Origin of the sequence: Paraglaciecola sp. 20A4, assembly GCF_011378905.1 — a bacterium.
GTDB lineage: Bacteria > Pseudomonadota > Gammaproteobacteria > Enterobacterales > Alteromonadaceae > Paraglaciecola.
Genome location: NZ_WTPY01000002.1, coordinates 1 through 57,671 on the forward strand (window position 1 = coordinate 1; position 57,671 = coordinate 57,671).

Consider the following 57,671-nt stretch of genomic DNA (forward strand, 5'->3'; position numbering starts at 1 on the left):
CGAGAGGCGCATTATAGAGATCCAAACTGACAGCGCAACCCTTTATTTAATAAAAATGTTTGAATGCTGGTTTTATGGTCAATCTGATTATCGTTAAAGCATTATGGTGATTTTTACGTCAGCAATAGTGCTTCTTAGTCCTACTGAGTTTGTTATTATCTTCTTATAGAATTCTAAATTGGATTAAATATGAGCATTAGAAGTTATAAAGGTATACGACCAAAGCTTGCCGATGGTTGCTATATAGATGAATCAAGTGTGTTAGTGGGTGATATAGAATGTGCAGAGCATGTCAGTGTCTGGCCTTTAGTTGCCGCCCGTGGCGATGTTAATTTTATAAAGATAGGGGCGCGCAGTAATGTTCAAGACGGTACGGTTTTGCATGTCAGCCGCATAAGCAAAGAAAATCCAAAGGGTCACCCACTCATTATCGGGGAAGATGTAACGGTTGGCCATAAATGCATGCTGCATGGATGTGAATTAGGTAATCGTATTTTAGTCGGTATGGGCGCCATAGTTATGGACGGAGCCATAGTAGAAGATGACGTTTTTATAGGTGCTGGTAGCCTAGTCCCCCCTAATAAACGATTAGTAAGTGGTTATCTATATGTCGGTAGCCCTGCAAAACAGGCCCGTCCACTGAAAGAATCAGAGCGTGCTTTTCTGAAAATGTCCGCTAATAACTATGTCAGACTGAAAAATGAGTATTTGGAAGAATAGTTAATAAAGAATAATCCCGTGGTTCAGTTATTACATTGAACTAACTTCGAATTATTTGAGCGTCGATATGGATGATCCCATTAGCGTCCCAATCCTCGTTTTCTACTAGGTCGTTAATAAGCTCTTCGATATCAAATTGGTAGTGCTGATAAAACAGTGCCATATCATCAACAACTAGGTTGTTAATATGGCACTGCATCATTAATCCCGAAACAATAATCTGTAAAATCATCGTTTCGCCGTCCTGACTATATCCCTCTTGTACTTGGACTGCTTGATTCACAGCATTGCTCTTACAGTTTTGATGACCGGCTCAATTTGCGGCTTAACATTACGCCATAAATAGAAACTCTCTGCAGCTTGGCCAACTAACATGCCCAAACCGTCACTTACCTCAATTCCAGCGTTATGCTTTTTAGCCCACTGCATAAAGGATGTTTGCTGCGCCTTATAGGTCATGTCATAGGCAAATGCAGCTTCTGAAAAAATATTGGCGCTTATTTGTGGTAAATCACCATTAAGACTAGAAGACGTACAATTAATAATGCCATCAAACGTGACTTCAGGTACATCATCAAAACCTGAGCTAGAAATATTACCTTCTTTTTCAAACATAGCGGCAAGCTCGTGCGCTTTGCTTGCCGTGCGATTGGCAATATGAATACTGCACACCTTAGCCGTCAGCAAAGGTAAAATGACTCCACGAGTAGCGCCACCAGCACCAATAAGTAATACGCGTTTTCCCTCTAAAGCCCCCCATAAACGCTGCAGATCATGTACTAAGCCCTCTCCGTCAGTGTTATCGCCTAATACACTGCCATCGGGACGCTTATATAAAGTATTAACCGCTTGAGCCGCTTTGGCGCGAGGGGTTAATTCATCTGCAAAACGAAATGCATCGAGTTTAAAGGGTGATGTAACATTTGCGCCAATATATCCTTGGGCAAAAAATGCTTTAATTGCATCATTGAATTGGTCATTACCGGGCTGTTGACGCCCATAGTCGATTGCTTGGTGAGTTTGTTTAGCAAACAAGCTATGAATTAAGGGGGATTTACTGTGCTCTATTGGATTACCAAAAACTGCGTATCGGTCCATAATCTCAAAATAATGTCGAATTAGTTAAGCTAGGTTAGCCTAATTTTCCACATGACTGAACTGTAAAATACTTCTACTACAAATAATGTAGCTGATACATAAAGCAAATAAAAGACGACGCTGAGGCATCGTCTTATTAAAAACCTAAAATTTGTAGCCTAGCATGACTGAATATACCCATGGGTCTACGTCAACAGAAACCTTAGCTGGCAGGTCCAAAACCTCAAAATTAGCCCGAGTATCAATATCAATATAACGTACTGATGCATTTACTAACCAATGCTCATCCAGTTTGTAGTCCATACCAATTTGCGCAGCAATACCAAATGACTCTTCAAGACTTAAGTTATTAAAACTTTGATTTTCGCGGCTACCCACAAACTCTTCGTCGTAAAATACCGTGTAATTCAAACCAAGCCCCAAGTAAGGCTGAATGGTTTCAGATACTGGCAAATAATAAATTACGCTTAAGGTTGGTGGCAACTGACGACTTGAAGCCAATTCACCATCTCCTAAACCTAAGTCATTGTCTTGTGTACCTGTCAGTTTAATATCGTGCTTGAATGGGCTAGCAGCAAGTAACTCCAAACCAATATTATCAGAGAACATATAAACAACATTTAAACCCAATTGGGTATCACTGTTTACAGATGTCCCCATTCCCACATTACCAACATCTTGAACGGTCACATTTGAACTTGATTCATCAGGCGCCACCGTAGTTAAACCAGCTCGAACAATAATATCACCGGGTTCGTAAGCATGAACTGAGCCGAGCATGCCGGCGGTGAGTACTAAACTGCATAAAACTGTATTTGAGACTTTCATTATTACCTCTGCGTATAAATTCTAACGGCAGTGTAATGAGGAGCATCGAGGGGTTATTGATCTAGCTCAATATTTTATATAGGCCAAAACCGCTCGGTAATAAATGCACTACTAAAACTGATCTGGATCAAAAATGGGAATAAATAACACCGAAATCAAGAATATATATCAGTGTTATTACACAGTAGTTTGAATTGTGGGCTATTCGTTTAACCAATCTCTAGCATGTAGATAGTCTTTATATAGCAAAGCTTCATTACTTTCCGGTAAAGGATTAAAGTCATATTCCCATCGCGCAAGTGGTGGCATCGACATCAAAATAGACTCCGTTCGCCCACCCGTTTGCAACCCAAATAATGTACCTCTGTCCCATACTAAGTTGAACTCTACATAGCGCCCTCTTCGATAAAGCTGAAAGCTACGCTCTTGTTCTGAGTAGGATATGTCTTTACGTTTTTCTAAAATAGGTACATAAGCGTCTAAAAATCCGTTGCCGACGGCCTGCATAAAAGCAAAACTGCGCTCAAAACCCCACTCATTTAAATCATCAAAGAATAGTCCACCGACTCCTCGCGTCTCATCACGATGTTTTAAATAAAAATAGTCGTCACACCACTTTTTATATTTGCTGTAGACCTCGTCGCCAAATGGATCGCAAAGCGTCTTTGCTGTTTGATGCCAATGTAATACGTCTTCATGAATTGGATAAAATGGCGTTAAGTCGAAGCCACCACCAAACCACCAAATAGGATCCTCTCCTTCTTTTTCCGCCATAAAAATGCGTACGTTAGCGTGAGAAGTTGGCACATGGGGGTTTTTCGGATGAATCACTAACGATACGCCCATGGCTTGAAAACTACGCCCAGCCAACTCGGGTCGTGAAGCGGTTGCAGAAGCGGGTAACAGTCCTCCGTAAACATGAGAAAAATTTACGCCACCTTGTTCTATCACTTGGCCATTGGTCAATACTCGAGTACGCCCGCCACCACCTAATTCTCTTTGCCAGTTATCCTCTCTAAAACTGCCTTTGCCATCAGCCATTTCTAATGTCTGACAAATATTATCTTGCAGGTTAAGTAAGAACTGCTTTACCGATTCAATATCGGTCACTGTAGGTTGTGACATAATTAGTTATCTCTAATAGTTTGGCCACTATGACCATGGCGAATTTTACTCGGGCTTTGTGCGCCACCTAAGCTCCCATCAACAACGACAACTTGGTTAGAAAAGTACGTTTGAACTTGGCTTACCGACATCGCAGCTGAATGACCGGTGGTGTTTGCACTGGTAGAAACCAAAGGCTTGTTAGCTCGTACACACAAGTCTTTTATAACCGGGTGAGCACTGACCCTCACAGCAATAAAGTCTGAAGCCCCCGTAAGCCATGCAGGTGTATTCTTTGCTTTGGGCAATAGCCACGTAATAGGACCTGGCCAGCTTGAAAAAATCTCAGTTCGCTTAGTCATTTTTATTGCGCTGTCATCCACATAAGGCAACAACTGAGAATAATTATCGGCAACCAAAATCAGCCCTTTTTTGACGTCACGCTGTTTTAAAGCAAGGAGTTTCAGTACCGCTTGTTCATTGTCAGGATCGCAACCCAAGCCATAAACAGCTTCTGTTGGATAAGCAAATATCTTACCCGCTAAAAAATCGAGTAGAAAGGGATCTTCAATATGATGTGATGTCATTTTATTAATATATGTGCGTCAGGTGGCCCAGAGTGTAAAACATGATGCTGCGAGGATAAACATAAAGCGGTTATTCAGCCGGTTGTTTATATCCACACTTACGTTCTGGACATTGCCAAATAAGACCTGCCGCGGCTTTCTTTTCTTGCATTATCGGCCATGCGCATTTTGCACATGCATGGGCTACAGGTGGAAAATTTAACGCGTAGTGGCATTTTGGATATTGGTCACAAGGATAGAAGTTTTTACCATACTTATTGGCTCGCTTGATTAAATGCCCTTTAAGACATGAAGGACAAGCAACGTTGTCAGCCGACTGTTCTTTGTTAGATTTTATATAATGGCACTCAGGGAAGTTACTGCAGCCGATGTACATGCCATAACGTCCCTTGCGGATAACTAATTCGGACTGACACTCCGGGCACTTTGAACCTTCAATTGCGGTTAGCTCTGTGTTATCGCTTTCATGCAGGGGCTTACTGTATTCGCAGTTTGGATAATCACTGCAACCGATAAAAGCACCATTTTTACTATGGCGTAATTTCAATGGTGATTGGCAAATGGGACATGTGCCTGGATCGAAGGCAGATTCCTGAGTATTAAAGAGGGAGTGATCTATCTTAGACATACAACTGAAGTGCCTTAATAATCACGGGTTTATCAAGTAAACCCGTGTCAATGAATCTAATGCAGTGGTCCTTCTGGCTCTTCAAATAATAAGTCTTCCATTTGGGCATAAGCGTTTTCTTTACCTGGAACATTAAATAACACCATTAACACGACCCATTTCATATCTTCCAAGCAAAATTCTTTTGAGTCGATTTCCATGACACGATCGATAACCATTTCCCGAGTGGTTGAGTCCAGTACATTAATATGTTCTAAAAATATTAAAAAGCCGCGGCATTCTAGATCTAAGCGCATTTCTTCCTCTTGCGTGTAAATACGCGTAACAAAAGAAGTAGGGCCCTTGACTAAATACGGTTTAATGTCAGTTTCTTGTAATGCGGCAAGTTTCTCTAGCCAAGACAAAGCTTTATATATTTCGTCTTGATGAAAACCAGCTCGCACCAGTTCATCAGTCAACTCGTCTTGGTCAACGCGGATTTCTGTTTCACTATGAATGAAATTTTCAAATAGATACATGAGGATATCAAACATACTATTTTTCCCCCAATTTAAGGTAACCACCTGGAACAGCTATCACTAAACCACGCAATTCATATTCTAACAATTGAGACATAACCTCAGCAACTGGCATGCCACATCGCTCAACAACTAAGTCTAGCGGTGTGGTTTCAAATTCTACACTATCTAACAATTTGTCAGATGCCAAGCTTTGTCTCGCGCTTTTTTGCAAATCATTCTGTTGAGTATTCAAGAAATTAAGTGCTAAGTGTTGATATTCTTCGTTAATATCACTCACGCTCTCTACTAGCTTAGCACCTTGTTTAATTAAGTAATGACAACCCTTAGACAAAATATTGTGGATATTGCCCGGCACAGCAAATACATCTCTATTTTGCTCAATAGCATAACGAGCGGTAATTAATGACCCACTCTTTATTGCCGCTTCGATAATCAGAGTACCTAAAGACATGCCACTGATGATGCGATTTCGGCGGGGAAAATTTTCAGGTCTAGCAGGCGTATCTGGGGCAAACTCCGACACCAACGCACCACTTTGATCAAGTATTCGACGCGCCATATTATTGTGACGCTTAGGATAGATATTATTCAATCCGGTGCCAAGCACCGCAATGGTTCTGCCATTGGCTTGCAATACACCTTCATGTGCTAAGCCATCAATACCTAACGCTAATCCACTCGTTACTGTCCAGCCGCTTCGTGATAAGCCTTGAGCAAAATACTTAGCATTTTGTTTTCCCGCCGCCGAAGGATTACGGCTACCGACTATGGCCAATTGATGGGTATTTAATAACTGCATGTCGCCACTTCCATATAACAATATGGGCGGTTTGTCAGTTTGCAACAGTGGCTGTGGATATAGCTCAGAGTCAACACATATAAGCATATTCTGTGGCTGACAAAGCCATTGTGTACTTTTATCAAGTAGATATATATCAGGGTTTAACAAGCGCTGTGCTTGAACGTCAGAAAAGCCTATAAATTGTAATTGCTCATTGTCCATAGCGAATAAATCAGCAACTTGAAGGTTATTAGTTTGCAGGATAATGGCAAGTTTGGTTAATGAGAAACGGGGAAGCTGAGCTAACGTCAGCCATTGACGATCGGTCTCTGCATTCGATTGGTTCTTAACCTTTGCTGTTTCTCGCAACTTAGGACTCCACTTATTATGATTGCCCTAAGGTTTTGCAACAATAGCGCCTTTACGAATAACTGTAGACGAACGCGTGACGAGTGCATAACTCACCTTAGAAAAGACTTTAAATACCAGTAATTCACCAACTTTCATCCACGGCTGAGGTAAAACGTCGTTGAACGAAAAGGCGCGCTCTAATGTCTGACTTTCGTTCAGGTACTGTGCAGGTTCACTGTCTAAGACTGCAGCGCCCTGTTGATAGATCCCCATCACGATGCCTGCTTCTACGTCATTGTTCCCTATGTCGATAATGACAACGCTGTACTTACTTGATAGTTGATATTGTGAGAGAGCGGCTATAATCTGCGCTTTTTGGTCAGTGGCAGCTTTGATCTGCACGATTGGGTGGGTATCATTCACTTCACTGAACTTCAGTAGTTTATCACCACGCTTAACTTCAAGATTAGCCGCTGAAAGCAACACTAAAGACTGCTTCGGTATTGAACTTACAAGCGCCTGGCCACCTGCAATATGTCGAATCGCAATAGCTAAAAAATCGCCCTCTTGGTTATATAACGTTTGCTGTTTACGGACGACTTCATAATGGCCGCTGGTCATGCTTTCTTTATTAACTAATACCAAGTCGCCATTGGCAAAGTATTCAGAGCCTTCGGTACTACCAATGATTGAGGGTAAAGCCGCATACTCTTGTTCACTGAGGACTTTCTCATGATTAAAATAAGGCGTAATTTTATGCCAAGGGAGCACTGCAATTGGCTGATTATATTTTGGTACCTGCTTAGCGGAGGGAGAGCGCACAATGTAAGGTTTTTGCTGGCTTCTGACTAAATCGATAATAGGCTCACCTGCGGCATTTTTAGTTAGCCTCAGTTCGTCACCTGGAAATATTAAGTGGGGATTAATAATTTGCGTATTAGTGCGCCAAATTTCAGGCCAATACCAAGGTTTGCTTAAAAAGAGATTTGAAATATCCCATAAGGTATCACCAGTCTTTACTATATAGACCGTTGGTGCCGTAACTTTCAGTTTAATCACTTCAGCATAAAGAAAAAACGGTGTAAATAACAAGGCAATGGTAAAGCTTTTTAAATTATTAAACATGAGGTGCGCGCTACCTTGCCTTTGTGGCTATTATGTTTTTATTCCATATCGGTTAGAATAGCTTGTTATCGCAAAGATTAAATAGCCTGATGATCAGGTTCGTATGATTATTAATACCAAGGACAACCCTACCCTTCAATTACAGTTGCAGGAATACGGTACTAGGTAAGATATTTTTTGAACACCTTCCCATTAAATTTCACAGATGATCTTTGGGAAGCAAAATGAGTTAAAGATAGAACATGGCCATATTAGACGTATTACAATTTCCAGATGAGCGCTTGCGCACAGTTGCCAAGCCTGTTGAAACAATCGACAGCACTATTAAAGCCCTTGTGAGTGATATGCTCGACACCATGAAGGATGAAAATGGTATCGGTTTAGCAGCAACACAGGTTGATGTGCATCAACGTGTTGTTGTGATCGATGTCTCTGAGAAGCAAGACACACCACAAGTTTTTATCAATGCTGAAATTACCCATATGGATGGCATAACAGTTAGTGAAGAAGGTTGCTTGTCGGTACCCAATAACTACGCAAAAGTCGAACGTGCCGAGAAAGTCACGGTTAACGCGCTAAATGAACATGGGGATGAGTTTACGTTGGAGGCAGATGGTTTATTAGCAATCTGTATTCAGCATGAGTTGGATCACCTGAAAGGTAAGCTTTTTGTAGATTATTTGTCGCCACTAAAGCGTCAACGCATTCGCACTAAGTTAGAAAAAGAAGCACGTCTAGCAGCTAGACTCTAAGAGGTCACATTGAAATCAGGTCTTAATATTGTTTTTGCTGGTACACCGGAATTTGCAGCCACCCATTTAGCCGCGCTTATACATTCTGAACACAATGTCATTGCAGCCTATACCCAACCCGATAGGCCAGCTGGGCGCGGCAAAAAGTTGCATGCCAGTGCAGTGAAGCAACTTGCTGAGCAACATGGCATACCTGTGTATCAACCCGCCTCCCTTAAATCAGACGAAGCACATCAACAGCTGACGGATTTACAAGCGGATGTTATGGTCGTAGTGGCTTATGGGCTTATACTGCCGCAAAACATCTTAGATGCGCCTAAGTATGGTTGTTTGAATGTGCATGGCTCGCTACTCCCAAAATGGCGAGGAGCGGCTCCGATTCAACGGGCCATTTGGGCCGGTGATAGCCACACAGGTATCACCATCATGCAAATGGACAAAGGTTTAGACACGGGTGATATGCTTAGTGAGTTACGTATACCGATTGAACCTGAAGATACCAGCGCAACGTTGTACCTGAAACTCGCTGAGCTCGGCCCTAAAGGTTTATTGGAAACCTTACAGAATTTGCATAATATTACTGCGCAACCACAAGATAATAGCTTGGCAACCTATGCTGAAAAACTATCGAAACAAGAAGCAAAAATTGATTGGAGCATGTCAGCCAAGCAGCTGGAACGTAATATCCGTGCTTTTGACCCTTGGCCCGTTGCGTATTTCGAAACCCAAGACGCAGCCATAAAAGTAAGGCGCGCCAAAGTGGGCCAATCTGCTTTGGATACCCCCCAAAAAATTGGACAAATAGTCCAAGCTGACAAATACGCTATTGGTGTTCAGACTGGAGATGGTATTTTGCTTATTGAAATATTGCAGTTACCAGGTAAAAAACCACTGGCATGTCAAGATATACTGAATGGGCACGGCGACTGGTTCGCCAAAGGTAACGTATTGTCATGAATCATTCCAAAGGACGATACCAGCCAAATTTGCGCGCAGATGCAGCCAGGGTTCTTTATCAAATATTAGAGCAAGGTTTGTCAGCGAGAGAATGCCTTCCTGCAGCCCAATTGCAACATAATGAAAAAGATAAAGCTTGGTTGCAAGAAATGACCTACGGTGTATTGCGCCAACTTCCTATCTTGCAACATTGGTTGAGACTATTGTTGGATAAACCATTAAAAAAAGACGTTAAAGTGGTCGAGCATTTAATCATGCTAGGGTTTTACCAATTAGCTTACTCTCGGGTTTCTACTCATGCAGCCGTATCAGAATGCGTTAACGCATGCGCCCCTCTTAATGCTATTGCCACAAAAGGTTTAGTTAATGCAGTGTTACGCAACTTTATTCGTCAGGATATGGCACAAAACCTACCTGACAGTGAACAAATTTTAAGTGGCCAACCAAAATGGCTATATAAAAAGTTAGTTAGTGCTTACCCTAATAATTACCCAGCTATATTGGACGCAATGCAACACAAGGCTCCAATTTGGTTGCGTGTTAATGTTAAGCATAAAAGCGTTGCCGAGTATTGCCAGTTACTGGATCAGCAAGTTATCGCGTATGAGTGCGAAGAGCAGCAACCCCATGGGATTATTTTATCGAAAGGCTGTGATATTACGTTGCTTCCAGGCTATAACGAGGGTTGGTTTGCCGTTCAGGATGGCGCGGCTCAATTAGCTGCACCCTTTTTAAATTGCCAACCTGGCGATCGTGTATTGGACTGTTGCGCCGCGCCGGGTGGGAAAACATGCCATATATTAGAACTTGAACCCGATATAACCCAATGTGTAGCGATAGACATAGCAAGTAGTCGCTTGCAACGTATCGAAGAGAATTTAGCCCGTTTAGGCCATAAAGCAACACTAATATGTGGTGATGCCAGCGAACCTAATACGTGGTGGGATGAGCAACAATTTGACCGCATACTACTGGATGCTCCTTGTTCCGCGACGGGTATTATTCGGCGACATCCGGACATTAAGTGGTTACGTAAATCTAGTGACATCGAGGTGCTTGTTGCTTTGCAGGCAAAAATCATCGATGCCATGTGGCCATTGTTAAAATCTGGCGGAACGATGCTTTACGCAACGTGTTCAATTTTACCAGCAGAAAATCAGCTACAAATAACGGAATTTTTAAATAGAACGCCAGATGCCAGCGTGGATGTTAGCTTTAATAACGATGCGCCGGACAAACCAGGCAGGCAAATTCTACCTGGAGATAAGCACATGGATGGTTTTTATTACGCACGACTAATAAAGTCCTAATAATTGTATATTACCTATACAGAGCAATAAGTTAGAATGATTCTATAATGAAAATAATAATTATTGGCGCTGGCCAAGTAGGTGCAACACTCGCTGAAAACTTAGTGGGTGAGATGAACGAAATCACCGTTATAGATTCCGATCACGATACCCTTAGGCATCTTCAAGACCGATTGGATTTACGTGTCGTAAATGGCGTTGGCTCACATCCCGACGTACTGAAAAAGGCAGGTGCAGAAGACGCTGACATGCTCATCGCAGTAACGAGCAGTGACGAAAGTAATATGATGGCCTGTCAGGTAGCTTATAGCCTATTTAAAACGCCGACTAAAATCGCTCGGGTGCGCTCTGAACAATACATTATTTATCAAGAACAACTATTTAAGCACCAAGATGTACCAGTTGATCACTTAATCGCCCCTGAGCAACTTGTTACCAAAGCAATTAAACGCTTAATTGATTATCCAGGGGCACTGCAAGTTGTCGAATTTGCTGATGGTAAAGCCAGTTTAGTCGCCGTCAAAGCTTATTATGGAGGCTTGCTGGTGGGGCATGCTCTCTCAACGTTAAAGCAGCATATGCCTAATGTTGAAACCCGTGTAGCAGCTATTTACCGACGAGGACGGCCAATACGGCCACTGGGTACGACTGTTATCGAAGCAGATGATGAAGTATTTTTTATTGCAGCAACCAAACATATTCGCGCAGTAATGAGTGAATTGCAAAAACTGGAATCTAGCTACAAGCGTATCATGATCGCTGGTGGCGGCCTCATTGGTGCTGGGCTTGCAAAGCTTCTAGAACATAATCACAACGTCAAATTGATAGAGTTCAGTCAAGAGCGCGCCAAGTATCTATCAGCGCATTTAGACAAAACCATTGTTTTTTGCGGAGATGCTTCCGATCATGAACTGCTCACCGAAGAGAATGTTGAGCAAGTGGACGCCTTTATTGCGGTGACCAACGATGACGAAGCAAATATTATGTCTGCCATGCTCGCCAAACGCTTAGGGGCACAGAAGGCGATGGTACTCATTCAACGCAGTGCGTATGTAGATTTAGTCCAGGGTGGCGAAATCGATATTGCTTTTTCACCACAACAGGCAACTATTTCCGCTTTGCTGACTCATATACGTCGTGGAGATATCGTTAATGTCTACTCATTAAGACGAGGGGCTGCAGAGGCGATAGAAGCGATTGCCCATGGCGACAAAAATACTTCGAAAGTAGTTGGACGTGAAATTCGCGATATTAAATTACCGCCAGGCACGACCATTGGTGCCATTGTAAGAGAAGATGAAGTAATCATTGCCCACAGTGACACTATGATAGAAGCGAATGATCACGTTATTCTATTTTTAGTTGATAAGAAGTTTATCAGTCACGTCGAAAAGCTCTTCCAACCTAGCGCTTTCTTTTTTGGCTAAGGGATAAAGTGCATCTTAGCCTAAAGGCTAGATTGGCGAACGTGACGAAATAATCTAAAATCCGCCTCAAGATTAAAGGCAAATTAAAGGAATGATAATGAAAAAATTAAGTATAATTCTCACAGTAGCAGCACTCAGTATTCAACCTCAGGCACATGCTGAAGGTTGGTTAGACTCAATTAAAAATATGCTCGGTATGGAAACTCAGCAAGAAGCTGCAACGCCTTCTATAACTGGCATGGTATCTTCGGTGACTGATTCATTAGGCGTCACACAGAGTCAGGCCTCTGGCGGTTTAGGTGCCATATTTAACTATGCAAAAGATAATATTTCATCTGAGCAATATAGTCAGTTAGCCAATGCCCTTCCTGGTGTAGGTGGTCTACTCGAGTCAGTTCCAGATATCAGCAGTATGACTAGTGAAGGTGGTTTAGGGGGCATTTTAGATAAAGCAGCTAGCTATAATGACTCACTAAAAGCACTTAACGACGTTAAAAAGCAATTCGAAGCGCTTGGTTTAAAACCAGAAATGATTACCCAATTCGTGAGTAAGGCTCAAGCATATCTAGACACCCCTGAAGGACAGCAAGCGAAACAATTGCTTACTCAGGGTTTAGGCAAGCTTCTTACTAACTCATAAAAGAAAGAGATGTTTATGTGAGCCTTCATGACTCACTTAAAAAAGCCACTTTGTGGCTTTTTTTATTTCAGTTAGTCTCATTTAGTTTCAAAAATTTACCCTATACTGAAACTTAGTCCTAAAACCTCAAAAATTAACCTAAATGGACTTTGCTTTAAGGCAATTTAGAGTTAAGGTTTTTAAAGCTACTCAGGAAGAGGTCGTGTTAGCCTATTTGTCACGAAAAATTTATGGAGGAATATTATGCAAACTATCAAGTTAACCACCAAAAGATTACTCTCAATTCCGTTTTTACTGTTTAGCATTTGCTGTATGTTTTTATCGTTTTTGTCTGTTGCACAAGATGAGTCGGAAGAAGATGCTTTAGCCAAGATGCAAGCGCAACTGAATTCCGAGGTAATGTCTCGTCCATTTTTGGCCGAACGTCCCAAAGAAGTCGATAGCTATATCGACAGCATGCTTAAGAAAAATGTTAAACCTCAAGAATACCAAGGAACCTATTGGCGCCAAGGTTACACCTGTCGTGATTTATTACGTTATGACTGGACGCAATACCGCAACTGTCGATACTACCATCGATACCACGGTCGCTATTATTACTAAAACCACAATTAATCAATAACATAAGTAAAGGTAATTACTATGAAAAACTATGCTCGTACTGTCAAAATGGCGTTTGTTGGATTAACGATTTTGACCTTAACAAGTTGTGCTGCTGTTCATACATCAATCGCAAAAAAGGACCTTGATGTTCAAACGAAACTCAGCACTTCAATTTTTGTTGACACCGTTGCCCCAGAAAAACGTAAAGTTTATTTAGAAGTTCGCTCTGCTGTAATGGAATTTGATCGCAATGCATTCAGAGTAGCCCTAAATGAACAGATTGCCGGCAGTGGAAATGGTTATACTTTCGTTGACAGCCCAGATGAGGCCCAATACACCATGAGTGTATTCGTACGTAACCTTGAAAAGGCTTCGCCTAGCGCAGCTGAAAATTATCTTTCTAGTGGCTTTCAAGGCGTTGCTGCTGGATCAGCGATTGGTTATGCAACAGGAGGGAGTTATCGTGGTGCTGCAGCGGCAGGTTTGATCGGTGGATTAGCATCGACCGCGGCAAATGCATTTGTAAAAGATGTAACGTACTTATTGGTGGCTGATATTCAAATACGTGAACGCGCGAAGAAAGGTGTTATTGTGCGTCGCGACTCGAAAGTAAATACTAAAATTTCAGATGATGGTGGCACGACTCAAACATACTCTGAAGCAACGAATCAGAAAGAGTATCGTACACGTGTGGTAACAACAGCCAACAAAGCGAACTTAGAACTTGAAGAGGCTCAGCCACTCATGTTTGAAAAGACGGCCTACGCAATGGCTTCGTTCTTCTAACGATATATTCAGTGGGATAAATTCTCTCGTTATAAAAACGGCTACCCAGTGATGGATAGCCGTTTTTTTGTAAGTCTATTTTACCGATAGTAATCAATCACTAAATATTCATGAAAAGAAGTTTGCTTAGGATAGCAGATTAAAAAAACAACAAACGTTATATCAATGATTAAGCGAACCAAGTGAATGTAATTGCTTAACTTCGCCAAAACGTCGGGGAAAATAGCACAAGTAAAGAGAAGACTTCTAATCGCCCAAACAACATAGCCAGTATCAATAACCACTTACCCATATCTGATACGTCTGCAAACGAACCAGAAACCGTACCTAACCCGGGCCCCAAGTTATTTAGCGTTGCAGCTGTAGCAGTAAACGCAGAGACATCATCCATACCCGTCGCAATTAGGCAGACCATAATAATGACAAAGATCATCGCATACGCCGAGAAAAAGCCCCAAACCGCCTCTACTACCCTATCAGGCAATGCACGATCGCCGAGCTTAACGGTATAGACTGCCTTAGGATGAATTAAGCGGTCTACTTCACGCTTACCTTGTAGATAGAGTAAAAGAACACGCACAACCTTCAAACCACCACCAGTAGAACCTGCGCAGCCACCAATAAAACTTGAAAAGATGAGCATAATAGGCAAGAACGCTGGCCAATGTGAGAAATCAGTTGTAGCAAAACCAGCTGTTGTACTAAAAGAAACAGATTGAATGAGCGCTTGATCAAACGTAGTGCCTGCATTGTCGAACCAACTGAAATTCATCAGTACAATAAAGTAAACAGCCACTAATACGAATTGGATAAGAAAGAATGCGCGGAGTTCAGGATCATAGAAATACCCCATTAGGGTCCGACCACTAGCCGCTGCGTAGTGCAGTGCGAAATTTAGGGCTGCGATCCATAAAAATACTACGCAGACTATATTGATCATTGGACTATCAAAATAACCAATACTCGCATCATAATTTGAAAATCCCCCTATGGCGACAGTAGAAAATGCATGACACAAAGCATCAAACCAATCCATGCCCGCAAACCAATACGCAACGCCGCAGCATATTGTTAAGGTCAGGTAGATGTACCATAAATGCTTTGCGGTATCTGCAATTCTCGGCGTCATTTTCGAATCTTTAACCGGTCCAGGGGTCTCAGCTCGGTATAACTGCATTCCCCCTACACCCAGAATCGGTAATATAGCGACTGCGAGCACAATAATCCCCATTCCACCTAGCCATTGCAACTGTTGGCGATAAAACTGAACAGCCTTAGGTAAATAGTCAATTCCTTGGATCACTGTGGCACCGGTTGTTGTCAATCCTGAAAAAGATTCAAAAAACGCATCAGAAACTGACATTTCGGGTTGCTCAAGCAACAATAAAGGTAGCGCACCAAAACTAGCGAGTACGGTCCAAAATAACACGACGATAAGAAAACCTTCTTTGGCCCGTAGATCTCTGCGATGAAGGCGATTCGGATACCAAAACAGCAAGCCGGTGCCAAGACACAGCAAGAAGGCGAGAAAGAAAGGGAGGCCACTACCATCTTTGAAATACAAAGAAATAATTGCCGGGGGGACCATAGTCACACTAAACAGCGCAACTAGTAGGCCTAATATCCGAGTAATCGTTCGGTATTGCATCTTTTAATTATAGCCCACTAAAGTACGCAATCTAATGCGTTTCAAAAATACTAACATTAGCAATCGTTCTTTCTTAATTTTATTATTGACCAATAGATGTATAGGGATTGTCCACTCCAACAAAATCAAAAGCAATACACAAAGCTGAATAATACGTTAAACACACTTTTTATTAACGTTAGCAGATACTTAGCTATACTAGCTTTAAGATATTTATCCATTAGTCAAAATAAGAAAAGAAGATTGGCAACTTTTATAGTGCTGATATAGTGCTGAACTTTGGGAAGTGAAAATTTAACCACTACTCAAACCCCACTCCTAAATATTTCACTTATTATGCCACCTTAAGCTAAAAGCGATAGGCAAGGTAATTGATTTGTTATGAAATTGTTACATCACTACCCTAGAAGCCTTGTCAACTCAGTCTTATGCATTTACAGCAAGGTATTGTACAATTATCAGACAAAAACAGTTTAACATTTCGTCTTCCCTCGCTGTTAATTTGCGTGTAAAGTCACCTCCCGTTTTGGATACCTAATAATATTTATCAATAATGTTATCCACATCGGGAAATTCTTCTAAGTCAGCATAATATATTTATACAGATTAAATTCACCCCAATAAATTCAAGGGCTGTAGATCGACTTGTTGATCGAAAGTGATCCATCACGCACACATCTAAAATTTTATTCAACAGAGTTATCCACAAATTGATCCGATCTCTGCGTGGATGAATAGCTCTGTGTGTGGCATCCTTTACGCGTTTACCTAAATCCTGAGAATCAAATATCCATGAGTAATACAGAATCCTCTTCTACGCCCGTTATTCCGAATAATCCGTTTATATTGGTTGACGGATCTTCATACTTATTTCGCGCCTTTCATGGCATGCCACCCTTAACCAACTCTAAAGGCCAAGATACCGGCGCAGTCTACGGCGTAATCAATATGCTGCGCAGCCTAATCAAACAATTCAATCCTACACACATGGCAGTGGTGTTTGATGCAAAAGGTAAAACATTTCGCGATGATATTTATAGTGAATATAAGGCCAATCGTCCTTCAATGCCTGAAGAGCTGCGAGGACAGATCGAACCGCTACATAACATTATTAAAGCAATGGGCTTACCGATCATTGTTGAATCAGGCGTTGAAGCCGACGATGTGATCGGAACACTAGCAGACCAAGCCAGTAAACTTGGGATCGCCACCTTGATCAGTACTGGCGATAAAGACATGGCTCAACTTGTAAATGAACACGTCACCCTAATCAATACTATGAACAACCATGTTATGGATCCACAAGGTGTCATCGAAAAATTCGGGATCCCGCCTGAATTAGTCATCGATTTTCTTGCTCTTAAGGGTGACAAGGTAGATAACATTCCAGGCGTCCCAGGTGTAGGAGATAAAAGCGCACTGGGATTGTTGCAAGGTATTGGTAACATAGATGAAATTTATAAAAATCTTGAAAAGATTGCTAGCCTTGAATTTCGCGGTGCTAAAAAAATGGCCGATAAAATGCGCGAATACGAGGAACAAGCTCGACTCTCTTACACCTTAGCAACAATCAAGCTAGACGTTAAAATGGATTGTAGTCCAACGGATTTGAAGCCTACTGAAGCAGATTACAGCGCACTAAAAGAATTATTTGCTGAACTAGAATTCAAGCGATGGCTAAAAGATGCTACCGACGCATTAAATAACACTGAACAAAAAAACGAGTCTAATTCAGTAGGCGTCGATAGAGTCGATATAAATGAGCTTCAAGTCAGTTATGAAACTATATTGACCCAAGAAGCTCTTAATAGCTGGTTAAAAAAACTAAAATCTGCAGACCTGTTCGCATTCGACACAGAAACAACCAGTTTAAATTACATGCAAGCCGAATTAGTGGGCATGTCGTTTTGTATAGAAGCTGGAAAAGCGGCTTATCTGCCCTTAGCGCATGATTATGTAGATGCACCAGAACAACTTGATCGGGCCGAAGTGTTAGCCCAATTTAAAGATATTCTTGAAGATTCAAACAAAGCGAAGGTTGGCCAGCACCTAAAATACGACAAAAATGTGTTAGCTAATTACGATATTAACCTTCGAGGTATTGCGTTCGATACAATGCTTGAATCTTATATTCTAGACAGCGTAGCCACTCGTCATGATATGGATAGTCTAGCGCTACATTACTTAGGCCTAACAACCATTCATTTTGAAGACATCGCAGGCAAAGGAGCCAAGCAACTAACATTTAATCAGATTCCTCTTGAGCAGGCGGCCCCCTATGCTGCTGAAGATGCAGATATAACCTTACGTCTGCATAACCATTTATGGCAACAGCTTTCTAAAGAGCCTGAACTGGCTGCTGTATTGCGCGACATTGAAGTGCCTTTGGCGTCGGTATTAGCCAAAATGGAACAATTTGGTGTATTGATCGATAGCCAAAAGTTAAGTCAGCAGAGTCAGGATCTTGCAGCGAGGATCATGCAATTAGAAACCGAAGTGCATGTTATGGCTGGCGAAGAGTTTAATTTAGGCTCAACTAAACAGTTACAAGAAATACTGTTTAAAAAATTAGCTTTACCTATACTCAAAAAAACCCCGAAAGGCGCACCGTCCACGTCGGAAGAGGTACTGCAAGAGTTAGCGCTTACATACCCTTTACCCAAACTTTTAATGGAATTTCGGGGTTTAAGTAAATTAAAAAACACCTACACAGATAAGCTTCCGAAGATGATAAACCCACGCACGGGAAGGGTTCATACGTCTTATCATCAAGCAATAACTGCAACGGGCCGATTGTCTTCGACTGATCCAAATCTACAAAATATACCCATTAGAACAGAGCAAGGCCGTCGGGTACGACAAGCTTTTATTGCTCGCCCAGGTTATAAAATAGTGGCCGCAGATTATTCTCAGATAGAATTGCGGATAATGGCCCATCTTTCAAAGGATGAAGGCTTACTAACAGCATTCTCAAATGGTAAAGATGTACATACTGCAACTGCAGCTGAGGTTTTTAACGTATCACTAGACCAAGTAACAACTGAACAAAGACGCAATGCTAAAGCCATCAATTTCGGTTTAATTTACGGTATGTCAGCATTCGGTTTAGCGAAACAGCTCAACGTTTCGCGCCATGATGCACAACACTATATGGATCTATATTTTGAACGATATCCAGGTGTACTTAAATATATGGAAAACTCGAGACTAATTGCCAAAGAACAAGGTTATGTATCAACGGTTTTTGGGCGCCGTTTATACTTACCGGAAATAAATGCCAGTAATGGCTTGCGTCGCAAGGGCGCTGAACGAGCAGCAATTAATGCCCCAATGCAAGGGACCGCAGCAGACATTATTAAAAAGGCTATGATCAAAGTAGAAACTTGGATTGATTCACTGCCCTACGATGAAGTACGTATGATCATGCAAGTGCACGATGAGTTGGTTTTTGAAATAAAAGAACAAAATTTAGAAAAACATAAAGAAACTATCGTTCAACTTATGGAAAATGCAGTTGAACTAGATGTTCCACTTATAGTTGAGGCAGGAGTTGGCGAGAATTGGGACGAAGCCCACTAACTAAATCTTCAATAAACAGTAAAAATAAGCGATTTATGTAATTTAATTACATAAATCGGTTGGCATTCTAGCGATCTTTGCATAATATCTGTCTTGTAGGGTACAGAGGTATGTATTTTCAGACCTTTGCTTCGACCTCAGCATTTGCTGGGGTTTTTTTTATGCCCTAAAGAATTTAATTCATCACAATATTGACTGAAATGTACTCACTACAAGCATTAAATAACAATTTATAAAAATAATTTTACTTTGAATGAACTTATATCAAGTTCAAGACTCAGAATTGGTGTGTGTTCTAGATGTTTTAAAACCTTGTCGTTCCGACAAGGTTTTTTTTTGCGCTTATTCTTGCTCATGCTCTTTATCTTGATTGTAGCCAAACCATTGGTCCAATACGCGTTCGCAATTGTCTAGCCCTAAACCATTTAATGACGAAAACAGATGGATGGTTACATCACCGCAGAACGCCAATGACGCTTCTCTAGCCATCAGTAGTTGCGCTTTACGTTTCCCCGACTTCAGCTTGTCAGCTTTAGTTAATAAACCCAAAACAGGTAAATCAGCTGAAACGGCCCATTGAATCAGCTCTTGATCCAAATCTTTAAACGGATGACGTATATCCATCAACACCACTAAACCTTTCAAGCTGTCACGTTTCTGTAGGTATTCACCTAAAGACTTTTGCCATTTAAGTTTAATTGCCATAGGTACTTTGGCATAACCGTAACCAGGTAAATCGATAAGGCGACGTTGCTCATCTAAGTCGAAAACATTAATTAATTGTGTTCGACCTGGAGTTTTACTGGTACGGGCTAAGCTTTTTTGGCGTGTCAGGCGATTAAGCGCGCTTGATTTACCTGCATTAGAACGCCCAGCAAAGGCAACCTCAACTCCCTCATCAGCGCACAGGTGGCTGATATCTGGAGCACTTAAATTAAACTTAGCTTGACTATAATGACTCACACTTACTCCTAGTCATAAAACGATTCTAGATCATTACCTTTATTGATTTGTCCATTATATCAGGTAAATACAAATCGAAAGTGGTTGTTATGTCGTATAATATTGCGCTAATAGTATGGAATATATTTTACTGGCGCTGTAAATGTGTAAAATACACCAATTACTATTCTGATAATGGTTAAACAATCAGCAGCTTAATGAGAAAGAATATGAAAATGATGGGTTTGTTAGTTAGCGTTTTTTTAGGTTTATCTGCTAGTGCGATGGCAGCCGGTGATATTGAAGCAGGGAAAACAAAGTCTGTTGCTTGTGGGGCCTGTCATGGTGCTGATGGAAACAGCATGATAGATATGAATCCCAAACTGGCTGGTCAGCATGCTGATTACCTAGTTAAACAGCTACAAGAATTTAAGCTTGCCTCGCAAACGGGCGGTGAGGAAGGTCGCAATAATGCTGTGATGAATGGTATGGCTGCCGCCCTATCAGAACAGGACATGCAGGACATTGCGGCGTATTTTTCGAGCCAAACGGCCAAAGAAGGCGAGGCGCCTGAAGATGCAATTGTAGCCGGTAGCAAGTTATATCGCGGTGGTGACTTAGAACGTGGAATTACTGCATGTACTGCTTGTCATGGTCCACGAGGTAATGGCACTAGTCTTTCTGGCTTTCCTGATATCAGTGGACAGCATACAACTTATTTAAAAGCTCAATTAGAAGCCTTTAGATCTGGTCAACGAGCAAACTCACATAATGGTATGATGGCTGATATTGCTAAACGCCTAAGTGACCAAGATATTGACGTACTATCAAAATATATAGCTGGCCTATATTAAAAATTTCTTGCGTAAACGCAACGGCAAAAAACGACCTAATTAGGTCGTTTTTTTTATCTATCGGCGAAGAAACTAGTATTAATGATTAAAAGTAATAACAGAATACTATGTAAACAAGTTGTAAATATTTGGTTATCGTGTATTCTCTGTCCCTGAAAAACAACAGGGACAACAAACGAAAGTTTGCTCATGGAAGATTATTAGCAAGCAGTGCTAAAACTTTAAACCTTTGGTGAAAAGGCAAGGACGACAATAATAAAGCGTCAGGAAGACCCTAAACTATATACTGTTTTCGTTAAAATTAATAAAAAGAGAAAACATGAAGGACCACCACTAACTGTTCAGGATGAACGACTGTCGAGATCGGTGTCTTACGACACATCTGTGATTTGAGGGTAATAGCTTTGGCTATTACCCTTTTTCTTAGCTAAATTTCACTCCTTATCTTATGAACCATATTTAACCAGTCTGTTTTAGGGTAAAATCCGCGCAAATATTGTGGAGGTTATTTATGCCTAGAAAAAAGAAGTCTCGAAAAATTGGTCAAATTGGTACACCCTTAGCACCGAAAACAAAACGTAAATCAGCACCGGTAGCACCTAAACGAAATAAAAAAACGTTGGGTAAGGCTTCTGGTAGTCGAAATAATCCAGAACAAACCAGCTCGTCTAACCAGCAGAGAAAAACTATCAAAGATCCTAGAGTAGGCAGTAAAAAACCTATCCCTTTGATCATAGATGACCAACCAAAAGTTAAGGTTGCGAAACCTAAGTATTTCTCACCTGCTCAAGAACTCGAGAGTATCGAGCAGAATGAACGCTTCGGAATGTTACTTGAAAAACTCGATGCAGAGCAAACATTAAGCAAAGAAGAGCGGGCATTTGTTAACAGATTGACGGCGAGACATCAGGAACTATGTGAATTACTTGGCATATCAAACGATGAAGACCAATCTATAGATTCATCTGAAGATGATCTTTATACGCAATTTGAGTCTATTGATATCAACAAATTTAAATAAGTTTTTAAAATGAGTTATTTTGTTATTTCACTTATCGTTATTGCATTATTGATAATCGCCGGTCTGGCTTTTTATGCCGGCAAGCTTTTGTTTATGCTTACTAAGCAAAACAAAAAAATGGCACAAACGAAACAACAACGCATTACACGGTTAATGGAAAGTATTCATACAATTGCCATGGCCGTGGAACAGCAACAATGCAATTTATCGGAAGGTAGTATTCGTTTGTATCATTTACACGAAAGCTTACCTATTGATAACAAGCCTGACTATCAATCTCAATATCCAGGGCTTTATACGTTGTATATAAAGGTTAGTAATTTTCCAACCCATGAAGCTAGAGATAAACTTTCATCCCTTGAACGAAAAATACAGGACGACGAAAGAGAAGCTGCAGAGGTAGAATTTGAAAGCCAGATCCTGCGTGATGTATCAAAATTACGGACCTTTACGCCTTAAAGGCGTTTGGGTTTGTGAGATAGCAGAAGCAGTCTGTAGTATGGTCATTCACTAACCCTACGGCCTGCATAAACGCATAACAAATAGTACTTCCTACAAAAGAAAAACCTCGTTTTTTTAACGCCTTACTCATTGCGTCTGACTCATTTGTTGTGTTCGGTACCTCATTTTTGTCGATCCATGTATTTATTATTGGTTCGTCTTTAACAAACGACCAAATATAATCTGCGAAGCTTATGCCTTCCCGCTCAATCTCAAGAAAACCCCTAGCATTCTTAATAATGGCATTTATTTTAAGGCGATTACGTACAATGCCTTTATTTTGCATTAAGCGCTCAACATCATCTTCGGTCATGACACTTATAAGCAGTGGATCAAAGTTATGAAACGCTTGGTAATAATTATGCTGTTTTTTCAAAATAGTTAACCAGCTCAGTCCTGCTTGCTGTCCATCCAAGCATAATTTAGCAAATAGTTCGTATTTATCCTTTACTGGGCGCCCCCATACATTGTCATGATAATCTTGATAAATCAGATCTTGAGAAACCCAAGCACAGCGAGTCTGTTGCATTTTTTCGTCCTTTAATACCCTATTGGGGCATTAATATGGTTATTTATCCTACATTGATCGGTATACAGCAGGTATACTAACCGGCGTTTTTTCGGATTATTTTTGTGGCAGCAATTAATGAATAAGTTTGATAGTAAAACCTTTCAAGGACTGATTTTATCACTCCAAGACTACTGGGCAAGACAAGGTTGCGTAATCATTCAACCTTTAGATATGGAAGTTGGCGCAGGCACCTTTCACCCTATGACATTCCTACGTTCCATTGGTCCAGAACCAATCAGTAGTGCATATGTTCAACCCTGTCGTCGACCTACAGATGGTCGCTACGGTGAAAATCCAAACCGATTGCAGCATTACTATCAGTTTCAAGTAATGCTTAAACCCTCTCCCAGCAATATTCAGGAGCTTTATTTAGGTTCACTTAAGGAGCTCGGTTTTGATCCTCTAGTACACGACATTCGCTTTGTTGAGGATAATTGGGAGTCACCCACCTTAGGTGCGTGGGGACTTGGTTGGGAAGTATGGTTGAATGGCATGGAAGTTACCCAATTCACCTATTTTCAACAGGTAGGCGGAATCGAGTGCTCACCTGTTACCGGTGAGATTACCTATGGTTTAGAACGTTTAGCTATGTATATACAAGGTGTAGATAGCATTTATGATTTAGTTTGGACAGATGGGCCTTTAGGTAAAGTGACCTATGGTGATGTCTTCCATCAAAATGAAGTTGAACAATCAACCTATAACTTCGAGTACGCAGATGTTGACGCTTTATTTGGCACCTTCGATCACTGCGAGAAAGAAAGCCAAAAGATGATTGAAGCAGGATTACCCTTACCCGCTTATGAGCAAGTAATGAAAGCATCTCATGCGTTTAACTTACTAGATGCTCGCCACGCCATCTCAGTAACGGAACGCCAACGATATATACTGCGTGTCCGTGCACTTTCCAAAGCGTGTGCAGAAGCCTATTATCAAGCTCGAGAGAAGCTTGGATTCCCAATGTGTAAAAAGGAGGCTTAATTCATGCGTTGCGAAAATTTATTAGTTGAAATTGGTACCGAAGAATTGCCACCTAAAGCACTTGGTAAATTGGCCCAAGCTTTTGCTGACAACATTCAAGCTGCATTAGATGACGCTGAGTTAACATACTCATCGGTCAAATGGTTCGCGTCCCCTCGCCGTCTTGCAGTGAACGTTTTAGGTCTAGCAGAACAACAAGAAGACAAGTTGATCGAAAAGAAAGGCCCTGCTGTATCCGTTGCGTTTGATGCTTCAGGTGAAGCGACTAAAGCGGCTCAGGGCTGGGCTCGTTCTAATGGTATTACGGTAGAACAGGCGGAGCGTTTAACTACGGATAAAGGCGAGTGGTTATTATTTAAGGGCGAGGCAAAAGGCGAGCAAGTCACTAAGCTTTTACCGGCAATGGTTGAATCTTCACTTAAGAAATTACCGATCCCTAAACCAATGCGGTGGGGAAGCAGCCCAACGCAGTTTATTCGTCCTGTACATACGGTTTGCATGTTATTTGGTCAAGATATAATTGCAGGGAATATCTTAGGTATAGATTCAGATCGCGTCGTCTACGGTCATCGTTTTCATGGTGAAAAACAATTCAACTTGGCACATGCAGATGATTATCTAACACAGTTAGAAGCACATTACGTATTAGCTGATTTTGCAACGCGTAAAGCAAAAATCCAGCAACAGGTTAACGCTACAGCAAAACACGAAAACGCTACGGCAGACATGAACGATGCTTTACTCGATGAAGTAACAGCGTTAGTTGAATGGCCTGTAGTGCTTACAGCTAGTTTTGACGAATCTTTCTTAGAGGTGCCTAAAGAGGCACTAATATACACCATGAAAGATGATCAAAAATACTTTCCATTGCTCGACCAAAATGGTCAGCTCAAATCACGCTTTGTGTTTGTGACAAATATCGAGAGTAAAGACCCAACTCAAATAGTCAGTGGTAATGAAAAGGTAATACGCCCTCGCCTAGCGGATGCAGAATTTTTCTTTAATACTGATAAAAAGCATACCCTAGAGTCGCGTCTCGATAGCTTAAAAACTGTTTTGTTTCAAAAGCAATTAGGCACACTCTATGAAAAGTCTCAGCGCATATCAGAACTAGCGGGCAGTATAGCAGCGATGTTAGGCTGTGATTCAACCATAGCAAAGCGCGCAGGTTTGCTGTCAAAAACAGATCTAATGACCAACATGGTTATGGAATTCCCCGATGTTCAAGGTATTATGGGAATGCACTATGCTAAATTTGACGGTGAGGAGGATGACGTAGCCTTAGCGCAAAACGAGCAATACATGCCACGCTTTGCTGGAGATAAACTCCCTACTTCTCATATCAGCTGTGCCGTTGCTTTAGCAGACAAAATCGACTCCTTGGTCGGCATATTTGGTATTGGTCAAGCGCCCAAAGGCGATAAAGACCCTTTCGCGCTAAGACGCGCGGCTATCGGCGTGTTGCGCATTACAGTTGAAATGAAGTTACCATTAGACCTTGTTGATTTAGTTCGCGCCTCTATCGACCTATTTGGTGACAAATTAACCCATTCAGATAACATAGAATCTCAAGTCGTTGATTTCATCTTAGGCCGTTTTAGAGCTTGGTATCAGGAGCAAGGAATCGATATCGATGTAATTCAGGCCGTTGCCGCCAGGCGCCCGACTAAACCAGCTGATTTTGCAGCCCGAATCGAAGCGGTGTCAGGCTTCAAGCGTTTGGCATCAGGTCTTGCCCTTGCTTCTGCAAACAAGCGTGTCGCCAATATTTTGGCTAAGAATAAAGTGACAGGTGTTCATAATATCAATCCTGCATTGTTCGATAGTGAACAAGAGAAGGCATTGGCTGAAGCTTTGAACGGCATTGAGGGAAAGGTAACAGCCCTTGTTAGCGATGGTAACTATCAAGGCGTCTTTACTGAGTTAGCTACGCTGCATACTCAGGTAGACAATTTCTTCGATAACGTTATGGTCATGGCTGAAGACGAACTGGTGCGAAATAATCGCCTCGCTTTATTGTCTAAGTTAAGAACCTTGTTCTTATTAGTTGCTGACATTTCTATTTTGAATCAGCAGTAATTAAAGAATCACTGAATACATGAGTTTTAGGTACCCATTTATGTCCAAGTTCAAACATCTATACTCCGCCTTTGCAGTTTGCCTTATTAGTGGCTGTGCTAGCTATACAGTTGAGCCCTATAAAGATATTCAGCAACTTCCTGATATGTACTTACGGGGTGTGTTTACTTGGTGGGAAGCCGATCCTCAGTATCAGCTTACACTTAAAGGTGGTAGCACTTATGCTACCACCATTGAGTTGATTGCTGATGGGCAACCCTATGACTTTAAATTCGCAGATAAGAATTGGACACCTGGTTCAAGTTGCGGTTACAAGAGTCAGTATAGGGATCAGAGCGTAACATTAGGTAAAACAGTCTATGCTGATTGTAATACTACTGATGAAAATTTCAGGTTTGTCCCTAAAGAAACTGGCTTATACGAATTTGCCATTAACTTCTCCAATATCGACAAACCAGCAGTAACCGTAAATAGATTATGATTTGATACTCATTATTCATTATTTGATTTATTTTTATATATATCAATAACTTAAATACATGTACTGATAGGTGAACTTCTATTTTGAAAAGTATTAGTGGCAAAATTTATATCAAAGTTGCGTTAGCAATTGCGATTGGTGCTATTGGCACATCACTTGTTACGTCGGTATTATTGTATATCAACGCGGTCAGCAGTGAACAGAGTAAAGCCCAAGCATTAATTGAGCAAATTGGTGCCACAATACGCAGCACTGCTTCTATTGCTTTGTATGTACAGGATAAAGAGTTAGGCCAGGAAATTGTGCAAGGTTTGGTTATTAATGATCTTATTGCCGGCGCAAAACTTTCTGACTCTGTAAGTTTAGATGTTACTTTTGGCGTTACTAGTGGTAACAAAGGTCTTATAAAGACTGAAATTCAGCACCCTTTCATTCCCAATCAAACGATTGGTGAGCTTCTGATATACCCTAATCGTAATTATATTCAAAGTATCGCAAAGCAAAACGCGGTCAACGACGCACTACTATTACTCCTTTACTCTGCAATTGTTGCACTTTTTGTGTCAGTTTTTGTGCACAAACTACTTACCCAACCATTACAAAAGTTGACTGCTAGTTTCTTGAAGATTGACCCGCGTAATACTGAAACAATGCGTACATTAATTCATAACGAAAATGACGAAATTGGCCAGATGGTGCAGGGTATCAATGATCTAATGGGAGAACTCAAAAGCACATTAGAAAATGAGACTGATTTGCGTATTCAAACCCAAGCGCTAGAGAGTAAATTTCGCCTAATCTTTGAGCAAGCTAGTGCAGGTATCTGTTTAATAGATGCTGATAATATGATTAGTGCATCAAATCCAGCTTTTAATAATATATTACCAAATTCGTCTGATGATACGACGTTTATCCAGTTGTTTGAACATGTCGATCAGCTCTCAAGTTTGCTTATCAGAATACGTAATGAGGAATCCGTTAACCACTTATCTATCGACCTTAAGTGTAAATCTCTTTTGGGTGAGAATAAGAAATGGGTTCACTGCTTATTCTCTCGGGTAACTACGCAACGTTCTGAAGTGAGACAGTCAGATACTGGTGCCCAAGGGCCACTTATTGAAGTCATTATGTATGATGTGACTGAACGCGCTGAAAAAGAGCATAAAACCCGTTTCGAAGCAGACCATGATGCATTGACTCATCTAAAAAATAGACGCGCCGGAGAAGCAGAAATAGAAAATTTGCTACAAACAGTTAGCTTTTTGGATTTAAGCTTGGTCGTGTTTATGATTGATCTCGATAATTTCAAACCCGTCAATGATAATCATGGACACGATGCCGGTGACCGAGTTCTCATCGAAGTGGGTAAACGTTTACAAACTGTATTCGATGGCAAGAATGAATTCTGTAGTCGCTGGGGCGGAGATGAGTTTGTAGCCGCATACGTAGTCAATGAGGTAAATATAGACGAAATTCGCGCTTTAGCGCAATCCACACTTGATAGTTTACGCTATCCTATCGACTTATCTGATGATGTCAGCTGCACGATAGGTGGAAGTATTGGTGTTGTTATTGCCCCTACTCATGCCGATAATACCAAAGACTTAATCGCATGTGCTGATAAAACGATGTACCGTGTAAAACAGAATGGTCGTGGTCATTTTGAAATTTTTGACCCTGATTGGATATAATTTCTGCTAGTAGTAGTAAATTTCAATTAGCAAGATAATGCTAGTGACACTGCAGCTTTAGCGTGGATAGCAGTCGTGTCAAAAAGTGTCACATTTGTATCATCCTGTTGAACGAGCAAAGAAATTTCAGTACATCCTAAAATGACACCTTGGCAGCCTTGTGAATACAATTCATTGATAATATCTAAAAAACGTAGTTTAGATTCATTTGAGATGATGCCTTTACACAATTCCTGATATATAACTTTATGCACAAACGCCCTGTCCTCTTCACAAGGAATTGTCACTTCAATCCCAAATTTTTCACGGATACGTGTTTTGTAAAATGCTTGTTCCATCGTGAATGCAGTGCCTAATAACCCAACTCGCTTGATATTTGCCGAACGCAATGTTTCTGCCGTTGTATCTGCTATATGTAAAATGGGTAATGAGGTAAATTGACTAATTTCATCTGCTACCTTATGCATAGTGTTAGTACATATGATTATAAAGTCCGCTCCTCCTTTCTCTATTGTAGTCGCTGCTTGACCTAATATAAGCGCTGTATCGCTCCAATTCCCCGTTCTTTGTAGTGTTTCTATGTCTTGGAAGTTTACACTATTAAGTAAGATTCTAGCGCTATGGAGCCCTCCTAAAGCTTCGTTAATTCCTTTATTTAGCAGCTGATAGTAATGGGCAGTAGATTCCCAACTCATTCCACCTAACATTCCGATCGTTTTCATTAATTTACTCTAATATATTCAGATAAAACTTAATTTATTATAAGCATAATTTCATAGGTTAAATACTGCTCCAGGTTGACCCTGTTATGTCGTAGGTCCAATCCACAATAATATTATTCGTTTTTACCAAAAAACAACCAAAAAAAAGCCCGCATCTCGAGCGGGCTAATCATCATGTTACTTACTTATTCTATAAAAGCAAAAACGCTATACATCTAAGTTCGCCACTCTTAAGGCATTTTCTTCAATAAATGCCCGTCTTGGCTCTACATGGTCGCCCATTAATGTAGTGAACAATTGGTCAGCTTTAACGGCGTCTTCAATCTTAACCTGAAGCATGCGGCGCGAGCCAGGGTCCATAGTGGTTTCCCAAAGTTGACTTGGGTTCATTTCACCTAAACCTTTATAACGCTGTATATATTGACCTTTTTTAGATTCGGCCATTAGCCAGTCTAAGCCTTCAGCAAAAGAAGTGATAACTTTAACTTTATCATTACGCTTAACGTAACCACCCTCCTCGATTAATCCATTGATAGATTCGTTTAATTCACGTAAACGAGTGTATTCGATAGACTCGATAAACTCTTGATCGATTTTGTATTCGGTATCAATACCATGCAAACGAATTATCAGCGCGATATACCAGTTGTTGCGCTCACTATTTTCTCTTATATCATAACGATACGTTGCACCATCTACTTCATTTCGAGTCAGGCTTTCGCTATAGCTATTAGCAATAACTTCCAGCTTATCTTTATCTTGTAGATCAGTAAGGGTAATAACCTTACTGTAGATTAAACTACTTAAAATAACTTCGGGCATAAGACGACTCATTCGTTTGATCATCTTCATGGCGTTTTGGTATTGATTAACTAGTTTTTCTAGACCTATACCACTAAGACCAGGTGCTTCTTCGTTAACGTGTATAGATGCGTTATCTAAAGCAATAGTCGTTAAATACTTTGTTAGTGAATCATCATCTTTCAAGTATTGCTCTTGCTTACCTTTTTTAGTTTTATATAAAGGTGGTTGAGCGATATAGATATATCCACGCTCGATTATTTCGGGCATTTGACGATAGAAAAAAGTCAGTAACAAAGTACGAATATGTGACCCATCTACGTCTGCATCCGTCATTATAATGATACGGTGGTAACGCAGTTTTTCCGGGTTATATTCATCGCGACCGATACCGCAACCTAAAGCGGTTATTAGCGTTGCAACTTCTTGCGAAGATAACATTTTATCAAAGCGAGCTTTTTCGACGTTAAGTATCTTACCTTTCAATGGCAGTATAGCTTGGTTTTTTCTGTTTCTTCCTTGCTTGGCTGAACCGCCAGCAGAGTCCCCTTCCACTATATATAACTCTGAACGAGAAGGATCTTTTTCTTGGCAATCTGCTAACTTCCCCGGTAATCCAGCAAGGTCAAGCGCACCTTTACGTCTTGTCATATCACGTGCTTTACGTGCAGCTTCTCGCGCTCGAGCCGCATCTATAATTTTGCCTATGATAATCTTACTGGCGGCTGGATTTTCTAATAAAAATTCATTCAGCTTCTCGCCCATGACTGTTTCGACAGCAGGACGCACTTCTGAAGAAACCAACTTATCTTTTGTTTGCGACGAAAATTTGGGGTCAGGTACTTTAACTGACACAACAGCCGTCAACCCTTCTCGAGCATCATCACCGCTAGCGTTGGTCTTATTTTTCTTATTATGACCTTCTTTTTCCATAAAAGTATTTAGGGTACGAGTCAAAGCGCCTCGAAATCCCGCTAAGTGACTTCCGCCGTCCCGCTGTGGAATATTATTAGTAAAGCAGTAAACATTCTCTTGGAAGGAGTCATTCCACTGTAAAGCGACCTCTACAGAAATTCCATCTTCACGTTCGCTGTTAAAGTGAAACACTTGCTGGTGGACTGGTGTTTTGTTTTGATTTAAGTATTCAACGAATGCTTTAATTCCGCCCTCATACATGAAGTGATCTTTTTTGCCATCACGTTCATCTTCAAGGGTAATACTTACACCTGAGTTAAGAAAAGACAATTCACGCAGGCGCTTTGCCAAAATATCATAGTGATATTCTATTCCATTAAAAGTCCCTTCACTTGGCCAGAAGCGAATAGTCGTTCCAGTTGAATCAGTTTCACCGATGGCCTCTAAGGGTTGTTGTGGCACTCCGTGACGATACTCTTGTTCGTATACTTTACCTTGCCGACGAATCATTATCTGTAATTTACGCGATAACGCATTTACAACCGAAACACCCACACCGTGCAAGCCGCCTGATACTTTATAAGAGTTATCATCGAATTTACCACCGGCATGCAATACTGTCATAATAACTTCTGTTGCGGAAATACCTTCTTCTTCATGTATTTCTGTCGGAATTCCACGACCGTCGTCTTTAACAGAAACAGATCCGTCAGTATGAATTTTTACGTTTATGTTAGTACAGTGACCAGCTAATGCTTCATCGATTGAATTATCTACAACCTCAAAAACCATGTGGTGTAGACCGGTACCGTCGTCAGTATCACCTATATACATACCTGGGCGTTTACGTACCGCATCTAACCCTTTTAATACTTTAATACTCGACGAATCGTAGTTATTCTCTTCTGCCATTTGATTAAATCTCCTCTCTCACCTGGCCATGTTCCACGTGAAACAATTTTTTATTTTGGTATTTATCTATAAATTCTAGCTGATGCTCTTCTATCGCAGTGACGAAAAGTTGAGTGTTTGATTCGAGCAGTTTATCAATAAAGACTTCTCGTTTTGCTGCGTCTAATTCAGCCCCAACATCATCTAGTAAGAAAATACAGGTCTTTTCGGTGTAGGACATTAAACACTGAGTAGTAGCCAGTTGTAGCGCTGCTACGAGCATTCTTAGTTGTCCTCGAGACAAAACCTCATGAGCGGGTTTGCCATCGATTCTAAATCTAACATCGGCCTTATGGGGGCCAACACTTATGAAACCATTTCTATAATCTCTGTCTGCTGATTTATCTAGCGCCTCGCTAATATTCAGACCTTTTTCCCACCCCCTATAATACGAGATTTCGACACAAAACTCAGGTAAAAAATGCGTTAGATTTGAGTTAATTAGAGGTATTAAGCTAGACATTATCTGATTTCTAAAATTAGTTAGCTCATTAGCATACTTTGCCAGTAATTCAGTCCAATAAACGCGTTGTGGATTTGCATAGCCCATTTGGTGCTTTCGGCATAGTGCGTTGTTGTGTTTAAGAAGCTTGGAATAGCTGTTAGAACAAATTAAAAATGAATGTTCCACGTGGAACAAACACCAGTCCAAATACTTTCTTCTAAGTTTAGGTGCGCCTAAAAGAATATCTGAGCTTTGAGGAGTAAAAATTTGAACGGGAAGTTTGCTGACTAATTCTGAAATTTTATTACTTTTAAAACCATTGATACTTACGTTGACGCCATCATTAACATCACGAGATAACCCTAAGCGTTGCCTTGTATCTTGTTCTGAACATTCACAGTAAACAGTAAATGAATGAGCTTGATTTTGTATAACATGCTTGTGCTTTGCTGTTCTAAAAGAACGACCAAAGCCTAGGTAATGAATAGCCTCCAAAATAGAAGACTTTCCGCTACCATTTTTTCCAAGAATAAAATTAACGCTATGACTTGGTTTGAGTACTACATCTTGCAGATTTCGCAAGTTGCTTATCTGCACAACATCAAGCTTCATATTAGTATCAACAAGGAATGTACTATAGCCTCATTGGCATAATAACGTATAAAGCAGAGTCATCGGCTCCATCTTCAATTAATGCGCTACTGTTAGAATCAGCTAAGGTGAACTTAACCTCATCTGCGTTTACCGCATTAAGTACATCGATCAAGTAAGCTACATTGAAACCTATTTCTAAATCAGCTCCTTGGTAATTCACATCAACAATCTCTACCGCTTCTTCTTGTTCAGGATTATTGGCGGTAATTTTCAATTCACCAGATGATAGATTTAGACGGACACCTTTAAATTTTTCATTGGAAAGGATCGAAGCTCGAGAAAAAGCGTTCTTTAGGGCCAGCTTACTCGCGACGATATTTTTGTCTCCGTCCTTGGGTAAAACCCTACGGTAATCAGGGAAACGCCCATCGACTAACTTACTGGTAAAAATAAAATCATTAGAAAATATGCGAATGTGATTAGAGCCAACCTGAACTTTCAATGACTTATCGCTATCTTCTATAAGCCTGATAATCTCCATGACGCCTTTACGAGGGATAATAACCTGTCGATTAGGCAGTGTGGCTTCAGTGTAATTTAAGCGACACAAAGCAAGCCTGTGTCCATCTGTAGCCACCGTGCGTATAACATTATCCTCAGTTTCTAAGGACATACCATTTAAATAATATCGAACGTCCTGTTGTGCCATCGAAAAGTGAACGCTGTCGATTAATCGTTTTAAATTCGATTGGGAAATCTCGAATTCAAGTTCCCCCTGCCAATCTTCTAGATTAGGGTAATCGGTTGCCGATAAAGTTGATAGACTATATTTACTGCGTCCACAGCGTAAAATCGCTTTATTACCATCAAGCTGAAAGCTAATTTCACTACCTTCAGTCAATCCACGAATAATATCTAACAGCTTCTTGGCAGGCACTGTAATCTCGCCTTCCTCAAAATCACCGGTAAGGGTAACGTTAGAAATTAATTCGACTTCTAAATCGGTACCTGTCAACCACAATGCATTTTCACTGACTTTGATCAATACATTGGAAAGAATGGGTAAGGTATGTCTGCGCTCAACAGCGCCAGAAACTAACTGTAGCGGCTGTAAAAAGTTTTCCCTGCTTATGCTGAATTTCATCTAAATTCTCGTAACTTTTTTATGAAGATAAGGTGCGAATTAAATTTTGATAGTCTTCTTTTATATCATGACTCTCTTCTCTAAGCTGCACAATTTTCCGACACGCATGCAACACTGTCGTATGATCTCGCCCACCAAAAGCATCTCCTATTTCCGGCAAGCTGTGATTCGTCAGTTCTTTTGACAACGCCATAGCCATCTGCCTAGGACGAGCAACACTACGACTTCTGCGCTTAGATAGGATATCTGCCATTTTAATTTTGTAATACTCTGCTACCGTTTTCTGAATATTGTCTATAGTGACTAGCTTTTCCTGTAATGCCAATAAGTCCCGTAACGCTTCACGTACAAAATCTATTGTAATAGGCCTACCGGTAAAATTAGCATTGGCGATAACACGGTTAAGTGCCCCCTCCAATTCACGTACATTTGAGCGAAGTCGTTTAGCAATGAAAAAAGCCACTTCGTCAGGCAATACAATCTTATTCTCTAATGCTTTGCGCATTAAAATAGCCACCCTCGTTTCTAACTCTGGTGGTTCAATTGCAATGGTTAGGCCCCAGCCAAAGCGAGATTTCAAACGGTCTTCTACCCCATCAATTTCTTTGGGGTAGCGATCTGAAGTAAGAATGATTTGTTGATTACCTTCTAATAATGCATTGAAGGTATGGAAGAATTCTTCTTGGGAACGTTCTTTGTTAGCAAAAAACTGAATATCATCAATAAGTAAAGCATCAACAGAGCGATAATAGCGTTTAAACTCTTCAATAGCGTTATTCTGCAGGGCTTTTACCATATCTTGAACAAACCGCTCAGAATGCATATAAACCACTGTAGCATCTTTTTTATTGTCTATTATTCCGTTACCCACCGCATGCAAGAGGTGAGTTTTACCTAACCCTGTACCACCATAAATAAATAATGGATTATAAGCTTTTCCTGGGTTATCAGCTACTTGTCGCGAAGCAGCCCGCGCTAATTGGTTAGATTTACCCTCTACAAAATTATCAAATTTATAATTAAAGTTAATATTGCTTTTATGCGAAGCAGCAATTTTAACGTTTGGAGGACTTACTGTATCTGATTGAACATTACTACGCGCAGCCTGGTGCCTTTGCAAAGATTTTATACTGTTCTCTACAGCCGAAGAATTTGTACTTGCTGGTGAACTGAAAGAGTGACTTTGTTGAACGGTCGTAGATGGTCTAACCTCTATTCTCAACTGAGGTACCGAATCGGTGGCGCAAAACTCTGCAAATAAGGCTTCAATTTGTGCGATATATTTATCACGTACCCAATCTAATACAAACCGATTTGGCGCAAAAAGGGTAATAGAAGCCGTTTCCTCATTAGCGATTAAGGGTCTTATCCACATACTAAATTGCTGAGTCGGTAAATCTTGCTGAAGCCTTTCAAGGCAACGATTCCATAAAGACATTAAAAAACTACTCCGAAACAACAAAATATAGGGAAAATAACAAGACCGATTTAAGAAGACGGAAAAAGAAGATTAACAAAAAAAGGGCTTAGACGACTAAATATTCAACACTCAGCACTGAATACACCCTAATTATCTCTTTAAACTGTGCATAAGTAAATATCGGATTATAACTTCACTCAATGAAACCGAGCAATATGTTTAAGTAACTGTAAATAAAGTATATTTTTATTTAATATAATAATCACGCTTCTAATAACAGATTGCTATACATTCAATAATCAGACCACAATCAGCTTTTTTATCCATTAATATTTATACATTTGTGGATAAATATACTGCAGTACTACAAGTTACCCAAAGAAGTACAATTTTGTTACATGATCATTAATTACACAATGATCTAGATAACCGTTTGACAAACGTCTGGCAGATCTCTAGAATTCAGCGTCCTTTTTGAGCATGTAAATGCTCATTTGTTTTTAACCTTATGTAGCGGAACTAGGTCATGAAAAGAACTTTTCAACCAAGTAATTTAAAGCGTAAGCGTTCACACGGTTTTCGTGCCCGTATGGCGACTAAAAATGGCCGCAAGGTTATTGCCAGTCGTCGTGCTAAAGGCCGTGCTCGTTTAACAGCTTAATAATTGAAAGTGGGTGAAAATCATTTTTCTCGGGAGTTAAGACTATTAACTCCCACCCACTTTGAATTTGTTTTTAAAAACGCCACTCCTGCCGTATCTCCAAATCTAACATTACTTGCTCGATATAACGAAGGTCTAAATCCAAGACTAGGTATTACTGTAGCTAAAAAGCGAGTAAAGAAAGCACACGACCGAAATCGTATTAAACGGATTGTTCGTGAAAGTTTTCGCAATCATCAGCAAAGCTTACCTAACATTGATATAGTAGTGGTCGGTAAAAGTGGGCTCGATAAGCTCTCAAATCAGGAACTATTCCTAGTTTTAAGTAAGTTATGGAAAAAGTTAGCCAAGCGCTGCGAAAAATCCCAATAGGTTTGATTAGACTCTACCAGCTATGGCTTTCACCATTGCTCGGTCAAAATTGTCGTTTTCATCCGACCTGTTCTTACTATGCAATTGAAGCGTTAAAAACACACGGGATCCTAATGGGTGGTTGGTTAAGCATAAAACGCATATTAAAATGCCATCCATTACATTCTGGTGGAGTCGATCTTGTGCCTGAAAAGAGGAAGTGCAACAAGCACTGAAATGTTTGAATTTGGCCATATAACCAATAGGGTCAAAATCATAGAAACGAATGAAGGTCGTCGCCTAGGCAATACGGCTTAAATTAATAATGTAGTTAATATAGAGTATTTTATGGAATCCCAACGCAGCTTTTTATTAATTGGCCTTGCCATGGTCAGCTTTCTTTTATGGCAACAGTGGCAAGTGGATTACGGCCCTCAACCAGTGCAGCCATTAGAAAGTCAACAAACAGTGGGTAGTGATGCTCCAACCAGCAATAGTGATTTTCCCATTGCTACGCCAACAAGCCAAAATGCGTTACCAACCCAAAGTGTAGTAGGTAAAGTCATCTCAGTGACGACTGATACGTTACAACTAAGCATTAATACTGTTGGCGGCGATGTTATTTCAGCTAATTTGCTTAAATATCCGCTTGAGCAAGGATCTGAAGGCACATATAGCTTGCTTCGCCCAAATGGCCCCTCTATTTTTGTCGCTCAAAGTGGCCTTGTCGGCCCAAATGGCATAGACAAAGGTACCAGACCTACTTATTCCGTCAACCAAGATAGTTTTGTAATGCAAGGTGACACACTCACTGTACCACTGACCTATACGGCTAAATCAGGTTTAGTTGTCACAAAAGAGTTCATTTTTAATAAAAATAGTCATGATGTAAAAGTGAATTATCATGTAGAAAACACCTCTTCAGACGTTAAAAGCGTTAAACAATTTGGCCAATTAAAACAAAGTACACAAGACATAGGTGGCAGCATGTTTATGCCGACTTATCGCGGTGGTGCATTCTCTACTGAAGATGAGCGTTACGAAAAATATTCGTTTGATGACATGCAAGACAAAAATCTGAATCAATCAACACCGGCTGGTTGGGCAGCAATGATTGAGCACTATTTTGTTTCTGCCTGGGTACCACCACAGGACGAAACTAATAATATATATAGTAAAATGACACAAGGTGGCAATGCTATTATCGGTTTTACAGGTCAATCTGTTGACATAGAGCCTGGTCAAAGTGTTGATATTCAAAGCTCTCTTTATCTTGGCCCTAAAGATCAAGACACGTTAGAAAAAATAGCTCGCGGACTAGATTTAACTGTGGATTACGGCTTTCTTTGGTGGATTTCGAAGTATCTCTTTGCCTTCTTGCAGTTCATTCACAGCTTAATAGGTAACTGGGGTTTCTCGATAATCATTATCACCATAGTCGTTAAAGGCGCGATGTATCCGTTAACGAAAGCACAATATGAATCAATGGCGAAGATGCGCGCCCTCAAGCCTAAAATGGATGCATTAAAAGAACGTTACGGTGATGACAAGCAGAAAATGCAACAAGCCATGATGGAAATGTACAAAAAAGACAAAGTTAACCCTATGGGTGGTTGTTTCCCTCTTCTTTTACAAATGCCAATTTTCTTAGCCTTATATTGGGTACTGCTTGAAAGTGTTGAATTACGTCATGCAGACTTTATCTTTTGGATCACTGATTTATCGGTTAAAGACCCCTATTTTGTGCTACCTATTTTGACTGGTATAAGTATGTTTTTACTGCAGAAATTACAACCTATGACGATGACGGACCCGATGCAACAGAAAATAATGCAGTTTATGCCTGTCGCGATGAGCCTTTTCTTCTTCATATTCCCTGCGGGTCTAGTACTTTACTGGTTAATCAGTAACCTCATTACTCTGGTTCAAGCGAAGATTATCTACGCTTCAATGGAAAAACGAGGACTGAAAACGAAGTAAGTCGACAAACATTATTAGCCCGCATCTTGTAACAATGAGACGCGGGCTTTTTTATATTTGTGCCTGGCATTACAATGTCCCCTTAAATCCATAGGAAAACACCATGCCCTCATTTGATATTGTTTCAGAAATTAAATTAGAAGAAGTAAGAAATGCCGTCGATAACGCGAATAGAGAGCTTGCCACACGTTTTGACTTTCGTGGTGTGGAAGCAAGCTTTGAGCTTAAAGAAAGCATCGTTACTATGTCTTCAGACAGCGACTTTCAACTCAAACAAATGCTCGATATTTTACGTGGTACATGCGTCAAACGTGGAGTTGATACTGCAGCATTTGAAGAAAAGGATGTTCAGCATATTGGTAAAATATACAAACAAGCTATCGCATTTAAAGAGGGCATAGAACAACCTGCGGCCAAGAAATTAATTAAACTAATTAAGGATGCTAAGATTAAGGTTCAAGCTTCAATTCAAGGCGATCAAGTTCGGGTTACAGGTAAAAAGCGCGACGACTTACAGCAAGTAATGGCATTGGTAAAAGAGAACGATGTAGAGCAACCCTTACAATTTACCAATTTTAGAGATTGAGCAAAATAGTGACCTTCCAGCAAGAAAATTCAAATCAAGACACCATCGTTGCTCAAGCAACAGCTAGTGGGCGTGGTGGAGTTGGCATAGTACGAATTTCAGGCTCTTTGGCGGCTAAGGTGGCTGAACAAATTATCGGTCATGTTCCTCCTGTGAGATTTGCCCAGTATGTACCCTTTGTTTCAGCTGATGGTGAAGCACTTGACCAAGGAATTGCACTGTTCTTTAAAGCGCCCCACTCATTCACCGGAGAAGACGTTTTAGAGCTACAAGGACACGGTGGGCAGGTCGTATTAGACATGATTATTAAAGCCACCCTTCTTGTGCCTAACGTGCGTCTCGCGCGTCCAGGGGAATTTAGTGAGCGCGCTTATTTAAATGACAAACTGGACTTAGCGCAAGCAGAAGCCATTGCTGATCTTATTGATGCCAGCTCTGAACAAGCTGCTCGAGGTGCTTTGCGTTCTTTACAAGGTGAGTTTTCAACCCAAATAAATAACTTAGTCACGTTATTAATTAATCTACGTATCTACGTAGAAGCCGCTATTGATTTCCCCGATGAAGAAATCGATTTTTTAAGCGATGGCAAGGTTCAGCGAGATTTACAGACTATAAATGCTCAGCTAATTTCGGTAAAAAATAAAGCACAGCAAGGCAGTTTATTAAGAGAAGGTATGCGCGTGGTAATAGCAGGCAGACCTAACGCTGGAAAATCAAGTTTATTGAATGCCCTTGCAGGCCGAGATGCAGCTATAGTAACGGCCATCGCTGGCACAACCCGAGACGTGTTAAAAGAACATATTCATATCGATGGTATGCCATTACATATTATCGATACAGCGGGATTGCGAGAAAGCTCTGACGAGGTAGAGCTGATTGGAATTGAACGAGCTTGGCAAGAAATAGAGCAAGCAGATCGCGTGTTATTTATGCTAGACAGCACAGAAACTAGTGAAAGCGATCCCCATAAAATATGGCCCGATTTTATGAATAAGTTACCTCATAATATGGGGCTCACCGTTATTCGAAACAAGGCTGACCTATCTGGTGAAAGTATTGGTAAGACAAACATCAACGGATACGACGTTTTTCGGCTTTCAGCTAGTCAAAAGCAAGGAATTGAAGCAATCGCAGAGCACTTGAAAGAGTGTATGGGATTCCACTCATCGAACGAAGGACAATTCATCGCACGTCGACGTCACATCGACGCCATAGAAAGAGCCGAAGAACATCTTCTACTTGGAAAGTATCAGCTTGAAGACAACCTTGCTGGTGAATTATTAGCGGAAGAGTTGCGACTTGCTCAAGCCTATCTAAGTGAAATAACCGGTGAATTTAGCTCAGATGATTTACTAGGAAAAATATTCTCATCTTTCTGCATAGGGAAATGATAGAAATAGAGTGTTAAGTCTAATCGTAGATTTTGTCACTAAAGGGTGTTCTACATTTGGAATGCCTTTAATTTATCCAGTATTTCATCAACACAGAAAATAGCTAATTTATCCGCACACCAACTGATTCGTTTATATACCTATACTCCTACAGTGCACAAGATAAATCGTCTTACTAACATTAACTAAAAAATGTGTTTATCAAAATCAGCCATAAGTAAATAAAACTTAACCATAAGTTAATATTAGTTAACTTATGGTTATATTAATTACCTTTGTGTTTATATTGACTGAAATCTAACTAACGCTTGAGTTAAGGCGTAGTCGCGCCAATATATGCAAGGTACAATAGAGTTATTATAAAGTGAGAAAAACAACGCCATGGTAGATTTCGAAATAATAGTAGGTAGTGTGCTAGGTGCGAGTGAGTATGTTGCTGAGGCTTTAGAGGAAAAATTGAATGAGCATGAACTAACCGCTCAAGTTCATTTGTCACCGGACTTAATCGACATAACACCGAAGGCAACTTGGATTATTTGTACATCAACTCATGGGGCCGGAGACCTACCTGACAATATACATAAATTTGCCAAGCAAATTGAAGAAGCCGATTTAACAGGTACTTCATTTATGGTGGTAGGTCTTGGGGATAGCAGTTACGACACATTCTGCTACGGTGCTTTACAGATAGAACAAAAACTTAAAATAAGTGGCGCTAGAATGATCGCCCCAGCACTTAATATAGATGTACTAAATCAACCTATACCTGAACATGCGGCTGTTCAATGGTTAGGAACCTGGCTAAGTAGTAGAGGGTAACTTTTGAATAAGTGGCTAAATGAAGCGGAACAAAAAGCACTGAGCCAAGCCCTCAGTAACGACGCTCGAGTTTTATACTTATTGGGGTTAAAACCTACTGTCGATTTAACAACCGGTAAAACATCAGCATTAAATTATAAACAGCTATTAACTATGCTTAATGCTAAGGAAAGCAAGTTTACCTTAGGTCGTCAGGTAAATAGCCTTATTAAGGAGCTAAGCCAGGTCGAACTCGTTAGTTTTATCGACGAAGTTGATTTAAATAAGAGCTTTAATGGAAAAGTATTAATTTTGCCTTTGTTGATGATTAAACCAGATGACTATGCGCAACTACATTTACAGTGGCAAAAGATGAGCCCTGACTGGTCGCCAAACCCTATTCTGTACCAAGATCTCACTAAGCTTGTTGGTATTATTGATAATGAATTTTCATCATACGAACTCGGCGATTTTGTCGCTTATTGGCTAGGACGACCACAAACACAATTTACCCAATTTCAGTGGACCCAAAAATTCGTATTTAACGTAAAACAAAAGCGATTAGCCAAGAATATTAAAGCTATTCATAAAGTAGGTAGTCAAATTGTCACTGCTAAAGCTGGTGTGGTTGCAGACGATAACGCCAAAAACCTAGTTGCTAAGTACAGTAATAAAATCAAAACAACCTCCAACTCATAATCATCATCGGAATATTGCCATGAAAAGTTTGAAAGATAGAATCGAACAACTCGGTAAAACACTTGGTAAGAAGCACATTCCTGACGCTTATACCGATTATAAAACGGTGAGATTAGAACATGAAACCTTAGCAAACCGTGATGTGCGCCAATTACAAAAAGAAGGTAAGCGCAGCCGAATATTAGAACTACATGGGCGCTCAGATTTAAATCCCAAATGGACATTCGATAATTTAATTGAGGACAGTGATGATGTGAAAGAAGCGATAAGTATTGCTCATTCATTTATCGCAGCTCATGAAGATCCCGCTTGGCGAAAAAGTGGATCACACATGATGATATTTTATGGTGATTACGGCCGAGGTAAGTCACATACTGCAGGCGCGATCGCCCACGAATTAATAAATCAGTATGAGATAACTGTTTTATATAGGCAGTTATCAACCCTGCTAGAAATGCGTTTTTTCTCCTATGACTACAGCGCAACAGATAAAGCAGGTGAAAAGTTTCGAGAAATAAACCAAGAGTTACTCGATGTAGATTTGCTTATTTTAGATGAAGTATGTGTTAACGAATCAGCCCTTAAAAAGAATGCTCAAAGCTGGCTAGGCAACATACTCCGACAGCGGTTAGCCCATAATAAAAATTGTATTTTAATAACTAATCACAACCTCGCTGAACTTGAAAAGGCCTTGGGTAGTTACTGTTTTGAGTCCATAAAGGAGTACGACACCTATAAAGTTCGTTTTGAAGGCCCTAGCCGTAGGAAAGAAATCATACCGACTCAAATCGAATCACACAGAGCCACAGGGTATCAACCAAACCAAGTTAAGTGACGATCGTAATTGTGATATAAGCGAACTTATTCAGCTCGCGTTTTATCAACATCAGCCTTAAAGAGGATCCTTTTTTAAAGGATCCTGCCTAATTGGATCTCTTTAACGATCCTTTAAACGCCTATTTTCATCTTCTATCACCATCATTTACATCTCTTAAATGAGTAAACCAAGCTGCCGAAAACCCTTTATCCATCCTGCGCAGAGCAAATTTAACTAGAATTTTGCTTTATTTAAAAATAATTTAAATTTATTTTATCGTTAGATCCGACACTTATACACAAGAGGATCGATGATCATGATCGAAAACCTAATAGTGTTATATTACGGGTTATGCATTGGGATCGTGACAGTTATGATCACACTTTATGCACAGTTTGATCAAACCTTATCCTTTAATGTGGACAATATGCTGTATAACTACTGTATAATCGTTACATATCCACTTGATAATAATTGACCAAGATCCCCCTGTGGATAAGATCGCTACTTACCCCCAAGCTATACAAAACAGATCAACGGATGATCACAACAAAACTAAGCTCGTAATTCACTGATATTTAAGTATTTAATTGACTTACACACCGATCCTTCGCTGCTTAATAATAATAACAATAAGTAAAGATCTAAATAGATCTTATAAAGATTAGTAAAGATCGTACCGATCTTCTGAATGAATTTTAAGCATTTAACTTATGCTAAATAACATATAGAATATGTCCCCCTTTTTTGGGATATACATGATTGAAGAGGTTTGAAATGTTTTATCAAGATGAGTTTGATGTAATCGTAGTTGGTGGAGGTCATGCAGGCACAGAAGCAGCCCTTGCGGCAGCACGTATGGGCTCAAAAACATTATTACTGACTCACAACATCGAAACCTTAGGTCAGATGTCATGTAACCCAGCAATTGGTGGGATTGGCAAAGGGCATTTAGTTAAAGAAATCGATGCGCTAGGCGGTACGATGGCAAAAGCTATCGACAAAGGCGGGATCCAATTTCGTACTTTGAATTCCAGTAAAGGGCCAGCGGTCCGGGCTACACGAGCGCAAGCGGATAGATCATTATATCGATCAGAAATTCGAAATGTAATTGAACACCAAGACAACCTGACCATTTTTCAGCAATCTTGTGATGATCTGATTGTAGACAACGAAAGAGTCACCGGCGTAATAACTCAAATGGGTTTAAAATTCCGTGCCAAGACAGTTGTCATCACCGTTGGTACGTTCCTAGGTGGTACGATCCATATTGGAATGGAAAATTATAAAGGTGGACGCGCAGGAGATCCTCCCTCGATTGCGTTAGCTGATCGCTTACGTGCATTGCCTTTTCGTGTTTCTCGTTTAAAAACAGGTACACCAGCCCGTTTAGATGCTAGAACACTTGATTACAGTGTGATGCAAGAGCAACTTGGAGACACCCCTACTCCAGTATTTTCCTTTATGGGCAAAGTAGAAGATCATCCTCAACAAATTGCTTGTTACATCACACATACCAATAGCAAAACCCACGATATTATTCGAGGAGGCTTAGATAGATCGCCAATGTACACTGGGGTAATTGAAGGTATTGGTCCGCGTTATTGCCCGTCCATCGAAGATAAAATTAATCGTTTTGCCGATAAAGATTCTCATCAGATATTTGTTGAACCTGAAGGTTTAAACAGCATTGAAGTCTACCCTAATGGGATTTCGACTAGCTTGCCTTTTGATGTTCAATTTGCCCTAGTACGTTCTATCAAGGGCTTTGAAAATGCGCATATTATACGTCCGGGTTATGCGATCGAATATGATTTCTTCGATCCTAGGGATCTAAAGCAAACCTTAGAAACAAAATTTATTAAGGGACTCTTCTTCGCTGGTCAGATCAATGGTACTACAGGCTATGAAGAAGCTGGGGCACAAGGTTTAGTGGCTGGAGCCAACGCTTCCCTGCAAGCTAAAGGTAAAGATCCACTGATCTTACGTCGAGACGAGGCTTATATGGGAGTATTGATCGACGATCTAGCTACCATGGGCACGAAAGAACCCTATCGTATGTTTACCAGTCGAGCTGAATACCGTCTGTTACTTCGTGAAGACAACGCTGATATTCGCTTAACAGCTAAAGGTCATGCATTGGGTTTGGTTGACGAAGAACGGTGGCAAGCGTTCAACATTAAGCTTGAAGCGATTGAGCTAGAACGTCAACGTTTACGGGATACTTGGGTTTATCCGAAACACGCATCGGCAGAAGCGCTTAATCCGCTATTGAAGAATCCTCTAAGCAAGGAAAACACTTTAGAAGATCTAATTCGACGACCTGAAATGACCTATAATACCTTGATGAAGGTGACGGATTTTGGTCCTGGGTTAACGGATCCTAAAGCGGCAGAACAGGTTGAAATACAGATCAAATACGCCGGTTATATTGAGCGCCAGCAAGATGAGATCGCTAAATCACGTAAAAATGAAAATACCTTGATCCCGATTGACTTTAATTATGGTCAAATTTCAGGATTATCAAATGAAGTGGTCGCTAAACTTAGCGATGCCAGACCAGAAACGTTAGGTAAAGCATCACGTATATCAGGTATAACCCCAGCGGCTATTTCATTGCTTTTGGTTTACTTAAAAAAGCATGGCCTCCTAAGAAAGTCAGAGCGTAAAACGGCCTAATGTCAGACAATACCGAATATTTAGTTAATTTATTAGTAGGCCACGTAAGCAAAACTGACTTGCAGGTTAGTGAGATCCAGATACGTAAGTTAGTGGGTTTTGTACAGCTATTACAAAAATGGAATAAAGCTTATAATCTGACGTCAGTGCGCGATGTAGAATCAATGTTGTTAAAACATATTATGGATTCAATTGTGGTCGCTAGCCATTTGAATCAAAGCCATTACATCGATGTAGGCACGGGTCCAGGTTTACCTGGGATCCCGTTAGCGATCATGCTTCCCGACACACACTTCATCTTGCTAGATAGCTTAGGTAAACGCGTTCGGTTTATGAAACAAGTGGCTTATGAGCTTAAGATTGATAATATTATGCCCGTTCAATCAAGAGTTGAAGACTTTGTTAGTCCCCATCAGTTAAATGGTGTACTAAGCCGCGCTTTTGCTTCGTTGAACGATATGTTGAATTGGTGTCAGCACTTAATCGATGAAAAGGGTTCATTTATTGCTCTTAAAGGTCAATTACCCCAACAAGAGATAGATGAATTACTTGCAGGCTTTACGGTAGCGAATATTATTCAATTACAAGTACCCGAATTAGACGGCGAAAGACATTTAATTAAGATTGTTAAGTCTTAATCGAGCATTCCCTTTTAGCGGCAAAAGCTTTATCTTCTGCTAGATAATTTTTTCAATACGTGTATCTGTTATGTGTAACCGATACACAATATATACGACTGGAATACTATTTTGGGAAGAGTCATTGCAATTGCCAATCAGAAAGGTGGCGTAGGTAAAACTACTACTGCGGTGAATGTAGCTGCTTCAATGGCAGCTACCAAGCGTAAAGTCTTATTGATCGATTTAGATCCGCAAGGTAACGCCACCATGGGAAGCGGTGTTGACAAGTACGATGCACCTAATACTTGTTACGAATTATTGATCGAAGAAAAGCCCTTCAAAGATGTCGTTATTTCAGAAACTACCGGTAAATACGATCTTATTGCCGCTAATGCTGATGTGACTGCCGCTGAAATTAAGTTGATGGAAGTGTTCGCACGGGAACTGCGTTTGCGTAACGCGTTAGCACCTGTACGAGATTACTATGATTTTATTTTTATTGATTGCCCACCTTCGCTAAATCAATTGACGGTCAATGCGATGGCTGCCGCAGATTCGGTGTTGGTGCCGATGCAGTGTGAATACTACGCACTTGAAGGATTGACAGCATTAATGGACACCATCAAAAAATTGGCTTCAGTGGTCAATCCAGCATTAACAATTGAAGGGGTCTTACGTACCATGTACGATCCACGTAATCGCCTCGCTAATGACGTATCAGAGCAGCTTAAGCGTCACTTTGGTGAACAAGTATACCGTACAGTAATACCACGTAATGTTCGTTTGGCTGAAGCACCTAGCTTCGGTACGCCAGCAATGTACTATGATCGCTCTTCTACAGGATCTAAAGCTTACTTGGCACTTGCTGGTGAAATACTACGACGTAGTAAAAAAGAAACCGTCGGCAAAGTTAGTTAACTCAATATTAATACCGGTTGAATAGAGAAATACATGTCAGTGAAAAAAAGAGGATTAGGGCGAGGTTTAGATGCATTATTGGCGACGAGCCAGGCATCGCGTAATGCTGAAGGTCAGCAAATTCAGCATAACGACAGCGAATTACAACACCTAGCCATCGAGTTTCTCAAACCTGGTAAATATCAACCTCGTAAAGATATGTCGCCTGACGCACTTGAAGATTTGGCGTCTTCTATTCGTTCTCAGGGTGTTCTTCAGCCGATTATTGTACGCAAGGTTGGCAACAACGAATTCGAAATTATTGCGGGTGAGCGACGTTGGAGAGCATCTCAACTTGCAGCTTTAGAAACCGTTCCCTGTTTAATCAAAGATGTACCAGATGAAGCCGCTGTTGCAATTGCGTTGATTGAGAATATTCAGCGTGAAGATCTAAATGCTATGGAAGAGGCCCAAGCACTTGAGCGTCTGATGAATGAATTTGAATTAACTCACCAAGAAGTTGCTAGCGCTGTTGGTAAGTCACGCACTACAGTGACTAATCTAATGCGCTTAAATAATCTCCATGAAGATGTAAAGTTATTACTAGAACACGGAGATATTGAGATGGGCCACGCTAGAGCACTGCTTGGTCTTGACGGTGATTCACAGTTAGAAGCGGCACATATAGTGTCTGGTAAGGGGTTAACCGTTCGTGATACCGAAAATTTAGTACGTAAATTTCTTGAACCAGCTAGCCCTAAAGTAGATAAAAAAATTGATCCTGATGTTGAGCGTTTGCAAGATAAACTCGCGCAAAATTTAGGCGCACCAGTGCAAATTGCCCATAACGCTAAAGGCAAAGGGAAAGTCGTTATCAATTTTTCTAGTTTAGACGAATTAGACGGAATTTTGTCGCACATAAAGTAATGTTACAAATAGGCAGACGAAATACCCTTTTCAGTTGTAAATTCGTCGCAGATAAGTATACTTTCGGCGCTTTTGAAGGTATCAGCAAGTAGAGGAATAAGTTGATAGCGAGTTTAACCGCATCGGGTCGAGCGTTGGCAAAACGTATTTTTTATTGCCAAGTGATTGTTATTATCGTCCTGAGTGTATTTTTCGCGGTATTTTTTGGTCATAACTCGGCTATATCATCTCTGTTGGGTGGTCTTATTTGTATGTTGCCCGGCGTCATATTCGCCTATTTTGCTTTTAGATATGCTGGCGCCAGTAAAAATAAACTGGTAGTGCAACAGTTTAATAAAGGCTCAAAACTCAAATTTTTCACCACTATCATTTTTTTTATTGTGGTTTATCAATGGAACGACGTGCAGCCGCTACCATTGTTGTTGAGTTATGTAGTGACCTTAGTGAGTCAATGGCCAGCAATATTATTTTTAGGTCGCGTTAGAGAATAACGAGACTAATACAAATTTTTTAACTTTACATACTTGGGTGGCAAAATGGCAGGATCTGCTGGCGAACAAACCATTAGTGGTTATATTCAGCACCATTTAACCAATGCAACTGTTGGCGAAGGTTTCTGGACCTTTCACGTCGATACTTTAGCTTGGTCGGTGGTACTGGGATTAGTCTTTATTTTGAGCTTTCGCGCTGTGGCGAAAAAAGCAAGCGCAGGCGTGCCAGGCAAATGGCAAGCATGTGTTGAACTGATCGTTGAGTTTGTTGACGACACAGTGAAAAGTACCTATCACGGTAAAAGTAAATTAATCGCACCTTTAGCCTTAACCATTTTTGTATGGGTATTGCTGATGAACTTGATGGATTTAATACCGGTAGATTTTCTTCCTGTTTTGGCTTCCTTGATAGCAGGCGAGTCTATGGATGTGATTGCCGCTGGCCAATCTCATACTTACATGAAGGTCGTACCAACCACTGACGTAAACATGACCTTTGCATTGTCTTTAGGTGTATTCGCACTTATGATTTTTTATTCGATAAAAATCAAAGGTGTTGGCGGCTTTTTGAAAGAGCTTTATGCTCACCCGTTTAATACGCCTTGGTTGTACTGGTTTAACTTTATTCTTGAGACGGTATCTTTGGTCGCTAAGCCATTGTCCTTATCATTACGTTTGTTCGGTAACTTATATGCCGGCGAGCTGATATTTATTCTTATTGCAGGAACCCTAGGCGTTTGGCAGTTGCCAATTCACTTCTTATGGGCAGCATTTCACTTGTTAATTATTCCATTACAAGCGTTTATATTCATGATGTTAACCATCGTGTATTTAAGCTTAGCAAGTGAAGAACACTAGTTTTACAACGTTTTATTCTTTTAACATTAACTTAAACACAAAGGTGAAAATCTATGGAAATCTTAGGTAATCTTTATATCGCAGTTGGTATTTTGATAGGACTATGCGCATTGGGCCCAGCGATTGGTTTTGGACTACTAGGTGGTAAATTTCTAGAGTCTGCAGCTCGTCAACCTGAGCTAGCGCCTCAACTACAAGTTAAAATGTTCATTGTTGCTGGTCTTATCGATGCAATCGCAATGATCGGTGTAGCAATCGCTCTTTTCTTATTGTTCGTTGAAAGCGCGAAGTTTGCTGTTTAAGCACCTAACTAGACAATAACGAATATAGGAGGAGCGGTTTTGAATATCAATGCCACTCTATTTGGCGAACTTCTAGCATTTATTTTCTTCGTGTGGTTCTGCATGAAGTTTGTATGGCCCCCAATTATGGGCGCGATAGAAGAACGTCAAAAGAAAATTGCTGACGGTCTTGCTGCGTCTGAACGTGGCGAAAAAGATCTAGAACTAGCTCAGGAGAAAGCAACTGAGCAGTTAAAAGAGGCGAAAACTCAAGCAGCTGGAATTATCGAGCAGGCTAAGAAGCGTGGTACTCAAATTGTTGATGAGGAAACGCAACGTGCCCACCAAGAGCGTGAGAATATCATTGCTCAAGGTCATGCTGAAATCGAAGCTGAGCGTAACCGTGCAAAAGAAGATTTGCGTAAGCAAGTCGCAGCGTTAGCTGTTGCCGGTGCTGAGAGAATTCTTGAGCGTCAAATTGATGCAGCAGCGCAAAGTGACATAGTTGCAAAACTTGTCGCCGAGCTATAAGGGGAATTTGAGCTATGTCTGAATTGACTACCATTGCTCGCCCTTACGCAAAAGCTGCGTTCGATTATGCGGTTGAGCAGAAAATTATCGCGGGCTGGCAAGAAATGCTGGTCTTTGCAGCGCAAGTCGCGGCCAATCCAGACATTAAAAACTTAATGTCTGGGGCTGTCGCGCCTGATTCGCTAGCAGAGATTTTTAATAAAGTCTGTGGTGAGCAACTCGACCAACATGGTCAGAACCTAGTAAAGGTTTTGGCTGAAAATAAACGTCTTCAAGCGCTTCCTGAAATCTCTGTTTTGTTTAACGAATTCAAAGCTGAATTCGACAAAGAGATCGATGCTGATGTTATATCAGCAAGCGAACTCAATGCTAAACAAAAAGCCGATATTAGCGCAGCCCTTGAAAAGCGTCTTGCACGAAAAGTTAAGCTTAATTGTAGCGTCGACCCTACGCTGATTGCCGGAGTAGTTATTAAAGCCGGTGATACAGTGATTGATGGATCGGTTAAAAGTAAATTAAACCGTCTCACAGACGCGTTACAAGCATAACGGGGAAAAGAGCATGCAACTGAATTCCACTGAAATTGCAGAACTGATCAAACAGCGAATTGAACAGTTTGAAGTAGTAAGTGAAGCTCGTAACGAAGGAACTATCGTTGGTGTAACCGACGGTATTATCCGTATTCATGGCCTTGCAGATGTAATGCAAGGTGAAATGATTGAGCTTCCTGGTAATCGCTACGCTATCGCATTGAACCTAGAGCGTGACTCTGTAGGTGCGGTTGTTATGGGCCCTTACGCTGACCTTCAAGAAGGCACAAAGGTAACCTCATCAGGTCGTATCCTTGAAGTACCAGTAGGTCGTGGTTTACTAGGTCGTGTTGTAAACACACTTGGTGCCCCAATCGATGGTAAAGGTGCAATTGAAGCTGATGGGTTTGAACCCGTAGAAAAAATTGCCCCTGGCGTTATTGAACGTCAGTCGGTAGATCAACCTATTCAAACCGGTTATAAATCGGTTGATGCCATGATCCCAGTTGGTCGTGGACAACGTGAATTGGTTATCGGTGACCGTCAAACAGGTAAAACTGCTTTGGCCATCGATGCGATCATCAATCAAAAAGACTCTGGCGTTAAATGTGTTTATGTAGCAATTGGCCAAAAAGCGTCAACGATTGCTAACGTAGTGCGTAAGCTTGAAGAACACGGTGCAATGGCTCATACCATTGTTGTTGCAGCATCTGCTTCTGAATCAGCGGCATTGCAATACCTAGCACCATACTCTGGCTGTACTATGGGTGAATACTTCCGTGACCGTGGTGAAGACGCGTTAATCGTATACGATGACCTGTCTAAACAAGCTGTTGCTTATCGTCAAATTTCACTATTACTACGTCGTCCGCCAGGCCGTGAAGCTTATCCTGGTGACGTTTTCTACTTGCACTCACGTCTTCTAGAACGTGCTGCACGTGTTAATGAAAACTACGTAGAGAAGTTCACCAACGGCGAAGTAAAAGGTAAAACAGGTTCTTTGACCGCATTGCCTATTATCGAAACCCAAGCTGGTGACGTATCAGCATTCGTACCTACCAACGTAATATCAATTACCGATGGTCAGATCTTCCTAGAAACTGATTTGTTTAACTCAGGTATTCGTCCTGCGGTTAATGCTGGTATCTCAGTATCTCGTGTTGGTGGTGCTGCACAAACTAAAATCGTTAAGAAGTTAGGTGGTGGTATCCGTCTAGCACTTGCTCAGTATCGTGAATTAGCGGCATTCTCGCAATTCGCATCTGACCTTGACGAAGCGACTCGTGCTCAACTTGAGCATGGTGAGCGTGTAATGGAATTAATGAAGCAGAACCAATATTCTCCACTTTCAGTGGCTGATATGGCTCTCTCATTGTTCGCTGTTGAGAAAGGTTACTTGAAAGACGTTGAGCTAGATAAAATCTTAGATTTTGAAGCGGCGTTGCACTCGTACATGAACAGCGAATACGCTGAGCTGATAAAAACTATCAACGATACAGGTAATTTCAACGCTGAAATTGAAGCCATGTTAGCTGAAGCTTTAGAGAAATTTAAAGCAACTCAAACTTGGTAATCAATGGCACTGTCTTCGCGGACAGTGCATTCGTTGAATAATCGGAGATAGATTTATGGCTAGCGGTAAAGAGATAAAAGGTAAGATCGGGAGTATTAAAAATACTCAGAAAATCACCAGTGCAATGGAAATGGTTGCTGCGTCTAAAATGAAAAAGGCGCAAGACCGTATGACTGCAAGTCGTCCATACGCTGAGAATATTCGAAACGTGATCGGTCACCTGGCTAACGCTAACCTTGAATATCGCCATCCTTACTTAGAAGACCGTGAGATAAAGCGTGTCGGCTATATCGTTATTTCTACTGACCGTGGATTATGTGGTGGTTTAAACACCAACGAATTCAAGAAGGTCACGAAAGAAGCGAAAAAATGGCAAGAACAAGGTGTAGATGTTGATTTTGCAGCACTGGGTTCTAAATCATGTGCATTTTTCAACCGTTTCGGTGGCAATATGTTGGCCGCTGAATCAGGCATTGGTGATTCACCAAGTGTGAAAGATGTTATTGGTTTAGTACGTATTATGCTAACGGCCTTCAACGAAGGTAAAATCGACCGCCTGTATTTGGTGTTCAACAAGTTTGTAAACACCATGGCTCAAGAGCCACTGATCGATCAATTGTTACCTTTGCCTAAATCTGACGATAAAGCATTAAAGCACCGTTGGGATTATATATACGAACCGGATCCAAAACCTATTTTGGACACATTATTGGTTCGTTATATTGAGTCTCAAGTATATCAAGGCGTAGTTGAAAACGCTGCCTCCGAGCAAGCTGCTCGTATGGTCGCTATGAAAGCGGCCACGGATAATGCAGGTGACTTAATTGATGACTTACAACTGATATACAACAAAGCTCGTCAAGCAGCAATCACACAAGAAATTAGTGAGATTGTAAGCGGCGCGGCAGCGGTGTAGGCAAAGGTTTTAGAATTTAAGAGGAATTAACATGAGTCAAGGTAAGGTCGTCCAAATCATTGGCGCCGTTGTGGACATTGAATTTCCACAAGATTCGGTTCCAAAAATATATGACGCATTGCGTATTGCCCAAGGTGATTTGCAAGGTTTGACCCTAGAAGTACAGCAGCAACTAGGTGGTGGCGTAGTACGTACAATCGCCATGGGTTCTACTGACGGCTTGCGCCGTGGCTTGGCTGTTGAAAACAGCGGTGAAGCCATTCAGGTTCCAGTGGGTAAGGCTACACTTGGTCGCATCATGGATGTACTGGGTAACCCTATCGATGAAGCTGGCCCTATCGGTGAAGAAGAACGTATGTCTATTCACCGTGCTGCACCTACATATGAAGAACAGTCAAGTTCAGTTGAACTACTTGAAACAGGCATCAAAGTTATCGACTTGGTATGTCCGTTCGCTAAGGGTGGTAAAGTTGGATTGTTCGGTGGTGCTGGTGTTGGTAAAACCGTAAATATGATGGAGCTTATCCGTAACATCGCTATCGAGCATAGCGGTTATTCGGTATTTGCTGGTGTTGGTGAGCGTACTCGTGAAGGTAACGATTTCTATCATGAAATGAACGAATCTAACGTACTTGATAAAGTATCGTTGGTGTACGGTCAGATGAATGAGCCTCCTGGAAACCGTTTACGCGTAGCGTTAACTGGTTTAACCATGGCTGAGAAATTCCGTGACGAAGGTCGTGACGTACTTTTCTTCGTAGATAACATCTACCGTTATACACTTGCTGGTACTGAGGTATCTGCTTTGTTAGGTCGTATGCCATCTGCTGTAGGTTATCAGCCAACATTGGCTGAAGAGATGGGTGTGCTTCAAGAGCGTATCGCATCAACTAAGACTGGTTCAATCACGTCTATTCAAGCGGTATACGTACCTGCGGATGACTTGACCGATCCCTCACCTGCTACAACGTTTGCTCACTTAGATGCAACGGTTGTATTATCACGTGATATCGCCTCTCTTGGTATCTATCCTGCTGTTGACCCACTTGATTCAACATCACGTCAACTTGATCCGCTTGTTATTGGTCAAGAGCATTATGACACTGCACGTGGCGTTCAATCGGTACTTCAACGTTATAAAGAGCTTAAAGATATTATCGCTATTTTGGGCATGGATGAGCTATCTGAAGAAGATAGATTGTCTGTTTCACGTGCTCGTAAAATTCAGCGTTTCTTATCTCAGCCTTTCTTCGTAGCAGAAGTATTCACTGGTTCACCTGGTAAATACGTATCTTTGAAAGATACCATCACTGGCTTTAAAGGCATTCTTGAAGGCGAATTTGATCACCTTCCTGAACAAGCTTTCTATATGGTTGGTTCAATCGAAGAAGCATCTGAGAAAGCCAAAAAAATGTAAGCGTATCTTCGGATACGTTTGATTTTTTTTGTTAGGAGGGTTTATGGCAATGACAATTCAACTGAACGTGGTAAGCGCAGAAGATAGTATATTTTCTGGACTCGTACAGAGCATTCAAGTTACCGGAAGTGAAGGTGAGCTTGGTGTTCAGTATGGTCATGCTCCTTTGCTTACTACCATAAAAGCTGGAATGGTTAATGTGGTTAAGCAGTTCGGCGAAGAAGAATTGATTTATGTTGCTGGCGGTGTACTTGAAGTACAACCTGGTCACATATCAGTACTAGCTGATACAGCAGTACGCGCGTCAGACTTAGATGAGCAAGCCGTTTTGGAGGCGAAAAAACGTCTAGAAGAACATATTGCAAATCCAAGTGCTGATTTCGAATATGCAGAAGCTGCTGCAGAGCTTGCCGAAACCATCGCGCAGTTACGATTGATTCGCAAACTTCGCAAATAATTGAAATGCTAAATTGTTTCATGTGAAACCCGGCTATAAGCCGGGTTTTTTGTGTTTAGTATGTTCAGTAAAATGCTCGCTAAGGCATCACTACTCAATTATTAGTATCCAAACGTAACCAGTAGATTAATATTTTACTTCAGGGCCTCTGATAGTCTCTGAAGAGCACTATGAATCGTTTTAATGGCATGCTCATATACATTTATGTTTTTTTCACCCTCGTTAAGTACGCACGAGAGCTGTGCTAGGTAGACATTGGCGTGTGTCCAAGCGTTGTCTGTAAAGGCTTGCTGCAAAGAAGCAACTACTTGTATCGCTAAAAGCGTGTCACCTTTTTTGCTCAGTTTACGAATATCATCAAGCATAGCTTCACTGCGTGAAATAGCGGTGGGCAATTGTGCTAGATATGTTTCAAAGGATTGATTAAAGTTTACGATTGCCTGAGTGACGTCTACTCCAGGCAGACCAATGCACATATAGGCGTATTTTAGTGTTTTCGTTATGCTTTTTTCTAATGCAACCTCGTCATTTTTCGCTATGTGCCTTTCAAAAGTTTTAAATACGTCGCTTATATTGGCTAAGCCAAATGAGCCAGCAGCGCCCTTTATTCTATGAATTGATTCAATGATCGCGTTTAAATCTTTATTTACCCAAGCTTTCTCTATGCTAGCCAGTTCTTTGCGTAAATCTGCAATGTACCCATTGATTAGCGGTCGCATTTTGTCGTCAGCGACTTTCACCTTATCCGGAGTCGTCAAGTTTAGGTAGCGGCTGACTTTATTAACAAATATATTTCGTTCAATGGGCTTGGCTAAGTGATCGGTAAAACCAATTCGTAAATAATGATCGACTTCATGTTTCATCGTGTTAGCGGTCAAAGCTATAGCGGGCGTAGTAATTCCAATTTTACGGATATATTTGAGGGTTTCGACACCATCAAGCTCAGGCATATGAATATCAAGTAGAAGCAAATTAAATTGTTCATTCTTTAATACGTCTAATGCCTGACGACCTGTTGCCACTTCAGTTACCGCGATATTCATACGTTTTAGCAGTAAGGCGACTAGCTCTCGATTGTTGGGGTGATCATCTGCGAGTAACACCTTACAAGCACCTAAAAGAGGTAATTTGGGAGAATGAACAACTTGATTTATGTTTGAAAGATCAGCTTCCTCAGCGGTACTTAACCAAGGTGTATCCTTAGGGGTAACCAATTTAACTGTAATAGCAAAGGTACTACCCTGACCGGGCTGACTTTTAGCTTTGATATCGCCCCCTAATCCTTGCGCTAAGCGTTTCGCTATACTCAGTCCTAAACCTGTCCCTCCTACTTGGCGATTGATTACGCTATCGGCTTGAGTAAAAGGATTAAAAAGCTTATGTAAATTACCTTGACTGATCCCCTCTCCTGAATCGATTACTTCAATTACTAACATCGAATCGACAATACTGACATATAAACGAATATGCCCGTGATCCGTAAACTTCAACGCGTTATTCGTTAAATTAAATAATATTTGTTTGAGTCGCGTCGCGTCGGTAATAATCTGTTCAGGCAGAGGAAACGCATAATCTATGCGAAAACGTAAGCCTTTATCTTTTGCTCTTTTACTCACTACGGATTCTATTTCCCCAAGTAAGGAAAACAAGTGACACGGAGAGGCGTCAAAGTCGAGTTTGTTGGCATCAATTTTACTGAGGTCAAGAATATCATTAATAATATGCAGTAAATGCGCGCCGTTTTGATAAATAATATTTGTTACGCGCTCTTGCTCCGCTTTATCGATATCACCGAGTAATATACCGTCTGCATATCCCATGATGGAAGTTAGAGGCGTGCGGATCTCATGACTCATATTGGCTAAAAAATGATCTTTAGCTGAATTAGCTTCAACAAGCTTGCGATTAGACAAAGCTAAATTCTGATTGGCTTCACGTAGGGCCTGAGTGCGGAACTCGACGGCTTGTTCAAGCTGAGACTTGAGTTGAATATTGCGTAAATTTATTAGCCGCATCTTTTCAGCAAGGGCAAATGCCAAAATTAAGGAATCTGCAGCAATACCTACAAAGCCTAATAAATAGATATCTATGCTTCCAATACCAGGCAATATTCTTAAATTTAATAAGTTACCGACGATATTTGGCGCTATGACACAAATTAGGGCAAATACAAAATAACGCGCCGGTTTATAACCTTGTTTCCATGCAACAATACCCACAATTAGACCGATCAATAAAACGGCTGTACTCATTATGGATACGGCTATTAAACCCATAGCTTGACTATAAAATGCCAGCGGTAGTAGCAGTAAGCAAAGGCACCCAACTACCAATAGCAGGTACATCGTACGTTTTGATGTAATATTTAGGCGGAAAAATGCAATTTGAAAAAATGCGGAAAACGCCGAGCCGAGTAAAAATCCGGGCATTAGCCAAATTTTAGTGCTAAATAGATTTAAATACTCAAATACGCCGAAAAGAGCAGCCCACGCACTGGCATAAAACAAAGTTGATAGTGCGTAATAAAGATATTGATTGTCACGCATTACAATAAAAATGAATAGGTTGTATAAACCCAGCGCTAAGCATATTCCAAAGCAGATAAATAAGGTGACATTATGAATAGCTACAATATGCTTCATATGATCTTGAG

General features: G+C 40.8%; 56 protein-coding genes (1 of these 56 running past the window's edge). 38 read left to right on the forward strand and 18 right to left on the reverse strand.

Annotation, left to right across the window (positions count from 1 at the left end):
* Window positions 1-189 precede the first annotated feature (189 nt).
* Window positions 190-720 carry a gamma carbonic anhydrase family protein gene (locus GQS54_RS02455; protein ID WP_166422437.1) on the forward strand — a complete coding sequence of 177 codons (531 nt, stop codon included), beginning with the start codon at window positions 190-192 and terminating at the stop codon, window positions 718-720.
* 40 nt (window positions 721-760) lie between these two features.
* Here GQS54_RS02455 and GQS54_RS02460 read toward each other — a convergent pair whose 3' ends face one another.
* From GQS54_RS02460 to GQS54_RS02500, 9 genes are all read right to left on the reverse strand, one after another.
* On the reverse strand, window positions 761-1,003 hold the full coding sequence (locus tag GQS54_RS02460; protein WP_166422438.1) for a hypothetical protein: 243 nt from the start codon (window positions 1,001-1,003) through the stop codon (window positions 761-763).
* Window positions 1,000-1,818: a shikimate dehydrogenase gene (aroE, locus tag GQS54_RS02465; RefSeq protein WP_166422439.1), complete on the reverse strand. Its 819-nt coding sequence runs from the start codon at window positions 1,816-1,818 to the stop codon at window positions 1,000-1,002. The genes GQS54_RS02460 and aroE overlap by 4 nt, the downstream gene beginning before the upstream one ends.
* Before the next feature lie 144 nt (window positions 1,819-1,962).
* Window positions 1,963-2,646: an OmpW family outer membrane protein gene (locus tag GQS54_RS02470; RefSeq protein WP_166422440.1), complete on the reverse strand. Its 684-nt coding sequence runs from the start codon at window positions 2,644-2,646 to the stop codon at window positions 1,963-1,965.
* Between the two features lie 201 nt (window positions 2,647-2,847).
* Window positions 2,848-3,771, reverse strand: coding sequence for an oxygen-dependent coproporphyrinogen oxidase (gene hemF, locus GQS54_RS02475; RefSeq protein WP_166422441.1), 924 nt, complete (start codon window positions 3,769-3,771; stop codon window positions 2,848-2,850).
* Between the two features lie 2 nt (window positions 3,772-3,773).
* Entirely contained in the window at window positions 3,774-4,337 is a 564-nt protein-coding gene (locus GQS54_RS02480) for a Sua5/YciO/YrdC/YwlC family protein (protein ID WP_166422442.1), read from the reverse strand.
* Window positions 4,338-4,407: 70 nt separating this feature from the next.
* Window positions 4,408-4,965, reverse strand: coding sequence for a topoisomerase DNA-binding C4 zinc finger domain-containing protein (locus tag GQS54_RS02485; protein ID WP_166422443.1), 558 nt, complete (start codon window positions 4,963-4,965; stop codon window positions 4,408-4,410).
* A gap of 56 nt (window positions 4,966-5,021) precedes the next feature.
* A complete protein-coding gene (locus tag GQS54_RS02490; RefSeq protein WP_158768187.1) occupies window positions 5,022-5,498 on the reverse strand; it encodes a DUF494 family protein in 477 nt (158 codons plus the stop codon).
* A gap of 1 nt (window position 5,499) precedes the next feature.
* The gene (gene dprA, locus GQS54_RS02495) at window positions 5,500-6,636 is read right to left on the reverse strand and encodes a DNA-processing protein DprA (RefSeq protein WP_166422444.1); all 1,137 of its coding nucleotides are present in this window, start codon (window positions 6,634-6,636) and stop codon (window positions 5,500-5,502) included.
* 27 nt (window positions 6,637-6,663) lie between these two features.
* Window positions 6,664-7,743: a LysM domain-containing protein gene (locus tag GQS54_RS02500; protein ID WP_166422445.1), complete on the reverse strand. Its 1,080-nt coding sequence runs from the start codon at window positions 7,741-7,743 to the stop codon at window positions 6,664-6,666.
* 242 nt (window positions 7,744-7,985) lie between these two features.
* On the opposite strand from GQS54_RS02500, the gene def reads away from it, so the two are divergent.
* From def to GQS54_RS02535, 7 genes are all read left to right on the forward strand, one after another.
* The gene (gene def, locus GQS54_RS02505; protein ID WP_166422446.1) at window positions 7,986-8,495 is read left to right on the forward strand and encodes a peptide deformylase; all 510 of its coding nucleotides are present in this window, start codon (window positions 7,986-7,988) and stop codon (window positions 8,493-8,495) included.
* Between the two features lie 9 nt (window positions 8,496-8,504).
* Window positions 8,505-9,452 (forward strand): methionyl-tRNA formyltransferase, encoded by a 948-nt coding sequence (gene fmt, locus GQS54_RS02510; RefSeq protein ID WP_166422447.1) that lies wholly within the window; start codon window positions 8,505-8,507, stop codon window positions 9,450-9,452.
* Window positions 9,449-10,762: a 16S rRNA (cytosine(967)-C(5))-methyltransferase RsmB gene (rsmB, locus tag GQS54_RS02515; protein WP_166422448.1), complete on the forward strand. Its 1,314-nt coding sequence runs from the start codon at window positions 9,449-9,451 to the stop codon at window positions 10,760-10,762. The genes fmt and rsmB overlap by 4 nt, the downstream gene beginning before the upstream one ends.
* A gap of 47 nt (window positions 10,763-10,809) precedes the next feature.
* Window positions 10,810-12,189: a Trk system potassium transporter TrkA gene (gene trkA, locus GQS54_RS02520; protein WP_166422449.1), complete on the forward strand. Its 1,380-nt coding sequence runs from the start codon at window positions 10,810-10,812 to the stop codon at window positions 12,187-12,189.
* Between the two features lie 97 nt (window positions 12,190-12,286).
* Window positions 12,287-12,829, forward strand: coding sequence for a DUF2780 domain-containing protein (locus tag GQS54_RS02525; RefSeq protein WP_166422450.1), 543 nt, complete (start codon window positions 12,287-12,289; stop codon window positions 12,827-12,829).
* A 312-nt stretch (window positions 12,830-13,141) separates the two neighbouring features.
* Complete coding sequence (locus tag GQS54_RS02530; protein ID WP_205967610.1) at window positions 13,142-13,432, forward strand: hypothetical protein; 291 nt, start codon at window positions 13,142-13,144, stop codon at window positions 13,430-13,432.
* A 39-nt stretch (window positions 13,433-13,471) separates the two neighbouring features.
* A complete protein-coding gene (locus GQS54_RS02535; protein ID WP_158768179.1) occupies window positions 13,472-14,218 on the forward strand; it encodes a complement resistance protein TraT in 747 nt (248 codons plus the stop codon).
* A gap of 196 nt (window positions 14,219-14,414) precedes the next feature.
* On the opposite strand, the gene GQS54_RS02540 is transcribed toward GQS54_RS02535, so the two are convergent.
* Window positions 14,415-15,866, reverse strand: a complete 1,452-nt coding sequence (locus GQS54_RS02540) for a TrkH family potassium uptake protein (RefSeq protein ID WP_166422451.1) — start codon at window positions 15,864-15,866, stop codon at window positions 14,415-14,417.
* A 792-nt stretch (window positions 15,867-16,658) separates the two neighbouring features.
* Between GQS54_RS02540 and polA the strand changes: the two genes are divergently transcribed.
* Complete coding sequence (gene polA / locus GQS54_RS02545; protein WP_166422452.1) at window positions 16,659-19,445, forward strand: DNA polymerase I; 2,787 nt, start codon at window positions 16,659-16,661, stop codon at window positions 19,443-19,445.
* Between the two features lie 342 nt (window positions 19,446-19,787).
* Here polA and yihA read toward each other — a convergent pair whose 3' ends face one another.
* A complete protein-coding gene (yihA, locus tag GQS54_RS02550) occupies window positions 19,788-20,408 on the reverse strand; it encodes a ribosome biogenesis GTP-binding protein YihA/YsxC (RefSeq protein ID WP_166422453.1) in 621 nt (206 codons plus the stop codon).
* A gap of 209 nt (window positions 20,409-20,617) precedes the next feature.
* Between yihA and GQS54_RS02555 the strand changes: the two genes are divergently transcribed.
* The 3 genes from GQS54_RS02555 to GQS54_RS02565 all read left to right on the forward strand — a co-directional run bounded on the left by GQS54_RS02555 (window position 20,618) and on the right by GQS54_RS02565 (window position 22,721).
* Window positions 20,618-21,241: a c-type cytochrome gene (locus tag GQS54_RS02555; RefSeq protein ID WP_166422454.1), complete on the forward strand. Its 624-nt coding sequence runs from the start codon at window positions 20,618-20,620 to the stop codon at window positions 21,239-21,241.
* Between the two features lie 511 nt (window positions 21,242-21,752).
* The gene (gene yihI, locus GQS54_RS02560; RefSeq protein ID WP_166422455.1) at window positions 21,753-22,262 is read left to right on the forward strand and encodes a Der GTPase-activating protein YihI; all 510 of its coding nucleotides are present in this window, start codon (window positions 21,753-21,755) and stop codon (window positions 22,260-22,262) included.
* Window positions 22,263-22,271: 9 nt separating this feature from the next.
* Window positions 22,272-22,721: a DUF2489 domain-containing protein gene (locus GQS54_RS02565; RefSeq protein WP_166422456.1), complete on the forward strand. Its 450-nt coding sequence runs from the start codon at window positions 22,272-22,274 to the stop codon at window positions 22,719-22,721.
* Here GQS54_RS02565 and GQS54_RS02570 read toward each other — a convergent pair.
* Window positions 22,711-23,292, reverse strand: coding sequence for a DNA-3-methyladenine glycosylase I (locus GQS54_RS02570; RefSeq protein ID WP_166422457.1), 582 nt, complete (start codon window positions 23,290-23,292; stop codon window positions 22,711-22,713). The genes GQS54_RS02565 and GQS54_RS02570 overlap by 11 nt on opposite strands.
* A gap of 117 nt (window positions 23,293-23,409) precedes the next feature.
* Between GQS54_RS02570 and glyQ the strand changes: the two genes are divergently transcribed.
* The 4 genes from glyQ to GQS54_RS02590 all read left to right on the forward strand — a co-directional run bounded on the left by glyQ (window position 23,410) and on the right by GQS54_RS02590 (window position 28,566).
* The gene (glyQ, locus tag GQS54_RS02575; protein WP_007102952.1) at window positions 23,410-24,315 is read left to right on the forward strand and encodes a glycine--tRNA ligase subunit alpha; all 906 of its coding nucleotides are present in this window, start codon (window positions 23,410-23,412) and stop codon (window positions 24,313-24,315) included.
* 3 nt (window positions 24,316-24,318) lie between these two features.
* Window positions 24,319-26,394 carry a glycine--tRNA ligase subunit beta gene (gene glyS / locus GQS54_RS02580; RefSeq protein WP_166422458.1) on the forward strand — a complete coding sequence of 692 codons (2,076 nt, stop codon included), beginning with the start codon at window positions 24,319-24,321 and terminating at the stop codon, window positions 26,392-26,394.
* Window positions 26,395-26,434: 40 nt separating this feature from the next.
* A complete protein-coding gene (locus GQS54_RS02585; RefSeq protein WP_166422459.1) occupies window positions 26,435-26,875 on the forward strand; it encodes a hypothetical protein in 441 nt (146 codons plus the stop codon).
* 83 nt (window positions 26,876-26,958) lie between these two features.
* Window positions 26,959-28,566, forward strand: coding sequence for a sensor domain-containing diguanylate cyclase (locus tag GQS54_RS02590; RefSeq protein WP_166422460.1), 1,608 nt, complete (start codon window positions 26,959-26,961; stop codon window positions 28,564-28,566).
* A 26-nt stretch (window positions 28,567-28,592) separates the two neighbouring features.
* Here the strand turns inward: GQS54_RS02590 and GQS54_RS02595 are convergent, their stop codons facing one another.
* The 5 genes from GQS54_RS02595 to dnaA all read right to left on the reverse strand — a co-directional run bounded on the left by GQS54_RS02595 (window position 28,593) and on the right by dnaA (window position 35,576).
* On the reverse strand, window positions 28,593-29,288 hold the full coding sequence (locus GQS54_RS02595; protein WP_166422461.1) for an aspartate/glutamate racemase family protein: 696 nt from the start codon (window positions 29,286-29,288) through the stop codon (window positions 28,593-28,595).
* 207 nt (window positions 29,289-29,495) lie between these two features.
* Window positions 29,496-31,916, reverse strand: coding sequence for a DNA topoisomerase (ATP-hydrolyzing) subunit B (gene gyrB, locus GQS54_RS02600; RefSeq protein WP_166422462.1), 2,421 nt, complete (start codon window positions 31,914-31,916; stop codon window positions 29,496-29,498).
* 4 nt (window positions 31,917-31,920) lie between these two features.
* Window positions 31,921-33,012: a DNA replication/repair protein RecF gene (gene recF, locus GQS54_RS02605; RefSeq protein ID WP_166422463.1), complete on the reverse strand. Its 1,092-nt coding sequence runs from the start codon at window positions 33,010-33,012 to the stop codon at window positions 31,921-31,923.
* A gap of 22 nt (window positions 33,013-33,034) precedes the next feature.
* Window positions 33,035-34,138 carry a DNA polymerase III subunit beta gene (gene dnaN, locus GQS54_RS02610; protein ID WP_166422464.1) on the reverse strand — a complete coding sequence of 368 codons (1,104 nt, stop codon included), beginning with the start codon at window positions 34,136-34,138 and terminating at the stop codon, window positions 33,035-33,037.
* 19 nt (window positions 34,139-34,157) lie between these two features.
* Complete coding sequence (gene dnaA, locus GQS54_RS02615) at window positions 34,158-35,576, reverse strand: chromosomal replication initiator protein DnaA (RefSeq protein ID WP_166422465.1); 1,419 nt, start codon at window positions 35,574-35,576, stop codon at window positions 34,158-34,160.
* A 508-nt stretch (window positions 35,577-36,084) separates the two neighbouring features.
* Here dnaA and rpmH point away from each other — a divergent pair.
* The 22 genes from rpmH to GQS54_RS02725 all read left to right on the forward strand — a co-directional run bounded on the left by rpmH (window position 36,085) and on the right by GQS54_RS02725 (window position 55,018).
* The gene (gene rpmH / locus GQS54_RS02620) at window positions 36,085-36,219 is read left to right on the forward strand and encodes a 50S ribosomal protein L34 (RefSeq protein WP_158772074.1); all 135 of its coding nucleotides are present in this window, start codon (window positions 36,085-36,087) and stop codon (window positions 36,217-36,219) included.
* Between the two features lie 9 nt (window positions 36,220-36,228).
* Window positions 36,229-36,591, forward strand: a complete 363-nt coding sequence (gene rnpA, locus GQS54_RS02625; protein WP_166422794.1) for a ribonuclease P protein component — start codon at window positions 36,229-36,231, stop codon at window positions 36,589-36,591.
* On the forward strand, window positions 36,552-36,806 hold the full coding sequence (gene yidD / locus GQS54_RS02630; RefSeq protein WP_166422466.1) for a membrane protein insertion efficiency factor YidD: 255 nt from the start codon (window positions 36,552-36,554) through the stop codon (window positions 36,804-36,806). The genes rnpA and yidD overlap by 40 nt, the downstream gene beginning before the upstream one ends.
* 112 nt (window positions 36,807-36,918) lie before the next feature.
* Entirely contained in the window at window positions 36,919-38,550 is a 1,632-nt protein-coding gene (yidC, locus tag GQS54_RS02635; protein ID WP_166422467.1) for a membrane protein insertase YidC, read from the forward strand.
* Window positions 38,551-38,653: 103 nt separating this feature from the next.
* Complete coding sequence (locus GQS54_RS02640; RefSeq protein ID WP_158772071.1) at window positions 38,654-39,136, forward strand: YajQ family cyclic di-GMP-binding protein; 483 nt, start codon at window positions 38,654-38,656, stop codon at window positions 39,134-39,136.
* 8 nt (window positions 39,137-39,144) lie between these two features.
* Window positions 39,145-40,527: a tRNA uridine-5-carboxymethylaminomethyl(34) synthesis GTPase MnmE gene (gene mnmE, locus GQS54_RS02645; protein ID WP_166422468.1), complete on the forward strand. Its 1,383-nt coding sequence runs from the start codon at window positions 39,145-39,147 to the stop codon at window positions 40,525-40,527.
* A gap of 381 nt (window positions 40,528-40,908) precedes the next feature.
* Window positions 40,909-41,346, forward strand: coding sequence for an FMN-binding protein MioC (mioC, locus tag GQS54_RS02650; RefSeq protein ID WP_166422469.1), 438 nt, complete (start codon window positions 40,909-40,911; stop codon window positions 41,344-41,346).
* A 3-nt stretch (window positions 41,347-41,349) separates the two neighbouring features.
* Window positions 41,350-42,024, forward strand: a complete 675-nt coding sequence (locus GQS54_RS02655) for a DnaT-like ssDNA-binding domain-containing protein (protein WP_166422470.1) — start codon at window positions 41,350-41,352, stop codon at window positions 42,022-42,024.
* Window positions 42,025-42,043: 19 nt separating this feature from the next.
* Window positions 42,044-42,859: an ATP-binding protein gene (locus tag GQS54_RS02660; protein WP_166422471.1), complete on the forward strand. Its 816-nt coding sequence runs from the start codon at window positions 42,044-42,046 to the stop codon at window positions 42,857-42,859.
* Between the two features lie 759 nt (window positions 42,860-43,618).
* Complete coding sequence (gene mnmG, locus GQS54_RS02665) at window positions 43,619-45,520, forward strand: tRNA uridine-5-carboxymethylaminomethyl(34) synthesis enzyme MnmG (protein WP_166422472.1); 1,902 nt, start codon at window positions 43,619-43,621, stop codon at window positions 45,518-45,520.
* A complete protein-coding gene (gene rsmG / locus GQS54_RS02670; protein ID WP_166422473.1) occupies window positions 45,520-46,158 on the forward strand; it encodes a 16S rRNA (guanine(527)-N(7))-methyltransferase RsmG in 639 nt (212 codons plus the stop codon). Before mnmG ends, rsmG begins: the two co-directional genes overlap by 1 nt.
* Before the next feature lie 111 nt (window positions 46,159-46,269).
* Window positions 46,270-47,058 carry a ParA family protein gene (locus GQS54_RS02675; protein WP_166422474.1) on the forward strand — a complete coding sequence of 263 codons (789 nt, stop codon included), beginning with the start codon at window positions 46,270-46,272 and terminating at the stop codon, window positions 47,056-47,058.
* Window positions 47,059-47,091: 33 nt separating this feature from the next.
* The gene (locus GQS54_RS02680; protein WP_166422475.1) at window positions 47,092-47,964 is read left to right on the forward strand and encodes a ParB/RepB/Spo0J family partition protein; all 873 of its coding nucleotides are present in this window, start codon (window positions 47,092-47,094) and stop codon (window positions 47,962-47,964) included.
* Between the two features lie 101 nt (window positions 47,965-48,065).
* Entirely contained in the window at window positions 48,066-48,455 is a 390-nt protein-coding gene (locus tag GQS54_RS02685) for an ATP synthase subunit I (protein ID WP_166422476.1), read from the forward strand.
* Window positions 48,456-48,500: 45 nt separating this feature from the next.
* Entirely contained in the window at window positions 48,501-49,313 is an 813-nt protein-coding gene (gene atpB / locus GQS54_RS02690) for a F0F1 ATP synthase subunit A (protein ID WP_166422477.1), read from the forward strand.
* Between the two features lie 53 nt (window positions 49,314-49,366).
* Window positions 49,367-49,615, forward strand: a complete 249-nt coding sequence (gene atpE, locus GQS54_RS02695) for a F0F1 ATP synthase subunit C (protein ID WP_006994918.1) — start codon at window positions 49,367-49,369, stop codon at window positions 49,613-49,615.
* A gap of 39 nt (window positions 49,616-49,654) precedes the next feature.
* On the forward strand, window positions 49,655-50,125 hold the full coding sequence (gene atpF / locus GQS54_RS02700; protein ID WP_166422478.1) for a F0F1 ATP synthase subunit B: 471 nt from the start codon (window positions 49,655-49,657) through the stop codon (window positions 50,123-50,125).
* Window positions 50,126-50,139: 14 nt separating this feature from the next.
* Entirely contained in the window at window positions 50,140-50,673 is a 534-nt protein-coding gene (gene atpH / locus GQS54_RS02705; RefSeq protein WP_166422479.1) for a F0F1 ATP synthase subunit delta, read from the forward strand.
* Between the two features lie 13 nt (window positions 50,674-50,686).
* Window positions 50,687-52,228 carry a F0F1 ATP synthase subunit alpha gene (gene atpA, locus GQS54_RS02710; protein WP_166422480.1) on the forward strand — a complete coding sequence of 514 codons (1,542 nt, stop codon included), beginning with the start codon at window positions 50,687-50,689 and terminating at the stop codon, window positions 52,226-52,228.
* A gap of 55 nt (window positions 52,229-52,283) precedes the next feature.
* Window positions 52,284-53,144, forward strand: coding sequence for a F0F1 ATP synthase subunit gamma (gene atpG / locus GQS54_RS02715; RefSeq protein ID WP_158772059.1), 861 nt, complete (start codon window positions 52,284-52,286; stop codon window positions 53,142-53,144).
* Window positions 53,145-53,175: 31 nt separating this feature from the next.
* Window positions 53,176-54,561, forward strand: coding sequence for a F0F1 ATP synthase subunit beta (gene atpD / locus GQS54_RS02720; protein WP_158772058.1), 1,386 nt, complete (start codon window positions 53,176-53,178; stop codon window positions 54,559-54,561).
* Window positions 54,562-54,604: 43 nt separating this feature from the next.
* Window positions 54,605-55,018: a F0F1 ATP synthase subunit epsilon gene (locus GQS54_RS02725; RefSeq protein WP_158772057.1), complete on the forward strand. Its 414-nt coding sequence runs from the start codon at window positions 54,605-54,607 to the stop codon at window positions 55,016-55,018.
* 134 nt (window positions 55,019-55,152) lie between these two features.
* Here GQS54_RS02725 and GQS54_RS02730 read toward each other — a convergent pair whose 3' ends face one another.
* Window positions 55,153-57,671 carry the 3' portion of a 7TM diverse intracellular signaling domain-containing protein gene (locus GQS54_RS02730; protein WP_240919810.1) on the reverse strand. 499 nt of this gene lie beyond the right edge of the window, so the window shows 2,519 of its 3,018 coding nt (coding positions 500-3,018); its start codon lies off the right edge, out of view; its stop codon occupies window positions 55,153-55,155.

Bases quoted from the DNA above. Each gene is read 5' to 3' on its own strand.
- mnmG (WP_166422472.1), top strand. From the start codon at position 43,619: ATGTTTTATCAAGATGAGTTTGATGTAATCGTAGTTGGTGGAGGTCAT.
- GQS54_RS02525 (WP_166422450.1), top strand. From the start codon at position 12,287: ATGAAAAAATTAAGTATAATTCTCACAGTAGCAGCACTCAGTATTCAA.
- def (WP_166422446.1), top strand. From the start codon at position 7,986: ATGGCCATATTAGACGTATTACAATTTCCAGATGAGCGCTTGCGCACA.
- polA (WP_166422452.1), top strand. From the start codon at position 16,659: ATGAGTAATACAGAATCCTCTTCTACGCCCGTTATTCCGAATAATCCG.
- GQS54_RS02555 (WP_166422454.1), top strand. From the start codon at position 20,618: ATGAAAATGATGGGTTTGTTAGTTAGCGTTTTTTTAGGTTTATCTGCT.
- GQS54_RS02725 (WP_158772057.1), top strand. From the start codon at position 54,605: ATGGCAATGACAATTCAACTGAACGTGGTAAGCGCAGAAGATAGTATA.
- GQS54_RS02660 (WP_166422471.1), top strand. From the start codon at position 42,044: ATGAAAAGTTTGAAAGATAGAATCGAACAACTCGGTAAAACACTTGGT.
- atpB (WP_166422477.1), top strand. From the start codon at position 48,501: ATGGCAGGATCTGCTGGCGAACAAACCATTAGTGGTTATATTCAGCAC.
- GQS54_RS02500 (WP_166422445.1), bottom strand. From the start codon at position 7,743: ATGTTTAATAATTTAAAAAGCTTTACCATTGCCTTGTTATTTACACCG.
- glyS (WP_166422458.1), top strand. From the start codon at position 24,319: ATGCGTTGCGAAAATTTATTAGTTGAAATTGGTACCGAAGAATTGCCA.
- dnaA (WP_166422465.1), bottom strand. From the start codon at position 35,576: ATGTCTTTATGGAATCGTTGCCTTGAAAGGCTTCAGCAAGATTTACCG.
- recF (WP_166422463.1), bottom strand. From the start codon at position 33,012: ATGAAGCTTGATGTTGTGCAGATAAGCAACTTGCGAAATCTGCAAGAT.
- rsmG (WP_166422473.1), top strand. From the start codon at position 45,520: ATGTCAGACAATACCGAATATTTAGTTAATTTATTAGTAGGCCACGTA.
- atpE (WP_006994918.1), top strand. From the start codon at position 49,367: ATGGAAATCTTAGGTAATCTTTATATCGCAGTTGGTATTTTGATAGGA.
- GQS54_RS02640 (WP_158772071.1), top strand. From the start codon at position 38,654: ATGCCCTCATTTGATATTGTTTCAGAAATTAAATTAGAAGAAGTAAGA.
- aroE (WP_166422439.1), bottom strand. From the start codon at position 1,818: ATGGACCGATACGCAGTTTTTGGTAATCCAATAGAGCACAGTAAATCC.
- GQS54_RS02485 (WP_166422443.1), bottom strand. From the start codon at position 4,965: ATGTCTAAGATAGATCACTCCCTCTTTAATACTCAGGAATCTGCCTTC.
- yihI (WP_166422455.1), top strand. From the start codon at position 21,753: ATGCCTAGAAAAAAGAAGTCTCGAAAAATTGGTCAAATTGGTACACCC.
- atpA (WP_166422480.1), top strand. From the start codon at position 50,687: ATGCAACTGAATTCCACTGAAATTGCAGAACTGATCAAACAGCGAATT.
- dnaN (WP_166422464.1), bottom strand. From the start codon at position 34,138: ATGAAATTCAGCATAAGCAGGGAAAACTTTTTACAGCCGCTACAGTTA.
- yidC (WP_166422467.1), top strand. From the start codon at position 36,919: ATGGAATCCCAACGCAGCTTTTTATTAATTGGCCTTGCCATGGTCAGC.
- trkA (WP_166422449.1), top strand. From the start codon at position 10,810: ATGAAAATAATAATTATTGGCGCTGGCCAAGTAGGTGCAACACTCGCT.
- GQS54_RS02480 (WP_166422442.1), bottom strand. From the start codon at position 4,337: ATGACATCACATCATATTGAAGATCCCTTTCTACTCGATTTTTTAGCG.
- glyQ (WP_007102952.1), top strand. From the start codon at position 23,410: ATGAATAAGTTTGATAGTAAAACCTTTCAAGGACTGATTTTATCACTC.
- GQS54_RS02455 (WP_166422437.1), top strand. From the start codon at position 190: ATGAGCATTAGAAGTTATAAAGGTATACGACCAAAGCTTGCCGATGGT.
- atpG (WP_158772059.1), top strand. From the start codon at position 52,284: ATGGCTAGCGGTAAAGAGATAAAAGGTAAGATCGGGAGTATTAAAAAT.
- atpH (WP_166422479.1), top strand. From the start codon at position 50,140: ATGTCTGAATTGACTACCATTGCTCGCCCTTACGCAAAAGCTGCGTTC.
- yidD (WP_166422466.1), top strand. From the start codon at position 36,552: ATGGAAAAAGTTAGCCAAGCGCTGCGAAAAATCCCAATAGGTTTGATT.
- GQS54_RS02565 (WP_166422456.1), top strand. From the start codon at position 22,272: ATGAGTTATTTTGTTATTTCACTTATCGTTATTGCATTATTGATAATC.
- hemF (WP_166422441.1), bottom strand. From the start codon at position 3,771: ATGTCACAACCTACAGTGACCGATATTGAATCGGTAAAGCAGTTCTTA.
- GQS54_RS02535 (WP_158768179.1), top strand. From the start codon at position 13,472: ATGAAAAACTATGCTCGTACTGTCAAAATGGCGTTTGTTGGATTAACG.
- gyrB (WP_166422462.1), bottom strand. From the start codon at position 31,916: ATGGCAGAAGAGAATAACTACGATTCGTCGAGTATTAAAGTATTAAAA.
- GQS54_RS02595 (WP_166422461.1), bottom strand. From the start codon at position 29,288: ATGAAAACGATCGGAATGTTAGGTGGAATGAGTTGGGAATCTACTGCC.
- GQS54_RS02530 (WP_205967610.1), top strand. From the start codon at position 13,142: ATGTTTTTATCGTTTTTGTCTGTTGCACAAGATGAGTCGGAAGAAGAT.
- GQS54_RS02680 (WP_166422475.1), top strand. From the start codon at position 47,092: ATGTCAGTGAAAAAAAGAGGATTAGGGCGAGGTTTAGATGCATTATTG.
- rpmH (WP_158772074.1), top strand. From the start codon at position 36,085: ATGAAAAGAACTTTTCAACCAAGTAATTTAAAGCGTAAGCGTTCACAC.
- atpD (WP_158772058.1), top strand. From the start codon at position 53,176: ATGAGTCAAGGTAAGGTCGTCCAAATCATTGGCGCCGTTGTGGACATT.
- GQS54_RS02470 (WP_166422440.1), bottom strand. From the start codon at position 2,646: ATGAAAGTCTCAAATACAGTTTTATGCAGTTTAGTACTCACCGCCGGC.
- mioC (WP_166422469.1), top strand. From the start codon at position 40,909: ATGGTAGATTTCGAAATAATAGTAGGTAGTGTGCTAGGTGCGAGTGAG.
- rsmB (WP_166422448.1), top strand. From the start codon at position 9,449: ATGAATCATTCCAAAGGACGATACCAGCCAAATTTGCGCGCAGATGCA.
- GQS54_RS02570 (WP_166422457.1), bottom strand. From the start codon at position 23,292: ATGCAACAGACTCGCTGTGCTTGGGTTTCTCAAGATCTGATTTATCAA.
- GQS54_RS02490 (WP_158768187.1), bottom strand. From the start codon at position 5,498: ATGTTTGATATCCTCATGTATCTATTTGAAAATTTCATTCATAGTGAA.
- GQS54_RS02540 (WP_166422451.1), bottom strand. From the start codon at position 15,866: ATGCAATACCGAACGATTACTCGGATATTAGGCCTACTAGTTGCGCTG.
- GQS54_RS02585 (WP_166422459.1), top strand. From the start codon at position 26,435: ATGTCCAAGTTCAAACATCTATACTCCGCCTTTGCAGTTTGCCTTATT.